The organism is Gilliamella sp. wkB112 (assembly GCF_001690685.1).
Taxonomy (GTDB): Bacteria; Pseudomonadota; Gammaproteobacteria; order Enterobacterales; family Orbaceae; genus Gilliamella; species Gilliamella apicola_J.
In genome coordinates this window covers 230,685-288,355 of sequence record NZ_LZGL01000013.1, presented here as the reverse complement: position 1 = coordinate 288,355, position 57,671 = coordinate 230,685, and the positions used below count along the sequence as shown (strand labels likewise).

At 34.6% G+C, this 57,671-nt stretch carries 61 protein-coding genes and 5 tRNA genes (2 of these 66 cut by a window edge); 30 read left to right on the top strand and 36 right to left on the bottom strand.

The window, feature by feature from the left end; translation table 11 throughout:
• The 5 genes from A9G12_RS06270 to A9G12_RS06250 all read right to left on the bottom strand — a co-directional run.
• On the bottom strand, positions 1 to 94 hold the start of the coding sequence (locus tag A9G12_RS06270) for an Arm DNA-binding domain-containing protein (protein ID WP_065564995.1). 347 nt of this gene lie to the left of the window's left edge; 94 of the gene's 441 nt are visible here — the first part of the coding sequence; it begins with the start codon at positions 92 to 94; its stop codon lies beyond the left edge, outside the window.
• A gap of 239 nt (positions 95 to 333) precedes the next feature.
• Positions 334 to 409: transfer RNA gene (locus A9G12_RS06265), tRNA-Gly, on the bottom strand.
• A gap of 72 nt (positions 410 to 481) precedes the next feature.
• Positions 482 to 739, bottom strand: coding sequence for a DUF1145 domain-containing protein (locus A9G12_RS06260; protein WP_065564994.1), 258 nt, complete (start codon positions 737 to 739; stop codon positions 482 to 484).
• Positions 739 to 1,302 (bottom strand): 16S rRNA (guanine(966)-N(2))-methyltransferase RsmD, encoded by a 564-nt coding sequence (gene rsmD / locus A9G12_RS06255; protein WP_255306583.1) that lies wholly within the window; start codon positions 1,300 to 1,302, stop codon positions 739 to 741. Before rsmD ends, A9G12_RS06260 begins: the two co-directional genes overlap by 1 nt.
• Positions 1,303 to 1,314: 12 nt before the next feature.
• Positions 1,315 to 3,843 (bottom strand): PBP1A family penicillin-binding protein, encoded by a 2,529-nt coding sequence (locus A9G12_RS06250; protein ID WP_065565022.1) that lies wholly within the window; start codon positions 3,841 to 3,843, stop codon positions 1,315 to 1,317.
• 275 nt (positions 3,844 to 4,118) lie between these two features.
• On the opposite strand from A9G12_RS06250, the gene A9G12_RS06245 reads away from it, so the two are divergent.
• Positions 4,119 to 4,523, top strand: coding sequence for a protein YgfX (locus A9G12_RS06245; RefSeq protein ID WP_065564992.1), 405 nt, complete (start codon positions 4,119 to 4,121; stop codon positions 4,521 to 4,523).
• Positions 4,524 to 4,571: 48 nt separating this feature from the next.
• Here A9G12_RS06245 and tusA read toward each other — a convergent pair whose 3' ends face one another.
• From tusA to A9G12_RS06215, 6 genes are all read right to left on the bottom strand, one after another.
• A complete protein-coding gene (tusA, locus tag A9G12_RS06240) occupies positions 4,572 to 4,808 on the bottom strand; it encodes a sulfurtransferase TusA (RefSeq protein ID WP_141674115.1) in 237 nt (78 codons plus the stop codon).
• An 11-nt stretch (positions 4,809 to 4,819) separates the two neighbouring features.
• Positions 4,820 to 5,632, bottom strand: coding sequence for a Cof-type HAD-IIB family hydrolase (locus A9G12_RS06235; protein WP_065564990.1), 813 nt, complete (start codon positions 5,630 to 5,632; stop codon positions 4,820 to 4,822).
• Positions 5,633 to 5,751: 119 nt separating this feature from the next.
• Entirely contained in the window at positions 5,752 to 7,056 is a 1,305-nt protein-coding gene (locus tag A9G12_RS06230; protein WP_218056587.1) for a secretin N-terminal domain-containing protein, read from the bottom strand.
• Between the two features lie 24 nt (positions 7,057 to 7,080).
• The gene (locus A9G12_RS06225) at positions 7,081 to 7,449 is read right to left on the bottom strand and encodes a hypothetical protein (protein WP_065564989.1); all 369 of its coding nucleotides are present in this window, start codon (positions 7,447 to 7,449) and stop codon (positions 7,081 to 7,083) included.
• On the bottom strand, positions 7,450 to 7,920 hold the full coding sequence (locus A9G12_RS06220) for a hypothetical protein (protein ID WP_065564988.1): 471 nt from the start codon (positions 7,918 to 7,920) through the stop codon (positions 7,450 to 7,452).
• Complete coding sequence (locus A9G12_RS06215; protein ID WP_065564987.1) at positions 7,913 to 8,851, bottom strand: PilN domain-containing protein; 939 nt, start codon at positions 8,849 to 8,851, stop codon at positions 7,913 to 7,915. The genes A9G12_RS06220 and A9G12_RS06215 overlap by 8 nt, the downstream gene beginning before the upstream one ends.
• Before the next feature lie 208 nt (positions 8,852 to 9,059).
• Between A9G12_RS06215 and A9G12_RS06210 the strand changes: the two genes are divergently transcribed.
• The 4 genes from A9G12_RS06210 to A9G12_RS06195 all read left to right on the top strand — a co-directional run bounded on the left by A9G12_RS06210 (position 9,060) and on the right by A9G12_RS06195 (position 10,585).
• A tRNA-Val gene (locus A9G12_RS06210) sits at positions 9,060 to 9,135 on the top strand.
• A gap of 35 nt (positions 9,136 to 9,170) precedes the next feature.
• Positions 9,171 to 9,246 (top strand) — tRNA-Val (locus A9G12_RS06205).
• 20 nt (positions 9,247 to 9,266) lie between these two features.
• A tRNA-Lys gene (locus A9G12_RS06200) sits at positions 9,267 to 9,342 on the top strand.
• Between the two features lie 328 nt (positions 9,343 to 9,670).
• Positions 9,671 to 10,585 carry an SEL1-like repeat protein gene (locus A9G12_RS06195; protein ID WP_065564986.1) on the top strand — a complete coding sequence of 305 codons (915 nt, stop codon included), beginning with the start codon at positions 9,671 to 9,673 and terminating at the stop codon, positions 10,583 to 10,585.
• A 52-nt stretch (positions 10,586 to 10,637) separates the two neighbouring features.
• Here A9G12_RS06195 and A9G12_RS06190 read toward each other — a convergent pair whose 3' ends face one another.
• Positions 10,638 to 11,255 carry a LysE/ArgO family amino acid transporter gene (locus A9G12_RS06190; protein WP_065564985.1) on the bottom strand — a complete coding sequence of 206 codons (618 nt, stop codon included), beginning with the start codon at positions 11,253 to 11,255 and terminating at the stop codon, positions 10,638 to 10,640.
• A 211-nt stretch (positions 11,256 to 11,466) separates the two neighbouring features.
• Between A9G12_RS06190 and A9G12_RS06185 the strand changes: the two genes are divergently transcribed.
• A complete protein-coding gene (locus A9G12_RS06185; protein ID WP_065564984.1) occupies positions 11,467 to 12,273 on the top strand; it encodes a sulfite exporter TauE/SafE family protein in 807 nt (268 codons plus the stop codon).
• 120 nt (positions 12,274 to 12,393) lie between these two features.
• On the opposite strand, the gene mltB is transcribed toward A9G12_RS06185, so the two are convergent.
• Both mltB and A9G12_RS06175 read right to left on the bottom strand, forming a co-directional pair.
• The gene (gene mltB, locus A9G12_RS06180) at positions 12,394 to 13,467 is read right to left on the bottom strand and encodes a lytic murein transglycosylase B (protein WP_065564983.1); all 1,074 of its coding nucleotides are present in this window, start codon (positions 13,465 to 13,467) and stop codon (positions 12,394 to 12,396) included.
• A gap of 58 nt (positions 13,468 to 13,525) precedes the next feature.
• On the bottom strand, positions 13,526 to 14,515 hold the full coding sequence (locus tag A9G12_RS06175) for a 2-hydroxyacid dehydrogenase (protein ID WP_065565020.1): 990 nt from the start codon (positions 14,513 to 14,515) through the stop codon (positions 13,526 to 13,528).
• Between the two features lie 234 nt (positions 14,516 to 14,749).
• On the opposite strand from A9G12_RS06175, the gene A9G12_RS06170 reads away from it, so the two are divergent.
• Together A9G12_RS06170 and A9G12_RS06165 are read left to right on the top strand one after the other, a co-directional pair.
• Positions 14,750 to 16,000, top strand: a complete 1,251-nt coding sequence (locus tag A9G12_RS06170) for an AmpG family muropeptide MFS transporter (protein ID WP_065564982.1) — start codon at positions 14,750 to 14,752, stop codon at positions 15,998 to 16,000.
• 8 nt (positions 16,001 to 16,008) lie between these two features.
• Complete coding sequence (locus A9G12_RS06165) at positions 16,009 to 16,671, top strand: NAD(P)H-dependent oxidoreductase (protein WP_081299678.1); 663 nt, start codon at positions 16,009 to 16,011, stop codon at positions 16,669 to 16,671.
• A 58-nt stretch (positions 16,672 to 16,729) separates the two neighbouring features.
• Here the strand turns inward: A9G12_RS06165 and A9G12_RS06160 are convergent, their stop codons facing one another.
• On the bottom strand, positions 16,730 to 16,915 hold the full coding sequence (locus A9G12_RS06160; protein ID WP_065564980.1) for a hypothetical protein: 186 nt from the start codon (positions 16,913 to 16,915) through the stop codon (positions 16,730 to 16,732).
• A 393-nt stretch (positions 16,916 to 17,308) separates the two neighbouring features.
• Here A9G12_RS06160 and trxB point away from each other — a divergent pair, with 393 nt between their 5' ends.
• From trxB to A9G12_RS06100, 12 genes are all read left to right on the top strand, one after another.
• Complete coding sequence (gene trxB, locus A9G12_RS06155) at positions 17,309 to 18,265, top strand: thioredoxin-disulfide reductase (RefSeq protein WP_141674114.1); 957 nt, start codon at positions 17,309 to 17,311, stop codon at positions 18,263 to 18,265.
• A 15-nt stretch (positions 18,266 to 18,280) separates the two neighbouring features.
• A complete protein-coding gene (gene cydD, locus A9G12_RS06150; RefSeq protein WP_065564978.1) occupies positions 18,281 to 19,996 on the top strand; it encodes a heme ABC transporter permease/ATP-binding protein CydD in 1,716 nt (571 codons plus the stop codon).
• Positions 19,990 to 21,621, top strand: a complete 1,632-nt coding sequence (gene cydC / locus A9G12_RS06145) for a heme ABC transporter ATP-binding protein/permease CydC (RefSeq protein ID WP_065564977.1) — start codon at positions 19,990 to 19,992, stop codon at positions 21,619 to 21,621. Before cydD ends, cydC begins: the two co-directional genes overlap by 7 nt.
• A 134-nt stretch (positions 21,622 to 21,755) precedes the next feature.
• The gene (gene rsfS, locus A9G12_RS06140; RefSeq protein ID WP_065564976.1) at positions 21,756 to 22,073 is read left to right on the top strand and encodes a ribosome silencing factor; all 318 of its coding nucleotides are present in this window, start codon (positions 21,756 to 21,758) and stop codon (positions 22,071 to 22,073) included.
• A 4-nt stretch (positions 22,074 to 22,077) separates the two neighbouring features.
• On the top strand, positions 22,078 to 22,548 hold the full coding sequence (gene rlmH, locus A9G12_RS06135; RefSeq protein ID WP_065564975.1) for a 23S rRNA (pseudouridine(1915)-N(3))-methyltransferase RlmH: 471 nt from the start codon (positions 22,078 to 22,080) through the stop codon (positions 22,546 to 22,548).
• A 17-nt stretch (positions 22,549 to 22,565) separates the two neighbouring features.
• Positions 22,566 to 23,030, top strand: coding sequence for an rRNA maturation RNase YbeY (gene ybeY / locus A9G12_RS06130; protein WP_065564974.1), 465 nt, complete (start codon positions 22,566 to 22,568; stop codon positions 23,028 to 23,030).
• Between the two features lie 110 nt (positions 23,031 to 23,140).
• On the top strand, positions 23,141 to 24,013 hold the full coding sequence (corC, locus tag A9G12_RS06125) for a CNNM family magnesium/cobalt transport protein CorC (protein ID WP_065564973.1): 873 nt from the start codon (positions 23,141 to 23,143) through the stop codon (positions 24,011 to 24,013).
• Positions 24,006 to 25,544: an apolipoprotein N-acyltransferase gene (lnt, locus tag A9G12_RS06120; RefSeq protein WP_065564972.1), complete on the top strand. Its 1,539-nt coding sequence runs from the start codon at positions 24,006 to 24,008 to the stop codon at positions 25,542 to 25,544. The genes corC and lnt overlap by 8 nt, the downstream gene beginning before the upstream one ends.
• Positions 25,545 to 25,771: 227 nt before the next feature.
• Positions 25,772 to 26,680, top strand: coding sequence for a glutamate/aspartate ABC transporter substrate-binding protein (locus A9G12_RS06115; protein ID WP_065564971.1), 909 nt, complete (start codon positions 25,772 to 25,774; stop codon positions 26,678 to 26,680).
• An 86-nt stretch (positions 26,681 to 26,766) separates the two neighbouring features.
• Positions 26,767 to 27,501, top strand: coding sequence for an amino acid ABC transporter permease (locus A9G12_RS06110; protein ID WP_065556630.1), 735 nt, complete (start codon positions 26,767 to 26,769; stop codon positions 27,499 to 27,501).
• Between the two features lies 1 nt (position 27,502).
• The gene (locus A9G12_RS06105; protein ID WP_065564970.1) at positions 27,503 to 28,204 is read left to right on the top strand and encodes an ABC transporter permease subunit; all 702 of its coding nucleotides are present in this window, start codon (positions 27,503 to 27,505) and stop codon (positions 28,202 to 28,204) included.
• Positions 28,201 to 28,926, top strand: a complete 726-nt coding sequence (locus A9G12_RS06100) for an amino acid ABC transporter ATP-binding protein (protein ID WP_065564969.1) — start codon at positions 28,201 to 28,203, stop codon at positions 28,924 to 28,926. Before A9G12_RS06105 ends, A9G12_RS06100 begins: the two co-directional genes overlap by 4 nt.
• A gap of 106 nt (positions 28,927 to 29,032) precedes the next feature.
• Here the strand turns inward: A9G12_RS06100 and recD are convergent, their stop codons facing one another.
• From recD to A9G12_RS06085, 3 genes are all read right to left on the bottom strand, one after another.
• Complete coding sequence (recD, locus tag A9G12_RS06095; protein ID WP_065564968.1) at positions 29,033 to 30,880, bottom strand: exodeoxyribonuclease V subunit alpha; 1,848 nt, start codon at positions 30,878 to 30,880, stop codon at positions 29,033 to 29,035.
• A 25-nt stretch (positions 30,881 to 30,905) separates the two neighbouring features.
• A complete protein-coding gene (locus A9G12_RS06090) occupies positions 30,906 to 32,525 on the bottom strand; it encodes a DUF4139 domain-containing protein (RefSeq protein ID WP_065564967.1) in 1,620 nt (539 codons plus the stop codon).
• Positions 32,526 to 32,890: 365 nt separating this feature from the next.
• The gene (locus A9G12_RS06085) at positions 32,891 to 34,462 is read right to left on the bottom strand and encodes a DUF4139 domain-containing protein (RefSeq protein ID WP_065564966.1); all 1,572 of its coding nucleotides are present in this window, start codon (positions 34,460 to 34,462) and stop codon (positions 32,891 to 32,893) included.
• Positions 34,463 to 34,699: 237 nt separating this feature from the next.
• On the opposite strand from A9G12_RS06085, the gene nadR reads away from it, so the two are divergent.
• Together nadR and pnuC are read left to right on the top strand one after the other, a co-directional pair.
• A complete protein-coding gene (nadR, locus tag A9G12_RS06080; protein ID WP_065564965.1) occupies positions 34,700 to 35,932 on the top strand; it encodes a multifunctional transcriptional regulator/nicotinamide-nucleotide adenylyltransferase/ribosylnicotinamide kinase NadR in 1,233 nt (410 codons plus the stop codon).
• Between the two features lie 5 nt (positions 35,933 to 35,937).
• A complete protein-coding gene (gene pnuC / locus A9G12_RS06075) occupies positions 35,938 to 36,627 on the top strand; it encodes a nicotinamide riboside transporter PnuC (RefSeq protein ID WP_065564964.1) in 690 nt (229 codons plus the stop codon).
• Positions 36,628 to 36,785: 158 nt separating this feature from the next.
• Here pnuC and A9G12_RS06070 read toward each other — a convergent pair whose 3' ends face one another.
• The 6 genes from A9G12_RS06070 to A9G12_RS06045 are packed head-to-tail and all read right to left on the bottom strand — an operon-like array spanning position 36,786 to position 40,311.
• Entirely contained in the window at positions 36,786 to 37,412 is a 627-nt protein-coding gene (locus A9G12_RS06070; RefSeq protein WP_065564963.1) for a protein-L-isoaspartate(D-aspartate) O-methyltransferase, read from the bottom strand.
• Positions 37,413 to 37,417: 5 nt separating this feature from the next.
• Positions 37,418 to 38,440, bottom strand: coding sequence for a tRNA pseudouridine(13) synthase TruD (truD, locus tag A9G12_RS06065; RefSeq protein WP_065564962.1), 1,023 nt, complete (start codon positions 38,438 to 38,440; stop codon positions 37,418 to 37,420).
• A 44-nt stretch (positions 38,441 to 38,484) separates the two neighbouring features.
• A complete protein-coding gene (ispF, locus tag A9G12_RS06060) occupies positions 38,485 to 38,961 on the bottom strand; it encodes a 2-C-methyl-D-erythritol 2,4-cyclodiphosphate synthase (protein ID WP_065564961.1) in 477 nt (158 codons plus the stop codon).
• A 6-nt stretch (positions 38,962 to 38,967) separates the two neighbouring features.
• Positions 38,968 to 39,681 carry a 2-C-methyl-D-erythritol 4-phosphate cytidylyltransferase gene (gene ispD / locus A9G12_RS06055; RefSeq protein WP_442903473.1) on the bottom strand — a complete coding sequence of 238 codons (714 nt, stop codon included), beginning with the start codon at positions 39,679 to 39,681 and terminating at the stop codon, positions 38,968 to 38,970.
• Positions 39,678 to 39,974 carry a cell division protein FtsB gene (ftsB, locus tag A9G12_RS06050; protein ID WP_065564960.1) on the bottom strand — a complete coding sequence of 99 codons (297 nt, stop codon included), beginning with the start codon at positions 39,972 to 39,974 and terminating at the stop codon, positions 39,678 to 39,680. Before ftsB ends, ispD begins: the two co-directional genes overlap by 4 nt.
• 19 nt (positions 39,975 to 39,993) lie before the next feature.
• Positions 39,994 to 40,311, bottom strand: a complete 318-nt coding sequence (locus tag A9G12_RS06045; RefSeq protein WP_065564959.1) for a TusE/DsrC/DsvC family sulfur relay protein — start codon at positions 40,309 to 40,311, stop codon at positions 39,994 to 39,996.
• A gap of 193 nt (positions 40,312 to 40,504) precedes the next feature.
• Here A9G12_RS06045 and A9G12_RS06040 point away from each other — a divergent pair.
• Together A9G12_RS06040 and A9G12_RS06035 are read left to right on the top strand one after the other, a co-directional pair.
• A tRNA-Ser gene (locus A9G12_RS06040) sits at positions 40,505 to 40,592 on the top strand.
• 135 nt (positions 40,593 to 40,727) lie between these two features.
• Positions 40,728 to 41,573 carry a DUF4393 domain-containing protein gene (locus A9G12_RS06035; protein ID WP_065564958.1) on the top strand — a complete coding sequence of 282 codons (846 nt, stop codon included), beginning with the start codon at positions 40,728 to 40,730 and terminating at the stop codon, positions 41,571 to 41,573.
• 366 nt (positions 41,574 to 41,939) lie between these two features.
• Here the strand turns inward: A9G12_RS06035 and A9G12_RS06030 are convergent, their stop codons facing one another.
• From A9G12_RS06030 to A9G12_RS06020, 3 genes are all read right to left on the bottom strand, one after another.
• Positions 41,940 to 42,455, bottom strand: coding sequence for a DUF2867 domain-containing protein (locus tag A9G12_RS06030; RefSeq protein WP_065564957.1), 516 nt, complete (start codon positions 42,453 to 42,455; stop codon positions 41,940 to 41,942).
• Between the two features lie 300 nt (positions 42,456 to 42,755).
• On the bottom strand, positions 42,756 to 44,138 hold the full coding sequence (locus A9G12_RS06025) for a hypothetical protein (RefSeq protein ID WP_141674113.1): 1,383 nt from the start codon (positions 44,136 to 44,138) through the stop codon (positions 42,756 to 42,758).
• 266 nt (positions 44,139 to 44,404) lie between these two features.
• Positions 44,405 to 44,590 (bottom strand): DUF4424 family protein, encoded by a 186-nt coding sequence (locus A9G12_RS06020; RefSeq protein ID WP_065564955.1) that lies wholly within the window; start codon positions 44,588 to 44,590, stop codon positions 44,405 to 44,407.
• A gap of 134 nt (positions 44,591 to 44,724) precedes the next feature.
• Between A9G12_RS06020 and A9G12_RS06015 the strand changes: the two genes are divergently transcribed.
• From A9G12_RS06015 to yddG, 4 genes are all read left to right on the top strand, one after another.
• Positions 44,725 to 45,279, top strand: a complete 555-nt coding sequence (locus tag A9G12_RS06015; RefSeq protein WP_065564954.1) for a helix-turn-helix domain-containing protein — start codon at positions 44,725 to 44,727, stop codon at positions 45,277 to 45,279.
• 307 nt (positions 45,280 to 45,586) lie between these two features.
• The gene (locus tag A9G12_RS06010) at positions 45,587 to 46,669 is read left to right on the top strand and encodes a hypothetical protein (RefSeq protein ID WP_065564953.1); all 1,083 of its coding nucleotides are present in this window, start codon (positions 45,587 to 45,589) and stop codon (positions 46,667 to 46,669) included.
• Between the two features lie 20 nt (positions 46,670 to 46,689).
• A complete protein-coding gene (locus A9G12_RS06005; RefSeq protein ID WP_065564952.1) occupies positions 46,690 to 48,261 on the top strand; it encodes an L-serine ammonia-lyase, iron-sulfur-dependent, subunit alpha in 1,572 nt (523 codons plus the stop codon).
• Between the two features lie 270 nt (positions 48,262 to 48,531).
• The gene (gene yddG, locus A9G12_RS06000; RefSeq protein WP_065564951.1) at positions 48,532 to 49,473 is read left to right on the top strand and encodes an aromatic amino acid DMT transporter YddG; all 942 of its coding nucleotides are present in this window, start codon (positions 48,532 to 48,534) and stop codon (positions 49,471 to 49,473) included.
• A gap of 515 nt (positions 49,474 to 49,988) precedes the next feature.
• Here the strand turns inward: yddG and A9G12_RS05995 are convergent.
• Positions 49,989 to 50,414, bottom strand: coding sequence for a DUF2628 domain-containing protein (locus A9G12_RS05995; RefSeq protein ID WP_065564950.1), 426 nt, complete (start codon positions 50,412 to 50,414; stop codon positions 49,989 to 49,991).
• Between the two features lie 131 nt (positions 50,415 to 50,545).
• Positions 50,546 to 51,730: a serine hydrolase domain-containing protein gene (locus A9G12_RS05990; protein ID WP_065564949.1), complete on the bottom strand. Its 1,185-nt coding sequence runs from the start codon at positions 51,728 to 51,730 to the stop codon at positions 50,546 to 50,548.
• A gap of 319 nt (positions 51,731 to 52,049) precedes the next feature.
• Here A9G12_RS05990 and A9G12_RS05985 point away from each other — a divergent pair, with 319 nt between their 5' ends.
• Positions 52,050 to 52,622, top strand: coding sequence for a serine O-acetyltransferase (locus A9G12_RS05985; protein ID WP_065564948.1), 573 nt, complete (start codon positions 52,050 to 52,052; stop codon positions 52,620 to 52,622).
• 3 nt (positions 52,623 to 52,625) lie between these two features.
• Here the strand turns inward: A9G12_RS05985 and A9G12_RS12055 are convergent, their stop codons facing one another.
• Positions 52,626 to 52,979 carry a tail fiber assembly protein gene (locus A9G12_RS12055; protein ID WP_255306588.1) on the bottom strand — a complete coding sequence of 118 codons (354 nt, stop codon included), beginning with the start codon at positions 52,977 to 52,979 and terminating at the stop codon, positions 52,626 to 52,628.
• A gap of 324 nt (positions 52,980 to 53,303) precedes the next feature.
• On the opposite strand from A9G12_RS12055, the gene A9G12_RS05975 reads away from it, so the two are divergent.
• On the top strand, positions 53,304 to 53,804 hold the full coding sequence (locus tag A9G12_RS05975; RefSeq protein ID WP_176701746.1) for a CatB-related O-acetyltransferase: 501 nt from the start codon (positions 53,304 to 53,306) through the stop codon (positions 53,802 to 53,804).
• 11 nt (positions 53,805 to 53,815) lie between these two features.
• Here A9G12_RS05975 and A9G12_RS05970 read toward each other — a convergent pair whose 3' ends face one another.
• The 6 genes in view from A9G12_RS05970 to A9G12_RS05945 are tightly spaced (at most 1 nt apart) and all read right to left on the bottom strand, a layout consistent with a single transcriptional unit that may run on beyond the window.
• Complete coding sequence (locus tag A9G12_RS05970) at positions 53,816 to 54,256, bottom strand: tail fiber assembly protein (RefSeq protein ID WP_081299675.1); 441 nt, start codon at positions 54,254 to 54,256, stop codon at positions 53,816 to 53,818.
• 1 nt (position 54,257) lies between these two features.
• The gene (locus A9G12_RS05965; protein ID WP_065564945.1) at positions 54,258 to 55,226 is read right to left on the bottom strand and encodes a phage tail protein; all 969 of its coding nucleotides are present in this window, start codon (positions 55,224 to 55,226) and stop codon (positions 54,258 to 54,260) included.
• Positions 55,223 to 55,879 (bottom strand): DUF2612 domain-containing protein, encoded by a 657-nt coding sequence (locus tag A9G12_RS05960; RefSeq protein ID WP_065564944.1) that lies wholly within the window; start codon positions 55,877 to 55,879, stop codon positions 55,223 to 55,225. The genes A9G12_RS05965 and A9G12_RS05960 overlap by 4 nt, the downstream gene beginning before the upstream one ends.
• Positions 55,872 to 56,993 (bottom strand): baseplate J/gp47 family protein, encoded by a 1,122-nt coding sequence (locus A9G12_RS05955; RefSeq protein ID WP_065564943.1) that lies wholly within the window; start codon positions 56,991 to 56,993, stop codon positions 55,872 to 55,874. Before A9G12_RS05955 ends, A9G12_RS05960 begins: the two co-directional genes overlap by 8 nt.
• Positions 56,974 to 57,339: a hypothetical protein gene (locus A9G12_RS05950; RefSeq protein ID WP_065564942.1), complete on the bottom strand. Its 366-nt coding sequence runs from the start codon at positions 57,337 to 57,339 to the stop codon at positions 56,974 to 56,976. The genes A9G12_RS05955 and A9G12_RS05950 overlap by 20 nt, the downstream gene beginning before the upstream one ends.
• On the bottom strand, positions 57,336 to 57,671 hold the 3' portion of the coding sequence (locus A9G12_RS05945; RefSeq protein ID WP_065564941.1) for a Gp138 family membrane-puncturing spike protein. 315 nt of this gene lie beyond the right edge of the window; 336 of the gene's 651 nt are visible here — the last part of the coding sequence; its start codon lies beyond the right edge, outside the window; the stop codon is at positions 57,336 to 57,338. Before A9G12_RS05945 ends, A9G12_RS05950 begins: the two co-directional genes overlap by 4 nt.

Below are 57,671 nucleotides of genomic sequence, written 5' to 3'. Positions count from 1 at the left end.
GGGAGATATATAATGATAGACCTTGAATATCTTTAAGGGTATAGAGTTTTGCTTGAGGTTTGCTGTTTCGCACAACTGCATCAGTAAGTGCCATAAAAGTTCTCCTATGAAGAATTTAAGGAGATTTCTGTTATGGGAATGCAAAATCAAATGTCAGTCAAAAATGCGAATGTACCACTTATGGATTTCAATGTATCTTTGAATGTACCATTTTTGTGTAGCAGTGGGTAAACGGCAATACACCTCTACGCACAATCAACACACAAAATGTTTTGATTTAGAAAGAGTTTTGACTGCTTGGTGAACATCAGTGACGCTCCATGAAAGAATGTCTGGAGCGGGAAACGAGGTTCGAACTCGCGACCTCAACCTTGGCAAGGTTGCGCTCTACCAACTGAGCTATTCCCGCATCTTTGAAGGCATCAAAGGAAGTGCTGAGCATTATACAAAAATATTTGTATCTGGCAACTGTTTTTGCCCTTTATTTTTTATTTTTCCAACTGAGTGATTCAAAAACACCAAATAAAAACAAACGCAATACTTTAAATTTATCTTGTTCTTTCTCTTGGTTGGTCATGGTTGAATGTAAAATCCATGCTTGCAAGCCATGCATAACAACAAAAGCAATTAGACCAATATTGGCAACAATATTAGCAGGCCTTGGATAAGGGTGAATCAGGTTAAAGACCAAAAACAACCAAATAAAGGAATATAGAATTTTACCAATTAATACAAACATTAAATACTTTCTCTTATAAAAAGATGGCTATGCACTTGTCCGGCGGTTTTTTCTCGATGTAAGCGCCAGTTAGTAGGAATATATGCCATCACATTATGCTCAATTTCGGTTTCAATATAAATATAAGCAGACGGCTTAAGCCAGTTATGCTCTTCCAGTTGATTAACCGTCTGTGCAACCAAAGAATGATGAAATGGCGGATCTATAAACACAATATCAAATTGTGTTAATGCTGCTTTGCTAAGCCAAATCAAGGTGTCAGTTTGAAAAATACTAATCACATTACTCGCCAACAGTTGTTTATTTTTAGCAAGTTGTTGAGCTACTTGTTTGTCCTTTTCAAGTAAAGTTACACTTGTTGCACCTCGTGATGCAGCTTCAAAGCCTAAAGAACCACTACCTGAAAAACAATCTAAACAAATACTATTGTGTAATACTGGCATTAACCAATTAAATAAAGTTTCTTTAACTCTATCCGTTGTTGGCCGTAAACCAGGCTTGTCGAGTACCGACAATTTACGACCACGCCATTTACCACCAATTATTCTAATTGCACCACTCATCATCAATCCAAATTAAAATAATTCTGAAGTATTACCTTCGGAATCCGTTACTTTAGTCCCGATTTCTTGTGTTGCATATTGAGTCGGTTCTGAACCTTTAATAAAGTACTCCGACATAGTTTGCGAACCAGGTTGTGGTAACAAACCAGTTTTTTGATCAATGGTTACGGTAACAACATTTTCTGGTTGTGGATCTTCTTTTTCAGGCACATCTTTTAGCGCTACCTTCATATAATCGACCCAAACTGGATTGGCAGTGTTAGCACCAGCTTCAGCGCGAAAAGTTCGCCCTAACTCACGACGGTGATCATCAAATCCCATCCAAACTGTGGTTACTATATTGCCACCAAATCCTGAAAACCAAACGTCTTTGGAAGCGTTGGTGGTTCCGGTTTTACCACCAACATCTTTTCGACCTAAAGCCTTAACCCGCCAAGCGGTACCTTGCCAACCCGAACCTCCAAAAACGGTAGTTCGCAAACCATCTTTCATAATATATGCTATACCACTGTTTAACGTGTGTGGCGCATATTTTGGAGTTGAATCATTAGTTTTATCATCATTTATATTAGGTAAAATTAAATGATCATCTGCTTTTAAATTTGCCTGTTCCGGTTCTTCATTACCAGATTGATTGGCCTCATCCTCAACATTATTCAACGCTACAGGTGTGGCTTCATCTGTATCAATATCTTCGGAACAAGTATGACAAGCGATAACTGGTTGATGCTGATAAATAATTCCGTTTGCATTATTATACTCAATCCTTTCAATTAGATAAGGCGTAATCAAGTAACCGCCATTAACAATCACAGAGTAAGCTCTAGCAACTTGTAAGGGGGTAAATGATGCCGAACCTAAGGCTAATGATTCATTATGTGAAATATTTTCCTTAGGGAAGCCAAAACGCTCCAAGTAAGTTGCAACCCAATCAATACCTACTGCTCGTAGCGCTCTGACCATCATTACATTTTTAGACATACCTAAACCAATTCTCATTCGTAACGGCCCGGCATAATTAGGTGGTGAATTTTTAGGGCTCCAAGTTTCACTACCACTGGTCCGTACAATAGGAGCATCATTAAGCAAGGTGGCCATAGTTAGGCCTTTTTCTAATGTAGAAGTGTAAATAAACGGCTTAATATTGGAACCTAACTGACGCAATGCTTGAGTAGCCCGATTAAATTTACTTAAGTTAAAATCATAACCGCCAACAATAGCTTTAATTGCACCATTGTCAGAATCAAGTGAAACCAATGCAGCATTTACGGCAGGGATCTGTGCTAGCTCCCAATTATCACCAGATTTTTTAACCCAAATAAGTTGCCCTACTTTTATGGTATCAGTTACTTTTTTAGGGAATGCACCCTGTTGAGTATCACTAATAAATGGACGCGCCCATTTCATGGCTTGAAAATAAATGGCAACATTACTTTTATCTGATAAAACCGCTACAGCTTCTTTATCGCTGGCTTTAGTCACCACAGCCGGGCACATACCACTGTAACAAATATACTTATCTAATGTTTGTTGAATTTGTTCTTCATTCCAAGGCGACTCATTGTTTTTCCATAAAACTTTTTCGGCACCACGGTAACCATGGCGAATATCATAATCAATTATATTTTTTTGCACAGCATCAGTCGCCGCAACCTGATCTTGCTTAGAAATGGTTGTATATACTTTATAACCATCCGTATAAGCATTTTCACCAAATTTATCATACATAAATTGGCGTGCCATTTCCGCTACATACGGTGCCGAAAATTCAATTTGTGGTGAATGATAGCTTGCATTTAATGGTCTGTTTATTGCTTCATCATACTGGGCCTGAGTAATATAAGATTGATCTAACATACGACTCAACACCCAATTACGCCTCGTTAATGCCTTATCTGGGTGAGCAATAGGGTTAAAAGCAGAAGGAGCATTAGGTAATCCGGCAAGCAAAGCCGCTTCATCCACCGTCAATTGCTCGGGTGTTTTACCAAAAAAAGTATATGAAGCTGCAGCCACACCATATGCCCTAGATCCAAAGTTGATCATATTTAGATATAAGGCCATAATTTCCTCTTTAGATAACTCTTTTTCCATACGAATGGCCAAAATCATCTCTTTAACTTTACGGGAAATACTTTTTTCTGGAGTTAAAAAGAAATTTTTAGCTACTTGCTGAGTAATGGTACTACCACCTTGTGAAAAACCTTTTTGTTTCAATCCAACATACATAGCTCGAACAATACCAATTGGATCGATACCATAATGTTCAAAAAACCTTGCATCTTCAGTAGCAATGATGGCATTCACCATTAATGGTGGAATTTCATCATATTTTAAAGGTGTGCGTCGGCGCTCACCAAAAATCGCAATCAACTCACCATCTTTACTCAGTACTTGTAATGGTGTTTGTAAGCGCACTTCTTTTAAAGTTGCCACATTAGGTAAGTCTTTTGAATAATAAGCATAACCAGCAATACCTATGGCTAAACCACAAAGTAAACAACCAATTAAAATTTTTAGAAGAATCTTTAATACTCTAATTAATATCACAAATCATTCCTATCTAATTTCTTGAAGGCAAAAAGCAAGGGCAACAGAAAATTTCTGTCCCCCCCCTTCCTTTAAGTGTTTTAACATATATTTATATCATAATGAATAATAAGCCAATTAATTATAATTAAGAAAACACTTAACTATTCATCTGCAAAACCAGTGTTAGTCAAATGTGCGTATTATCTCCCATCTTTGTCATTATTTTAAGTAATTTTTAACAAAATCATGAGATAATTCAGTTTTACTCAATCTGAGCTGTAATTATGTGGAGTACCAAACTCACAGTTTCATACCTACTATTAGTCATTTCGGGTATTTTTTATTTAACCTTAATTATCATAAGTCTAGCACTATTGGCTGACACCTGTTTAAACGCTTTTACAATGGTAATTATATTGATATTGGCAATAGAATGGTGGCGTAGCTTTCACTATTTACATACTATCAAAGGAGAATTGGCACTATTTCATTATATTCACCAAATTTATTGGCATAAACAGCGCTGGCATATTATGCGTAAACCTTTATTATTTCGTTTTTTAATTATTATAAATTTAAAATCTCGCCACAATGGCAACCGACAAACATTGTTACTAATGATTGATAGTATTCAGCCTAACGACTGGCGTACATTGAACTATTATTTAAGGCAAATTGAATTAAATTGACTAAAACATATAGCAGACCTGAAACTTCTTGGCATGGCAGTAACAAGACTAATGTGATTTTTGAATCCAATATTGATAAGGTTTGCCATCAACTTTTGATGCCACTAATTTATGATCCATATGACGACAAAAACTAGGAATATCCCTTACGGTAGCATAATCATCAGCTATGATATAAAGTACTTGCCCTACAGTAAGCTCTCTTATGGTTTTACGGACTAACATAATTGGTTCCGGACAACGTAGTCCAAGGGTATTTAGTTGTTTATCAGCTGTAATATTCATATCCAACAAACTTATGAATTAAAAAATAACTTCTGCAAATAATGGGGCACAGCATCATCAACATTTGAACCAATTACCTCATTATTAGGTAAGCGAGCAAGCAAATCTAGACTTGAATTTTGCATTAAACAACCTTTACCAGCCATACTTAGCATTTCTAAATCATTCATACCATCACCAAAAGCGATAGCATCTTGTAAATCAAGTCCCAATCTTTCGACAATTTTTTTCAAAGCACTGCCTTTTGAAACATTTTCAGCCATAACTTCAAGGCAATTAAGGGTTGAAAATGCCACACTGATTTTATTACCAAATTGTTGTTGCAAACGATTTTTTAACTTAACTAAATGTGGATGCAGCGCAAGATCGGTAGTGGTAAAAAATATTTTAGCAATATTATCTGTTTCAATATTAAACGGATCAAATAACTGATATGAAAAATTAGTATGTTTATGAAATGCAAGAGAAAAGCTATCTTCTCTATTAACCAACCAGTCATCACCACGGTAAAGGTGAGTATAAACCAATGGATCATCAATACACATATGTGCGATTTCAACCACTAATGAAGGATCAATACTTTGGCTAAAAATTAATTCGCCAGCACTATCATGAACTCTAGCACCATTTGAAGTTATCATAAAAGCATCAATTTCCATATTTTCTCGCATTTGGGCCACATCAATATGGTGTCTTCCCGTTGCAAAAGCAAACTGAATACCTTTTCGTCGTAATGCTTGTAGAACTTGTTTGGTAAAAGATGATAGTTTATGGTCTGCATTTAATAAAGTACCATCTAAATCTGAAGCTACAACTCGAAACATAATTTTCTCTATTTTTAATTAGTTATAATAACAACAACTTACTTGAAATTTGGCGATCTAATTTAGGTGTCAAACCCAAGGCTAAATCAAGATGCAATATGATACAACTCCATTGCTATTTACTCAACTAGTTGTGGTGTAATAAAAATCACTAATTCGCGTTTTTGCAATCTTTTACTAGAATTTTTAAACAGATTACCAATAATTGGTACTTCGCTCATTCCTGGAACATTACTATTGCCTTTGCTCTTAATTTGTTGAAAAATACCACCAAGTACCACTGTTTCACCACTTTTAACTTGTACTTGCGTTTTTATTTCCTGAGTATCAATGGCTAATGCTTCGCCACCATCACTCCGCTTTATAGAACGCCCGGTTGTATTTTGGGTGATATATAGATCTAAAATCATCTGCTTATCACTTAGTATTTTTGGGGTAACTTCTAATCCTAAAACAGCTTGTTTAAACTCAATAGATGTGGCTCCATTGCTACCGCTAGAAACTTCATAAGGGATTTCAGTCCCTTGCTTTATGGATGCCATATTTTGATTAGCGGTTAATAAGTTTGGACTGGCGATTATTTCGAGTTGATTTTCTGATTCTAATGCTGATAACTCTAAATTTAATAAACTTGTCGACAACTTAGCTAAATTAAAACCAACCGTAGTAGTAGGATTAGGCACACCTAAACCAACATCAAATTTATCCAATAGTTGTGAAGAATGCCCGGAATACCCCCATTTAATGCCAAGCTCTGACATACTTTCATCACTCATAGTCACAATATGAGCGGATATATGTACTTGTGGCATTGGTTTATCCATTACTTTAACTAGCTTTTTAATACCATCAAACTGTTGGGTTAAATCAGTGATAATAAGTGAATTAGTTCGTTTATCTATAACTGCCTTACCTCGTTCTGACAGCAATCCTTGCTGTTGAATTGTTTCCTGTAATGTAGTTAAATCAATATTATTAACTGTTAATAATAAAGAATCTAGAGGCTGTTTCTGTTCCTGCTCTTTTTTCACCAACAGCTGTTTTTGATAGGCAATTTCAGGATCGATAGCTTTCGAAATGAATAAAATATTATCTTCGATTTCAGCTTGTAAATTAGCCGAATTCAAAATGATATTAAGAGCTTTATGCCACTCAACTTGTTGTAGTTTAATTGTCTGTTTAATGGATAAATCATCAGTTATGATTAAATTCATCTGCTTACTATCCGCTAAAGCTTGTAAAATAATAGCTATATCCGTTTGATAGAATTCAATTGAGATCAATTGTTTGGGTTCACTAGTATCAAGGGATTTTTTGTGGGTTGCTAAACTAATACTGATATTGCCATAGAGACTCCCCAAAAGCAGTATCACTAAAAATTTATTCACCATAGTTGTCGTAAATTTTTGCAATCTATTTCGCATGTTAGGTCCTAATAAAGGAAAATATTACTTATTTAATTGCATAGTCCATAGCACCACATCATGACAATAATCCGCCAAATTGGCTTGCCATACAATTTTGTCAGTAACTAAAGTTTGAATTTGCCAGGGAAATAAAATATTAGGAATAACTCTAGCAGTTATTGCTAACCACTGATTATCTGAAAATAACCATAGCTGCTCATAACTAGCATCACTATTTTTTATCAATCCTTTGAACTGCCAAACTTGTATTTGTTTCAATAGATTAGTTGCTTGTTCATCGCATGAGATTTGATAAGATTGCATAAATGGGTCTCGAGCTAAAGCAACCCTGATATTAATGCATAACTCACTAAAAATTAACAGCACTACCATTGCCAATTGCGGTTTCACTTAACCTCCCTTTTTAAACAATAAAGTAAAAGCTATTTGTAACTCAGACTCATGTTTACTGATCATTAGATGCTGGAAATCGAGATAATAATAATCATCATTAAACGAGGTCATCAAAGCCATAAAATCGGCAAACTCACCATTAAGCTCAATGTCCCAATTGACGGTATCATCAATTTCAATGTACTTAAAAGTACGTAAAATCAAGTGATGTTGTGCTAAAGCTTGCGCCAACTCTTTTTCAGAAATCGTACTTAATAAATGGTTTTTACTCGACTTATAGCGATTTATTTTTGCTTGTAATTGGTCAATTTTAGTCAGATTTTCATCATATTGTTGTATTTGCTGATCTGCTTGTTGTTTAATATCTTCAATAACCAGCAAATAACCGACGCCAAATAAAAATAAAAAAAACAAAAAACAGCAGGAATATTGCTGCCATAAAGGACGATAAAAAAATTCACTATTCATTGAGTTTAATTTCCATTTCTAATAACAACTGTTTAGCATTAGTAGCAACAGAATTAACTTGGCTACGGTTAATATTACTGTTTTGTGATAATTGCTCATTAAAATTAGTAATCTCTATATAACTAAAACTTTTGCCAGTTAAGGTTATAGTATGTAAAGCATAGGTAAATGACTGCAGCCAAATGGCATCGGGTAATTGTTCAGAAATTAATTGTAACGATTGTTGAATTTGTTTTTGACTTGTTGATGGATTGGGTAAATAGTTTGACAACTCTTGCTCTAGTTTTTGCTGTAAATTCTGTTGCGAATTTACTTGTGAAGAATAATAATCTAACTTATTTTGTGCATGGATCCACCAATAACAAAACAAACAACAAAGAATACCAATAAAACTGACAATAATTATAGTCAACTGTAATTGTTGTTTTTTTTGCTGTTGTTGCCGCCAAGGTAAAAAATTAACTTTACCTGAGCCAACATCCCCACCGATAAAAGTAATCACCACATTATATTTTGCAAATATATTAAGCCAATTATTAATATATTGATGATCACATGCTGCGACCATAATCTGTTTTGGTTGTTCTAAGCAATTTACATAATCGAAATACACATTTTTCACGGATAATTGAAATAATTTATAAATTGAAGCTTCAACAAATAAAATCACTTCATGCGATTTCAATTCTTCATCTGGTAAATCTAATGATTGGATTTGCAAATAGCTTGAATCTAAATGTAATTCAAACTGGGCGTGCCGAGGAATATTCTGTAGTAAATCATTTATCCATAAGTCGATGTCAGTCATATTTTGATAATCATATTCAATCCAAACTGATTGATTAGTAGTGGATCTTTTCTGTATCGATTTAATTACTTTATAACGCAAAATTGCTGGTGCAATATAAATTATGACTAGAGTTTTATTCATTAACTTCATGAGTGATTAAATTATTAAACAAAAAATATCTATCAAGTTTAATGACTATTGAATAAATAAAAATCAGAAAAAAAACGTTTTGCGTAATAGCATCCAAAAAATGTTTAAAATTACACCGAACAAGGTTAATTTCACAGAAATTGTAAAAAAAAGGTTGACTGAAATAAGGCGTGCCTTATAATGCACATCCACACGGTAAGGGTGATTAGCTCAGTTGGGAGAGCACCTCCCTTACAAGGAGGGGGTCACTGGTTCGAACCCGGTATCACCCACCAATCTTTACCGTGACGTTTCTGAAATGAAACATTTGGGGTGATTAGCTCAGTTGGGAGAGCACCTCCCTTACAAGGAGGGGGTCACTGGTTCGAACCCGGTATCACCCACCAATTTTAGTTGTTTTCTATATGGGTTGTTAGCTCAGTCGGTAGAGCAGCGGACTTTTAATCCGTTTGTCGAGCGTTCGAATCGCTCACGACCCACCACTTTTTCTACCAAGTTTTAATCAATTAAATTTATTTAATCTTTACTTATAAACCTAATTATACATGGATAAGGCATAATACATACCAAGTAATTGCTCTTGACGTTTATCTATCCCGAAAAAAACTAATCCAGCCTTTATACGAATCAAGATAACGAATTTTGCTACGCTTAACTTATATCATTATGATAATATTGATATTCTTAACTTAAGAATAACAACAACTATATCTAGTATAAGTAAATAACACAAAAAGTTAATTAATTCATCTATACAAAATAACTAAATAGATGCAATATTAGGAATATAATAAAATAACAAGGAATATAATGAAAAAGTTACTTACTACAATTACGCTATGTTTTTGTTTTAACTTTCCAGTCTTGGCTGAAGAAGCAGCTACTTCATCAGTATTTGATCAAACTTATCAAGATGCCATTGAACAAAACACCGCCATTGCTCAACATAAATTAGGCATAGCCTATAATGAAGGTCAAGGTGTAAAACAAAATTATGAGCAGGCGAAAGAATGGTTTGAAAAAGCAGCTAAACAAGGACTAGTGGAAGCTCAATACAATTTAGCCATGCTGTATGATTATGGTCATGGTGTTGAACAAAGCTTTGTTAATGCAGCACGTTGGTATGAAAAAGCTGCTAAGCAAGATTATGCACCGGCTCAATATAAACTAGGCTCAATGTATTACGAAGGTCATGGCGTTAAACAAAATTTTTCCGATGCCAAAAAATGGTTTAAAAAAGCAGCTGAGCATGGAGAAGTAAATGCCTTATATAATTTAGGACTAATGAGTGAACTAGGGCAAGGTAGCAAAAAAAATTACCGCAATGCTTTTGAATATTATCTGCAAGCAGCCAATAACAATGTTGTCGCTGCTCAGTTTAGACTAGCTTTTTTATATCAAAATGGCAAAGGCACAACCCAAGATTTAGCTCAAGCTGCAGTCTGGTATGAAAAAGCAGCATTGCAAGATTTTACTAATGCTCAATATAATTTAGCGATAATGTTTGCTAATGGTAGTGGTGTGAATCAAGATTTAGATCAAGCCAAAACTTGGTTTGAAAAAGCAGCAGGTCGGGGATCAGCTGCCGCTCAGTATGATCTTGGTATGATGTATTATGAAGGCAATGCCATAGAAAAAAGTGATGATAAGGCCAAAGAATACTTCAAATCAGCTTGTGATAAAAATATGCGTCAAGCCTGTGAAGCTTACAAAAAGATTGATTAAATTAAAAACCGTCTAACAGTAACATCAACCAATAGGTTGATGTTAACTATCCCTATACTACAAATGCAACTAATCGGTAAGCAATGTAAAACATAACTAAACCAACTAAACCGTCTAAAATAACCCACATCCTTTTTTGTTTAAATAATGGTGTGAATAACCTCGCCCCATAACCAATGCCGAAAAACCAAATAAATGAAACACAAATAGCACCAATCAAAAAAGCTAATTTTTGTTGATTAGTTAAGGTACCAGCAATACCTCCAACAATAACTACGGTATCCAAATATACATGCGGATTGAGCAAAGTAACTGCCAAAGTTGAAAAAATCACATTGAGCAAGCGCTTATTTTGAGGATCTTGGGAGTCAACTTGCAAACTACTGGTTCCTTGAATAGCACTCTTAAAAGCACCGATTCCATACCATATTAAAAATAATGCCCCTAATATTGCTAATATATTAGTAATTAAAGGATTATTACTTATAAAGGTACCAATACCTAATACCCCAATGGTCATCAAAATGAAATCACAAATAAAACAGATAGCTGATACAAAAAAGATGTGATTTTTTAACAATCCTTGTTTCAACACAAATAGATTTTGTGCTCCAATGGCAATTATTAAACTTCCTGAAATCATTGCCCCACTAATTATTTCTGCAAACATATTAGGCTAGTTCGTAATGTAAAAAATTCGCCATAATATAAAATATTTTAATTACGGTGTCACGTATATCAGTTTTTTTTCATTAAAACATAAACTTAAATGTAAAAGGCTTAAAAAATTCACCTAATTGAAAATTACTATTAATTCGTAGCTTAATTAATTTTTCAGTTGTACAATCAATGTAACTTTTCTTAAAAGTCTAACTTAGTCGATGTTCCTTGAACTTTTGCTTTTGATTTGTGTAGGTGTAGGTGCTGGTCTTTTAGCCGGTATGTTTGGTATTGGTGGTGGTGCTTTAATTGTCCCTGCTTTGATATTTACATTAGATCATTTTTATCCCGGCGGTCATTGGACCAATCATATTGCCGTTGCTTCATCCTTGGCTACAATCATTGGTACCAGCCTATCATCAAGTTGGATGCAAAATAAAAATCATAATATAGAATGGTCGATCTTAAAAAAAATGGTGTTAGGGTGCATTATCGGTACTATTGGTGGTGCCTACATTACCCCATATATTCCGGGAGTATGGTTAAAATGGATTTTTATTGTGTTTCTTATTTATACTGGTTGCAAATTTATTTTCAAAACCGACAAAGTCTCCAAAGAACAACCATCTATTCCTTCTTCATTAAACAACAGTATTTATGTTTTAGTTGGAGCTCTAATTGGTTTTTTTGCTGTATTAGTTGGCGTTGGCGGTGGTGTTTTAGTCGTGCCTTTTTTAAAAAAATGTGGAATTAACATGCGCAAAGCGATTGGTACCTCAGCGGCCTTCACCTTACCTGTAGCGATTGGTGGCACAATAGGCTATATCATTGCGGGTTGGAATATTAAAGATTTGCCTGAATATAGTCTTGGTTTTGTTTATTTGCCAGCAATATTTACCATCATGTTAGCAAGCATGCCAATGGCTAAAGTGGGCGTTCAGATCGCACAAAAATTATCAATAAATAAATTAATTAAATTTTTCGGCGTCTTTTTATTATTTATTGCATTAAAACTAATAATTTCTTAGTCACAAGCAGTATCACGATTCACTCAGCAGGACAGTATTATTTACCACTTGCTAAATCACAAAGGTCACAACCTGTGCGACCTTTAATGATTCTTTACTATGTAGTTATTTAACTAATCATTATCTAGCATCTTTTACTGCCAATCCCAACTGCCAAACCGCCATAGCATAATGAGTACTATGATTATAGCGCGTGATCACATAAAAGTTTGGTAATCCATACCAAAACTGATAACGATCGCCCATATCTAATCGCAATAAGCTTACTTCATGATAACCATCTAAAGAACTTTGTGGTTTTAACCCAGCTTTAGCTAAAGTTTCGACCGAATATTTAGTACTAAAGCCATTATCTAATGCAGACGCTTGACCATCAGCCATAACGGCAACTTTTTTGTCACGTTGCCAACCATGAGCTTTAAAGTAGTTAGCTACGCTGCCAATTGCATCCACGGGGTCCCATAAGTCCACATGACCATCATGATTAAAATCAACTGCATAATTTCTGAATGCGGATGGCATAAATTGTCCATAGCCCATAGCACCGGCAAAAGATCCTGATAAATCAAAAGGATCCACCCCTTCATCACGAGCCATAACTAAAAAGTCCTCTAGCTCATTCGAAAAATATTCTGATCGTCTTGGGTAATAAAAGGCCAATGTTGATAACGCATCAATAATTTTAGTTTTCCCCATGACACGCCCCCAGCCGGTTTCAACACCAATAATTCCGACGATGATTTCTGGCGGTACACCATATTCTTTATAGGCCCGTTGTAATTCACTTTGATATTTATTCCAGAAATCAACACCTTTTGGCAGATTACTTGGAGTAATAAATTTATTTTTATAACGGATCCAAGCACCATTTGGTACAGTAGATGTGCCGGTTTTAGGTGCTTGTTTATCCATCAAATTAATTACCCAATCAAGTTTGTTGGTTTGTGCCAGCACTTCACGTAATTGAGGACGATTAAAGCCATGTTTACTAACCATTCTATCAATGAATTTTTCTTTATCTACCGCCAATGGAACTTTACTAGCTTCAGTTTGATCATGATCATGTTCAAGATAAACACCACCTTTAACATTGGTGTGCCCTCGATGCTTTTCCATAGGTGTATATGAAGGACGCTCACTACTACAGGCCGTCAATAACACTATCACACTAATAAAAATAACAATACGCTGCATAAAAAAATATCCATATTATAGTTAATTAAAAAATAAACAGTTTATTAAAAATTGCAGATTATTTGACAATATTAGGACATTCTTGCCCTTCGGCTATTTGCTTAATATTAGTCAAAGTCGTTTCTGAAATATTTAATAAAGCTTCTTGGGTTAAAAAGGCTTGATGGCCTGTAAAAATCACATTATGACATGACGATAAACGACGAAAAACATCATCTAAAATCACATCATTGGATTTATCTTCAAAAAATAAGTCACGTTCGTTTTCGTAAACATCCATACCTAACGAACCGATTTTAGTCTGTTTTAATGCCTCAATGGCTGCAGTGGCATCAAGCAAAGCTCCGCGACTAGTATTAATAATCATCACGCCATTTTTCATTTTGCCAAATGAATCTTTATTAAGTAGGTGATAATTTTCTGGAGTCATTGGGCAATGCAGAGTAATCACATCTGATTTAGCGTAAAGCTCATCCAGTTCCACATATCGGCCACCTAGTTCAACCACAGTATCATTTGGATAAGGATCATAAGCTAAAATATGCATACCAAAACCTTTAAGAATACGAATCACCGCTTGACCTATTTTCCCTGTACCAATCACCCCAGCAGTACGATTATGCATATTAAATCCGGTCAAACCATCAAGTGAAAAGTTAGCATCGCGGGTACGTTGATAAGCCTTATGTGTACGACGGTTTAAAGTCATCATTAATGCTACTGCATGTTCAGCAACAGCCTCGGGTGAATAAGCGGGTACACGCACCACAGCTATGCCTAATTTTTTAGCCTCAGTCAAATCAACATTATCAAAGCCGGCACAGCGTAAAGCTAAAATTTTGACACCACAATTAGCTAAAATTTTTAAGACTTTTTTATCGACTTCATCATTTACAAACACGCAAACGGCGTCAAACCCTTGTGCAGTTACGGCTGTTTTATGACTGAGTTTATGTTCATAATATTCCATATCGAAACCAAATTTTTTATTGGCGATTTCTAGATGTTCTTTATCGTAATGTTTACTACTAAATACAGCAACTTTCATAGAACTCTTCATTCTGCAACACCCCTTTTGCTTATTTATTAATAGCTAATTAATTTCAACTAAACTTTATTACTTGTTAATATTATTAAAAATTTTTGACATGAACTAACATCTATTATCAATAGATAAATCATTGATGTTTTTTACTAAAAGGTATACTGGTTTTAACGATTATTTTTTTTCTGGTATGCTATGATAGCACTTTGCTAAAAAACTGACCAATATTGTTAAATAATGAATAAAAAATTAATTCTTTCTTTTTTTAATAGAAAAATGTTGTTATGTGTCTATACCGGATTTTGTTCAGGATTACCATTTTTCTTTATTATTCAATTAATTCCTGCATGGTTAAAGGTCGGTGGCGTAGATATAAAAACTATTGGCGCCTTCACATTAACTCAAGTCCCCTACTTATTTAAATTTCTTTGGTCACCTTTATTAGATCGCATATCGCCTTTATCATTAGGATACCGCAAAGGTTGGCTACTTTTAACCCAACTTGGGCTGTTAATTATTATGCCCATGTATGGTTTTCTAACCCCCAGCAACAATATTACGTTGATTGTATTTTTTAGTTTGTTAACTGCTTTTATTTCAGCTACCCAAGATATTGCTATCGATGCCTATCGAAGAGAAATTTTGAGCGATGATGAACTAGGTAGTGGAAATAGTATACATATTAATATCTATCGTATAGCCGGATTTATACCCGGAGGGTTATCACTTATTCTAGCTGACTATTTGTCTTGGATAGAAGTATTTGCTTTCACCGCAGCATTTATCATCCCAATGCTAATTATTACAATAATGTTACAAGAACCAAACCACAACAATGTGATTCAAACTAAAAAATCAGTTTTTAAGCAAGCTATTAACGAGTTCATTAGTCGATTAACGCTAACTAATGCATTATTTATCTTAGCTTTTGTTGCTCTGTATAAACTTGGAGATAGCCTGGCCACCTCACTAGCAACGCCTTTTTATTTAGATATGAATTATGAAATGAGGCATATTGGCACTGTAGCCAAAAATGCTGTAGTCTGGCCTAGTTTATTAGGAGCACTACTCGGAGGAGTTATCATTTCTAAATACGGATTAAACCGTTCATTATGGATCTCCGGTTTTGTACAAATGTTTTCTATTTTAGGTTTCGTGTTTCTATCTTACGAAGGGCCTTTCCCTTCTATTAGTTATATCCAATTAATTATACTCGCCACAGTAATCAGTTGTGAATCCATTGGTGTTGGGATGGGAGCTACTGCTTTGGTTACCTATATTTCAAAAAACACTAGCCCATTATTTACTGCAACTCAATTTGCTTTATTGACTGGTTTTTCAGCTATTCCAAGGACACTTATTAATTCCATGTCAGGAATTCTCACTGCCTATTTAGGTTGGACAAATTTCTTTTGGTTATGTTTTATTTTAGCTATTCCTGGTATGTTATTACTCGTTAAAGTAGCGCCATGGAGTACAAAATCTTAGGAGAAAATATGGATAAATTAGCCCAAGCATTCGATTTTCGGCATGCATGTAAAAAATTTGACGACACTCAAAAAATTAATCAACAAGATATTGAATATATATTAGAAGCTGGTCGACTATCACCATCTTCTTTTGGTATGGAACCTTGGCATTTTATTGTGGTTAATAATAATGAGCTAAAAAAACAGTTACGTACTGCTTGCTATAATCAAGAACAAGTAACTAGCTGTTCACATTTTGTGATAGTCCTTTATCGTAAAGCCAATAATTTTACTTTACAAAGTGACTATTTACGCCGCACTATTGCGCGCACTTTACCCGATGCTACAGATCAAACTGCTATTGATATTGCCTGCCAAGCATTTATTAATTTTTATCAACAAGGTTTAGCTGAGGGACTAAGTATCAACCATTGGTCAGAAATGCAAGGTTATATTGCCAGTGCCAATATGATGACAGCCGCAGCTTACCGAGGAATTGATTCTTGTACAATTGGTGGGTTTGAACACAGCAAACTCATTCAGATATTAGAAAATAATATAGCATCATTTAGTAAGGAAACATTTGGGGTAGGACTTTGCTTGGCTTTTGGCTATCGAGTTAATGAACCTGGTTCGCATACCCGTTGGCCACTAACAGATGTTACCACTTATTTAACTGAATCTAATTAAACAATAATATTCCGTCACCCATGGGTGACGGAATATATTGATAAAAAAGGATTTCCCTTTACTTAATCAATTGATATAACGTTTCAGCATCTATTGAAGCTGAATTCATAATAAACGCAATACCAGAAAGCACATTGCCAATTTGGGGATCATTTACATTCTGTTGTACAGAATTTAAAATCTCTTGCGCCCAATTAATTTTTCGAAGTACTTCCTCTACTTTTTCTTTTGAAGGATTGTTCATCTTATCTCTCTATTGTTAGGATGTCGCATAAACGATAATCTAAACACCATTACCTGCTAAAAAAATAATTCTTCAGCAATTCAAAAAAATGTATTTTATAGATTTACCAACAAAAATAAAACATAAAATAGGTAAAAAAGCACAAATAGATTTAAAAAAATTGAAAATAAAAAGATAAACAACAAAAACCTTATAAAAAATTATTATCGTACTTACCTATTACTACAATAATCAATTCTTTTGCACGATTAAGATCGATAATGTTAGACTTAAGTAAAATAAAATTAGCAATTTTGATTAATATTGATTTAAAAATTGTTTTTCGGCAACAAGTTATCGAGTTATAAAAAATTACTCGATAGCTAGCAGTCTGTAAAAACAAACAAGGATTTAATTATGAAAAGCAAACATGCACGTTTAATGATACTCGGTTCTGGTCCGGCCGGTTATACCGCAGCCGTTTATGCAGCACGAGCTAACCTTTCACCAGTACTTATTACCGGTTTGCAGGAAGGTGGGCAACTTACCACTACCACAGATCTAGAAAATTGGCCAGCGGGTGCGCCGGACTTAACTGGTCCCGAACTGATGATCAAAATGAAAGAGCATGCTGAAAGATTTAATACTGAAATTATTTTAGATCAAATTGATCGTGTTGATTTCAACCAAAAACCATTTAAGCTCTATGGCAGTGAAACTGAATATAGTTGCGATGCCTTAATCATTGCTACTGGCGCTTCGGCTCAATATCTGGGTTTACCTTCGGAACAAGCATTCAAAAGTAAAGGAGTTTCGGCGTGTGCTACTTGTGATGGATTTTTTTACCGTAACCAAAAAGTAGCCGTTGTTGGTGGTGGTAATACTGCGGTTGAAGAAACGCTTTATTTAGCCAATATTGCTAGTGAAGTGCATCTAATCCATCGCCGCGATGGCTTTAGGGCAGAAAAAATACTAATGGATCGATTAGCAGAAAAAGTCGCGCAAGGTAAAGTGATTCTGCACACCCACCGCATCGTTGACGAAGTACTAGGTGACAACATGGGCGTTACCGGCGTTCGACTACGCAGTACTCAAGATCCAAATATCACCGAAGAAATTGGTGTGTTAGGCGTATTTATTGCTATTGGTCATAAACCTAACACAGCTATTTTTGATGGCCAACTAGAATTAAATAGTGGTTATATCAAAGTACAATCTGGCACTCAAGGTAATGCTACCCAAACCAGTATTGAAGGTATTTTTGCTGCAGGAGATGTTATGGATCATGTTTATCGACAGGCAATTACCTCTGCAGGTACCGGCTGTATGGCGGCATTGGATGCTGAACATTATTTGGACAATCTAAAATAAGTAGCCAATATATCCATGTCATTAGATAAAAATCGGCAAACCTATTTACTTGGTTGGTTAAAGCAATACGCAAAATTATATAAAACTGATTTGCGGATTTCTACTTTAACAGGCTTTGCCTTGACCATTTTAGTAATCTTACAAGCTGCATTATTGGCTATAATTTTGCAAGAATTAATCATTGAACAGCAAAATTTTACTGATGTTGTTGCTTACTTCTTAGGATTAATTGCGGTATTAATAGCTCGGGCTGGCTTAATTTACATACGTGAAAAAATTAACTTTGCTATGGGTAATAAAGTCCGTCAGCAAATTCGTCATCAATTAATTAATCAATTGGAATTCTTGGGGCCGTCGGCTTTAAATCAAAGCACGATCGGTGCATGGAGCACCTTGCTAATTGAGCAAGTTGATAATTTACAAAATTTTTATGCTCACTATCTACCACAAATGCGCTTGGCTAGTATGGTGCCGATTTTAATCTGTATAGCGATTTTACCATTTAACTGGACCGCTGCATTAATTTTGCTCTGCACTGCTCCGCTAATTCCTATTTTTATGATTTTAGTCGGTATGGGGGCGGCTGATATTAATCGTCGTCATTTTAAAGCACTGGCTTATTTAAGTGGTCATTTTTTGGACCGCTTAAAAGGACTCAATACCATCCGCTTATTTGATCAAGGTGAACAACAAGCACAAGAAATCCAACAAGCATCAGAAGATTTTCGTATTAAAACCATGCAAGTCTTACGAATGGCATTTTTGTCTTCGGCGGTATTGGAATTTTTTACTTCAATTTCCATCGCCGTGGTTGCGGTGTACTTTGGATTCTCATATTTAGGTGAATTTCATTTTGGATCTTATAACGGCATAGTTACCCTTTTTGCTGGTTTTTTTGCCTTAATATTAGCACCAGAATTTTTTCAACCATTACGTGATTTAGGCACCTACTACCACGCTAAAGCCGAAGCCATTGCCGCCGCCGATAACATTGAAGCTTTTTTAAATAAACAATCACCATTCCCGAAGATAGAACAAGCTAGTACTGGTTGCCAACTTAGCACTCCTTTACAAACTATTGAGGCTCAAGATTTAATGGTGTTGTCGATTGAACAACAACCTATAGTCGGTCCTTTATCTTTTACTTTAGAAGCCCCGTTCCAATTAGCACTTATTGGTACTAGTGGTGAAGGTAAAACCTCATTAATGAATGTGTTACTAGGTTTTTTACCCTATCAAGGATCACTCAAAATCAATGGTGTTGAATTTAATCAATTAGATCTTACTTATTGGCAACAACAAATCAGTTGGATTGGACAAACACCATATCTTATTAACAGTTCAATTCGGGAAAATATATTATTAGGTAAGCCTAATGCCACTAATGACGAACTTTGGTCGGTGATAGCTAAAGCACAATTAACCGAAGTAATTGCTAAATTACCGCAAGGTCTTGATACTCAAGTAGGTGAAGATGCCGTACGATTATCTGTTGGGCAAGCACAACGCGTAGCTTTAGCTCGGGCCATGTTAAAATCTTGCCAATTATTAATTCTTGATGAACCAACTGCCAGCTTAGATAAACAAACCATCGAAAATATTGAGCAATATCATATTGCCGAAAATAGCATTACTATCACGCATCAAGTTGATAATATGCAGCAATTTGATCAAGTGTGGCAACTGGCTAAAGGTAAACTACATCGTAACGTCAAGGAGGTTTCATGCTAACAATATTGCGACCTTATATTGCGCTGTATAAGCACTATTTTTGGCAGATTGTACTTGGTTTATCTTTATCGATGCTTACCCTTTTTGCCAGTTTATTTCTATTATCATTATCTGGTTGGTTCTTGGCTTCTACTGCTTTTGTTGGCGTGGCTGGATTATTTACATTTAATTACATGTTACCCGCGGCTGGCGTTCGTGGTGCCGCGATTACTCGCACCGCAGCACGTTATTTAGAACGATTAGTCGATCACGATGCCACTTTTAAAATTCTTGCTTACTTGAGAACTTTAGCATTTAGAAAAATTTTGCCACTTAGTGCCAAGCAATTGTCTCAATATCAACGCGCCGATCTACTTAACCGCTTTATTGTTGATATTGATGCTTTAGATCACCTGTATTTAAAGCTATTTTCACCAATTGTGACAGCATTAATCATAATCATGCTGCTATTTATCGGTTTAAGTAATATTAATTTACCTGTAGCTTTAATTATCACCATTGTGCTCACCATTAGTTTACTAGCGGTACCGATTATTTTTTATCAAACCGGCAAACAGTTAGGTATTACGTTGGCTCAACAACAAAGTGAATATCGTCTGCAATTAATCAACTATCTTCAAGGTCAGGCCGAACTAACTTTGTTTACCGCACAATCACGTTATCGCAGCAAATTGGATGAACTTGAAAGTAAGTGGTTACATAATCAACAACGACAATCAACATTAATAGCGTTATCGAGTGCATTAGTGGTTTTAATTGTTGGCTTTTTAACATTATTGGTTTTGTGGTTGATTACCCAGTATACCTTATCACCTATAGTGGCGTTATTTGTGTTTGTTTGCTTGGCTAGCGCTGAAATTTTAGCCCCTTTGCCTGGCGCGTTTATTTTTTTAGGACAAGTGTTAACTTCGGCAACACGAATCACGACTATCTTCAATCAAAAACCGGATATAAAATTTGTGGCTCAAGGCCCAACTATTGATTTAAGCTCAGCTAAATTGCAATTTGAACAAGTTAATTTCAGTTACCCTAATCAACCATTCGCCATAATTACCGATTTTTCGTTAACCATTGCTTCTGGTGAACATCTTGGCATAATTGGTAAAACTGGTTGTGGCAAATCGACTTTATTAAGCTTGATTAATCGTGCTTGGGAACCCAATTCCGGCAATATTTATCTTAATGATACCCCAATAAATCAACTTGACGAAGCAACCTTACGCCAAGCCATCGCTGTAGTACCACAAATTATCACCATATTTAGTGCTAGTTTACGACAAAATTTACACATCGGTAATCAACAAGCTAGCGACCAGCAATTAATCGACGTTTTACATCAAGTAGAATTGGACAAATTATTAACTACACCTGAAGGATTGGATTTACCTCTCGGTCAAGGTGGACGCCAACTCTCTGGAGGCGAAATTCGTCGCATTGGTATTGCCAGAGCTTTACTACATAACTCACCATTAATACTTATGGATGAACCAACCGAAAGCCTTGATCAGCAAACTGAACAACAAATCATCCAATTGATTAAACAATCTTGTACCGGAAAAACACTGCTTATGGTTACTCACCGTTTAACTAATAATCCATTGTTTGATCGAATTATTTCGTTATAACTGTGACTTTATTTATACTTAAACGTATAGCACTCCTGAAACATCTTTATGATTAATTACCGGTCTACGGTTAGCATAGTCGAGATTTTGGAAACATGTTATACTAGTGCTTTATTATTAGTGATAGAGAGATTATTTTGCAGCAGTCGTTACAAGATTTTATTTGCGATAAAATTGATGATTTAAAAGGTACAGATATTGTCACTCTTGATGTTCGGGGCAAATCCAGTATTACCGATTATATGATAATTTGCACTGGCACATCTAATCGCCATGTATCCTCAATTGCCAGCCACTTATTGGATGAAGCTAAAAAACAAGGGCACTTAGTATTAGGCAGTGAAGGGCAAAATGATGCTGATTGGGTCGTGGTTGATATGGATTCAGTTATTGTACACATCATGCAAGCAGAAAGCCGTCAACTTTACGAACTTGAAAAACTGTGGAGTTAATTAAGTGAAGATACAGCTTATCGCTGTTGGCACCAAAATGCCAAACTGGGTAACCACCGCTTTTGACGATTACCGCATGCGTTTCCCTAAAGATATGCCGTTAGAGTTAACTGAAATCCCCGCGGGTAAACGCACGAAAAATGCAGATATCCCACGAATTCTAGATAAAGAAGGCGAATTAATGCTAGCAGCTTGCGGTAAAAGCAACTGCATAGTCACCCTGGATATTCCCGGCAAGCCCTATACTACCCATGATTTAGCTGAACAACTCGAACGCTGGAAGACCGATGGTCGTGATGTAAGTTTGTTGATTGGAGGTCCGGAAGGACTTGCCCCCACTTGTAAAGCTAGCGCCGAGCAAAGTTGGTCGCTTTCACCATTAACTTTGCCCCACCCTTTAGTACGGATTATTGTTGCGGAAAGCCTGTACCGAGCATGGAGCTTAACCACCAATCATCCTTATCATCGTGAATAAATAGCGAGTCACCTACCATGAGCGAAATTATTTTAGATTTACAAATAGCTACCAGCGACCATGAAAACCTACCAACTGAACCACAAATTATGCAGTGGTTGGAGGTGATTTTGCCACAATTTATGGATAAAGCTGAAATCACTATCCGCATTGTCGATGCCGCTGAAAGTCAACAATTAAATAATACCTATCGACATAAAGACAAACCTACCAATGTGCTATCGTTTCCTTTTGAATCACCGATTGAAATCGAAGTACCATTGTTAGGAGATCTAATTATTTGTAAGCAAATCGTTGAAGCCGAAGCCAAAGAGCAGCAGAAACCATTAACTTCACATTGGGCACATATGATCGTTCACGGTTGTTTGCATCTACTCGGATACGATCATATTCTTGACGAAGAAGCGGAAGAAATGGAAAATATCGAAATAGACATTATGCAGCAATTAGGATTTGCAGATCCTTATCAAGCGATTGACTAACAAAAGTATCGATTACATTATTTATGCTTGTGGTAAGATTAACCATAAAAAATAATGGAAGAGTTATAAAGAAGTATAAATAAATTAACAACAAGAAAGGATGAGAGCAAATGAGTGATGATAATCACCGGAGACCCAAAAAAGGCTTCGCATTATGGTTAGAGCAATTATTTAATTCGGAACCCAAAGACAAAGAAGAATTGATCGAAGTTATCCGTGAAGCGGAAGAAAATGACTTAATTGATCCTGATACTCTAAACATGATTGAAGGTGTAATGGAAATCGCGGAGCAACGTGTTCGTGATATTATGATCCCTCGTTCTCAAATTGTTACCATCAAAGATAATTACACTCTCGATGAATGTTTAGATATTATTTCTGAACATGGTCATTCCCGTTACCCCGTCATTAGTGAAAATCGCGACCACATTGAAGGTATCTTGTTAGCTAAAGATCTACTTATTTTTATTCGCCAAGGAATGGATAATTTTGATCTCAAAAAAATCTTACGCCCAACCGTAGTCGTGCCTGAAAGTAAACGTGTCGATCACATGTTAAAAGAATTCCGTTTACAACGTTATCACATGGCAATTGCTATTGACGAATTTGGTGGAGTATCTGGTTTAGTTACCATTGAAGATATTTTAGAACTTATTGTTGGTGATATAGAAGATGAATATGACGAAGTTGAAGATCGCGATATTCGCCGATTGTCGCAAACCGTTTATTCAGTCCGTGCACTAACCCCCGTCGAAGACTTTAATGAAATTTTTGGTACTAACTTTAGTGATGATGAGATGGATACCATTGGTGGACTGGTGATGCAACACTTTGGCCGTTTACCAGTACGAGGGGAAAGCATCACCATTGATGGTTATACTTTTAAAGTAATTATTGCCGATCGCCGACGAATCATTCAACTACATGTAACTATTCCTGAAGGGGCAAGCGTACCTAATTTAGAGTTAGCTGATAATGTTTAAAAATGTAATATTAAGTTTAATCGCTGGTGGCATTGCTGTTTTTTGTTATGCTCCATTTCATATTTGGCCGTTGTCATTTATCTCATTTGCCGCGCTACAATGGCTAATTGCGGATAAATCAAAAAAACAAGCCTTGTTTATAGGCCTTAGTTGGGGAATTGGTTACTTTGCCACAGGTATCCATTGGGTTTATATCAGCATTAAACAATATGGTGAACTACCTACCGCTGTTGCCATAATAATTTTAGGCTTATTAGTTGTTTATATGGCATTATACCCAATGCTATTTAGCTTTTTACTTAGACTAATCGATCGCTTTGCACCCAAATTTTCCTTTAAGCAGTTAGTACTGGCGGCACCAATTGTCTGGCAATTAACCGAGTTTTTACGCGGTTACATTCTAACTGGCTTTGCTTGGTTACAATTAGGCTATAGTCAACTCGATAGCTCATTATGCGCTTATTTTCCAATTGTAGGCATTGATGGGGTCAATTTACTCACTACCATTGTTTGTGGATTAGCCGTTTACAGCCTATACCATCTAAAACAAACAACCCCAAGGAAGCACATTTTTGGTGCTATTATTGCACTATTTCTGATCGTAATTGCACCATTTTCATTCAAAAATATTAATTGGACCACAGTTGATACTCAACGCTCAGCTAATTTTTCCTTAATTCAAGGAAATATCAGCCAATCATTACGTTGGAATAGTGAACAATTAAATAATACGCTAAATACTTATGCTCAACTTACCGAAGGCAACTTTAGTAAGGATAAAATTATCATCTGGTCTGAAGCCAGCATTACCGATCAAGAAATAAATCAACAACCTTTTTTACAGTATTTAGATAATGAAGCGCGAGCTAATGATAGCCAAATTGCCGTAGGGATTATTGACTATCGTCCAGCTGAGAATTTTTTAACAAATGGCAGCGTATACAATACACTGTTAGTATTAGGCGAAGAAACGCCTTATCAATACCCAACCAAGAATCGTTATCAAAAACATCATTTAGTTCCATTTGGGGAATTCACGCCATTAGAATCGGTGCTTGAACCAATTGCGGCACTTCTTGATATCCCTATGTCGTCAATGAAAGCTGGCGATGAAAAACAGCCACCACTAACTATTAAGGGATTTAAATTCACTACCGCTATTTGTTATGAAGTGATTTTATCGAATTTAGTATGGAATAACTTCACCCCTGATACTGATTTTTTACTCACCGTATCCAATGATGCTTGGTTTGGTGACAGTATTGGTCCTTGGCAACACTTACAAATGGCTCAAGCTAGAGCGATAGAATTTGGTCGTCCTTTGATCCGTAGTACCAATAATGGCATTACTGCTATCATTGATCATCATGGCAATATTATTCAACAACTTCCACAATTTCAAACTGCAGTGTTAACGAAAACACTTTCCCCAACAACAGGTTTGACGCCTTATGCTAAATGGGGCAATATCCCTTATTTCGTGCTACTACTATTACTGTTTGTTCTGCTTTGCTTTAAAAAAACTAAATAATCAATGATACTGGCATAATTATTGCTTAAATATATTTAGTTACCAACTAAATGGGTGTCTCCAATCTTATGCTAAACCATATGATATCATGGATTCACTAGACTCTAATGATATATAAATAAACAGTAAAAAGTACTTTTATGCAGAAAAATAAGTTATAATATACCCCCTTTGTAAAAATATTAAATAAATTTAATATGATACAAATTAAACAGTAGGAGATCAGTATGAACAAAAAGACAAAATTAACCAAATTAGTATTATCATTTGCAATGTTAGGCCTAATGACTGGTTCAGCGGTTGCAGAAGAACTAAGTGGTACATTAGCCAAAATCAAAGAAAGTGGTGTAATTGTTGTTGGTCATCGTGAATCTTCTATTCCATTTTCTTATTATGGTGATAATCAAGAAGTAATTGGTTACTCACAAGATTATTCTAATTTAATTGTTGATGCCGTTAAAAAAGAATTAAATTTACCTAATCTTAAAGTAAAATATTTACCAGTTACCTCAAAAACTCGTATTCAATTATTGAATAACTATACCTATGATTTCGAATGTGGTTCTACTACTAATAATTTAGAACGCCAAAAAACAGTTGGTTTTTCTGATAGTATTTTCATTGTTGGTACGCGCTTTTTAGTTAAAGCGGACAGCAATATCAATAGTATTGAAGATCTTAAAGGGAAAAATGTAGTAACAACAGCAGGAACTACTTCTGAAATTCGTTTAAATCAAATCAATAGTAAAGAAAATCTAGGTATCCGTATTATTACTCCTAAAGATCATGGTGATGCGTTTAATGCTTTAGAAACTGGCCGTGCGGTTGCGTTTTTAATGGATGATGCTTTACTTGCAGGTGAACGTTCGCGCGCAATTGATCCGGCAGCTTGGAAAATTGTTGGTGAACCTCTTTCTTACGAAGCTTATGGCTGTATGGTAAGAAAAGATGATGTTCAATTTAAACAATTAATGGACAAAACTATTGCCGAGGCTCAAAAATCAGGAAAAGCATTGCAATCATATAACAAATGGTTTACTCAACCAGTACCACCAAAAGGTGCAAATATGGCACTAGAAATTTCGCCTAAGATGGTTGAGCTTTTTGCAAGTCCTAATGATAAAGCATTAGATTAATACTTTTTCTTATCTTTCTAATCTTATGTGCTAAGTATTTTGTAGTATTTAGTACATAATCTAATTTAATAAAATAAAAATATATTATGAGTTTTAATTGGACATTATTTTTTGATTCTACCCCCTACGGTGATGGAATTTACCTAAACTGGTTATTAGACGGTGTTTTGGTAACAGCTTCTTTGGCGGTTACAGCATGGATCATCGCCTTTATACTAGGATCACTAGTAGGGATTTGCAGAACTTTAGACAGCAAGTTGTTACAAAACTTTGCCGCTAGCTATATTCAGCTATTTAGGAATATTCCTTTATTAGTGCAAATGTTTTTGTGGTACATGTTGTTACCGGAATTATTAACTGGCAGCTTAAAAACCTGGTTTATATCCGGATTATCACCTAACGTAAGTTCGTTCATCACAGCGGCACTTGCTTTAGGGTTATTTACCTCTGCACGTATTGCTGAACAAGTTAGAACCGGTATCCAAACACTACCAAAAGGGCAAAAATATGCAGGAGTGGCTCTTGGTTTAACCAATCGGCAAACTTACCAATACATATTATTGCCTAACGCTTACAGGCGTATAATTCCACCATTGACGTCAGAAATGACCAATATTATTAAAAACTCATCGGTGGCTTCCACCATTGGTTTAATCGATTTAATTGGGCAAATTGATCGTATTAATGAATCTACAAATAGTATTGTGGAAATTTTATGTGGAGTTACTATCGCATTTATGCTAATTAACTATGCGGTGTTATTTATTATGCGTGTGGTCGAAAAACATACTCGCTTACCTAATATGAGTCATGGAGGATAAAATGCAGTTAATTGATTGGATTGCAAATATACCTTCATTGGTATCAGAAAATTATCATTTATTATTAAGCGGATTATGGCTAACCACAAAAATCACCTTAAATGCTGTAATTTTTGGGATTATTTGGGGTACAGTACTGGCATTAATGCGCTTATCAAATAATAAACTTCTTAATGTTTTTGCTAAATGTTATGTTAACTTGTTCCGTTCCATTCCATTATTACTGGTATTGTTATGGTTCTATTTGGCATTACCGCAAGTTATTAAGTATTTATTTAATCTTCCCCCTTATGCCGATGTGCGTATAGTTTCGGCGATGATTGCGTTTGCGCTGTTTGAAGCGGCCTATTACTCAGAAATCATCCGCGCTGGTATTAATGCTGTGGCCAAAGGTCAATACCATGCTGCTTATGCATTAGGCATGACCAAAAGCCAAACTATGCGCTTAATTATTTTACCGCAAGCATTTAGATCAATGGTGCCATTATTATTAACTCAGGGTATCATCCTATTCCAGGATACCTCGTTAGTATATGTAATGAGCTTAATCGACCTATTTGGTGCCAGTGTCACTCAAATTGGGAATGTACAAGGCGGCACGGTTAAATATTCAATGATTATTTTTGCAGCAGCAAGTTATTTTATAATTTGTTTTACTGCTTCACGTTTAGTTAATTATTTCAAGAAAGGGATAAATAGATGATCTCCTTAGAAAATGTATCAAAATGGTATGGACAATTTCAAGTATTAAAAAACTGCTCAACAAGAGTTGGTAAGGGTGAGGTTGTAGTAGTTTGTGGACCTTCAGGTTCGGGAAAATCGACACTAATCAAAACTGTTAATGGTTTGGAGCCAGTTCAAAAAGGAAAAATTACTATTGATGGCACCGAAATAACTAGCAAAGCAACTAATTTAGCCAAATTACGTTCCAAAGTAGGCATGGTTTTCCAACATTTTGAATTGTTTCCACATTTAACTATTTTAAAAAACCTAACTTTGGCGCAAATCAAAGTATTAGGGCGCTCTGACGACGAAGCTCGTGAAAAAGCGCTTAATCTACTAGAACGAGTAGGATTATTGGCTCATGCCGACAAATATCCTGCCCAGCTTTCTGGTGGTCAACAACAACGTGTGGCTATTGCACGAGCACTATGTATGGATCCGATTGTCATGTTATTTGATGAACCAACCTCTGCGCTGGATCCGGAAATGGTTAATGAAGTATTAGATGTTATGGTAGAACTGGCTTATGAAGGCATGACCATGATGGTAGTGACTCACGAAATGGGCTTTGCACGCAAAGTGGCACATCGAGTGATCTTTATGGATGCAGGTGAAATTATTGAGGATACATCAAAAGAACAATTCTTCACTAACCCACAATCAGATCGTGCTAAAGACTTCTTAGCGAAGATTATTCACTAATATCAAACAATAAGTTGAAATTACAGGGCTATATAGCCCTGTTTTAGATCCCCTTAATAACATCTTATAAACTTCAACAACATTACTAACTAACCCACCAACTAAATTAATTATGTTGCAATAAATTAACTAATCCACTATGGCGCTCTGTTTGTGATTTAATTGCTTGGGATAAAACGAACTCAGTTGCATAAATTGAGACACTTTTTTTAGCTCGAGTGATGGCAGTATAAAGTAAAGAACGATTTAATAACGGCGAATAATCGCTAGGTAAAATAATATTAACATAATCAAACTCAGAACCTTGTGATTTGTGGATGGTCATAGCATAAGCGGTTTCATGTTCAGGTAATCTAAATGGTGAAAACCCCTTAATCGAACTATCAGCAAATGGGAAATAAACCCGTAGTTTTGAACTATCATGTTCAGCCGCTAGGGTGATCCCTATATCACCATTATATAGACCCAGAGCTGTACTATTACGTAAAATCATAATTGGCCTGCCAATATACCAAGCCTCTTGGTTCTTAAGACGAATCAATTTATGTTTAGCTAATAACGCTTCAATTTGTTGATTTAAACCTTCAACGCCAAACCTGCCATCGCGTACAGCACACAATAAACGGTATTGAGCAAAAGCAGTTAAAATCGTCCCTATATCAGCCGTGTGCTGTTGTTTTATGATAGTTAAATAGTGCTTATAGTGATCGACACATTGTTCCAATACCTCTTGATAAGTCTGCTGTGTTACTAATGGATGGAATTGAACATCAGTAAGAGTTGTATCAGTAAGTAGCTTATTGACTGTCGAATAATGCCCTTCTTTAACCGCATTAGCTAATAAGCCAATACCAGATGATTCGTTAAAACGATAACTTTTTTGTAGTAAACAAATACTATCAGTAATAGTTACAACTTGTAGCTGTACCGGAATTTGACAACCAGTTAAGTAGCTTAATTCATCAGCCCTACTTTTACTATAACCACTGGCAATAAAAGCACATAAATCACCAAATACAGCGCCGGCTTCAACTGATGAAAGTTGATCTTTATCGCCTAACAAAATTAGTCTCGCTGATGGAGGTAAAGCCTCAATAACTCGAGCCATCATATTTAAATCAACCATGGAAGCTTCATCAATCACTAACACATCCACATGCAACTGATTATTTTTATTATAACTGAAAGCACGGTTATCAGCTTTTGCTCCCAATAATCGGTGTAAAGTAACGGCTTCGGCTTTAATGTTTAGTGGTGCTAACCCTAGCTGTTCAATCGCTCGGCTTAAGGACTCTGTTAACCTAGAAGCAGCTTTGCCGGTTGGAGCAGCCGTTACAATTCTCGCCTTAGGACTAGTTAAACGGATTCCAGCTAAAATCTTTGCAACGGTGGTGGTTTTCCCGGTACCGGGGCCACCGGAAATAATGGCAACTTTTCGTGTCAAAGCAACCGCCACGGCTACCTTTTGCCAATCAATATCATTGTCATTATTAGTAAACAGTTGCTCGAGGATCTGTTTTAGATCAGCTTGCTCAACTGTAGGCTCATCCAACATTGTGTGATTAAAATAGTTGGCAACTTTCTGTTCATCTAACCACATCCGCTGAAAATACAGCTTATCTTGGGTAAAAATCAGTGGCGCTAATTCACTGCCATCACTCACCACTTGCTGATTTTTAGCTTGTGCTAACGCAATTAACCAATCATTTTCAGTTGGTGACAATAAATCTAAGTAAACTGAAGATTCAATATTAGTTGGATTTAAGCGAGTAAGATCCAAACACACATGCCCTTCTCTAACTTCCATACTCAACGATAACACTATAAAGCCAAATCGTTTAGCGATGATCACATCGGTAAACTTTGCCTTATTAGTTAAAAAGTTGGCTAAATGAATATCTAGCAAACTTACTTGACTATCTTTTTTAAACTGATTTAGCCATTCGGATAACATGCGATTTTCTTTCTATTAATTGTGTCTATAAACCAATAACTTCGTCAACTTTGTCTTTAGGATAAGACACCTTAAAACTGAGATTAAGATTTTTAGCTTCACTCGGCTGTAATGCCAGCGTCCAGATTAATAATCCAGTTTCTTTATTTAAATCAGCCCCATCATATTTAGTATCTTCAAGAGTTATCGCTTTATTTAAAATCACCGGTAACTGATCATAAATAGCAATGTCGATTGGCAACTGTTTAGTATTTTTAACATCGATGGTATAAGCATATTTTTGTGAAATATCATTACCAAGGAATGAAGGCTTGGAGGTTTCTTTGATATTACGTTTACGCGAGATTAAAATATTTTTGTCTCGACCTAATGATAGTTTCAGCGTATCTTGCACATCCTTAGTGGTTATAAAACTTTCACCTATATAATTACCATTAAAAAATACCGTTGCTTTACCGGGTAACAAGTTAAGTTTATCCCAATCAGCAATTTGTGCTTGCAAGTACACATTGCTATCGAGTTTAGGAGTTGAAATATAACGGTATTTAGCCTCAACCGGTTTTTCTTGTAGGATTAATACATTATCTTTACTACCAGATTTAATAGTAAAAGGTAACTTAACATCAAAATGAGTATCAATACCACTATTATTGATCAACACATTATTTTTTGGTAATTGAGGAATTATTGTAATTGCCGATTGTCCCAATTTTGCATCAGCAAAATCTTCACTACTCATACCAACATCAAACATTTGGCCTTGTTTATTTTTTTGAGGTGCAAAACGATATTTTTCGGCATTATACAAATCAATATGCCATGGAGCCGTAAAGATAGGTGCGGTAATGCCTTCACTTGGATTAGCGGTAGACAAACTAAAATCAACATTTTGCCAATCGATGCCACTTTGTTGGTAAACATTAGCTTTATAAGCTAATTGCACTGGTGAATTAATATCAGCTACCCGCACATCATAAACTGGTTGCCAACCAGCTTCAGTGATCACATAAGAAACCATTACAGGTACTGTCACATCTTTATCGGCAAGCACTTTTACTGCAATAGCATTATTCAAACTATGTGTTGCCGCCTGTTGCTGATCTATTTTTTGTTGGCAATCATTAAGCTTCTTTTTTAGGCTATCTAACTCTTTTTGCAACGCATATTGTTCATTCAAAGCGTTAACTAAATTAGTTTTAGTAAACTCTACAACATCTTGCATATCTGTGGTTTTAATTAAGCCGTCTAAACGATTGCCTTGCAACATAGCCACTGTTTCCGAAGCTACTTGATATTGAATATTAGTTGTGGCGTACTTTTCTTGTATTTGTTTTAATTGCGTTAATAACGGCTGAAGATCACTATTGTCAGGCTTATCTGCTTCAGTATTATTCTGCAAACTTGTTGATAAAATCTTCACATTGCTATCAGCCCCAAAGCCGACAGCAATAGAATTCGGATTAACATTATCAGCAATACCCGTTAATACAATTTCACTCTCTCCTTTGGTCAAAGTAACCTTGGCTTGTCCTTGTAATTCAGCCCCATTTAAAAACAAAGTCACTTTATTCAAAGTGACATTATTATTGGCTAAAGCCGAGCTCGAAATAAAGGCGATTAATAGTGCTAATTTTTGCATTTTCATTGTTTTATCCTTTTATTAGTATAACTATGACTCCAACCATAAGCATAAAATATTTACTCAGTTCAAGCGAACTAAGTCACCTCTAATCACTTATGTAAAAAGTCCATGTTGATTTTCATTATATTAAATAGTCTCAATAAAAACACATTAATTTTGGTTTAATATATTCAGTGTTATTTAAAGTTATATAGTCTCAGTTAAGGACTGGAAACACCACAATAAGTATAAGTAATTGTAGCGGGTTAAATAACTTAAAGTTATTTAAGGCGTAGGCTGAATGATAAAATCCAAATGCCAAATCATTTAGTCTAAACTAATGATTTGACCATCTGGATAATATGCAGAGTTTTAGGTTAAAGTTTTACCTATAAACCTATTATGTAATTCTCTTCATCTTTAGGATAAGTTAACTTAAAACGCAAATTAAGATTTTTGACTTCACTTGGTTGTAGTGACAGTTTCCAGGTTAATAATCCTGTTTCTTTATTGAAATCGGCGCCATCATATTTAGCATCTTCAAGGGTTATAGCTTTATTGTGGATCACTGGTAACTGATCATAAATAACAAGATCTATTGGTAATGATTTGCTATTTTTAACATCAATGGTATAAGCATATTTTTGTGAAATATCATCGCCAAAGAAGGTAGGTTTTGAAGTCTCATTAAGGTTACGTTTACGAGTAATAAAAATATTTTTATCTCGCCCTAATGATAGATTAAGAGTATCTTTTACACCGTTAGTAGTAATATAACTTTCACCAATATAATTACCATTAAAAAATACCGTTGATTTACCTGGTAATAAACTCAGTTTATCCCAATCAGTAATTTGCGCTTGTAAATACACATTACTATCCAGTTTTGGAGTAGAAATATAATGGTATTTAGCTTCAACTTGTTGGTCTTGTAGGATTAATACATTGTCTTGAGTATGAGTCTTGATGGTATAAGGCAACTTAACCTCAAATCGAGTATCAATACCGCTAGCATTAATCCATGTATTACTAGCCGGGTTTACCGATTTAGATATTTTAGCACTTATGCCATCATAGTCTTTTTCACTCTTAGAAAAAAAGAAACTACTTTTCCCACTGGTGTACATATCAATATGCCATGGTGATAATATTGGTGCAGTAATACCTTCACTTGGATTGGCTGTAGACAAACTAAAATTAACATTTTGCCAATCTATGCCACTTTTCTGATAAACATTAGCTTTATAAGTTAATTGTAGCGGCGAATTAATATCAGTCACGCGCACATCATAACTCGGTTGCCAACCAGCATCCGTGATCACATAAGAAACCACTACAGGCAAGGTTATGTCGTTATCGGCATACACTTTTACTGTAATTGCATTATTTAAACTATGAGTAGCAGTTTGTTGCTGATCTATTTTTTGCTGGCAATCATCGATTTGCTGTTTTAAGTTATCTAACTCAGTTTGTAATGTATATTGCTCATTTAACGCGCTAACTAAATTGGTTTTAATGAAATTTACAGCATTTTGCATATCTGTAGTTTTAATTAAGCCTTCTAATCGATTGCCTTGCAACAGTACCACTGTTTCCGAAGCAGCTTGATATTGAATATTAATGGAGGTGTACTTTTGTTGTAATTGTTTAAGTTGGGTTAATAACGGCTGCAGATCACTATTTTCGGGCTTATTTGCTTCAGTATCATTTTGCAAACTAGTCGATAAAATCTTTACGTTATTATCAGTCCCAAAGCCGACTGTAATAGAATCAGGGTTTACACCATTAGCTATACCCGTTAATACAATTTCACTTTCACCCTTGGCAAGCGTAACCTCGGCTTGCCCTTGTAATTCCGCACCTTTTAAAAACAAAGTCACTTTGTCTAAGGTGACATTATTATTGGCAAAGGCAGAACCCGAAACAAGGGCAACTAAAAGCGCTAACTTTTGAAGTTTCATTGTTTATCCTTTTATTAATCTAATTTTAATTCCAATCATATCCATAAAATAACACTCAGCGCACCTTAATCAAGTGGACTTATCAATCCTGATGTTAAGGGCTCATGTTAGTTTTAATTTACATTATATTAAATAGTTTAACTAGTAACACATTAATTTACGTTTAATATATTGAACAGAAATTAAATATAATATATATTAAGTTAAATATATGAAACAAAAAACTAAGGAGTCACTATGAATAGCTTTAGTTATTTAAAAAAAACAATTAAACGCAAAAACTTATCCTTACAAACCGTTGCCGATGCTTGCCAAATGACTAAAGGTTATTTAAGTCAATTGATTAACGATAAAATAAAAAATCCAAGTGCCCAGAAATTACAATCATTACATCAATATTTACAAATTGAAGCAGTGGATCATAGTAAAAAAATAGGTGTAATTTTTGGTAAATTCTATCCTTTACATACCGGGCATATCTACCTAATTCAACGTGCTATTAGTCAAGTTGATGAACTATTCATAATTCTATGTTCTGACACTAAGCGCGATATGCAATTATTTGAACAAAGCGCCATGTCACGGCAACCAACTATTAATGATCGCATTCGTTGGTTATTACAGACGTTTAAATATCAAAAAAATATTCATATCGAATTATTGGAAGAGGATGGTATTCCTGCCTACCCTAATGGTTGGCAAGAATGGAGTGAACGAGTAAAAAAACTATTTCAACATAAAGGTATCCAACCTAATTGGATTTATTCTAGCGAACCTCAAGACGTGAACATGTATAAAGATTTATTCGCTCTAGAAACAGTTTTAATCGATCCGAGTCGGCAATTTATGCCAGTGAGTGGTAGCCAAATCCGTAAAGCCCCGCTTAAAAACTGGCAATATATTCCTACTGAAGTCAGACCGTTTTTTGTACGTACTGTGGCTATTTTGGGTGGAGAGTCTAGTGGTAAATCGACCTTAGTCAATAAATTGGCTAATGTATTCAATACCACCAGTGCTTGGGAATATGGTCGTGATTATGTATTTTCCCATCTTGGCGGTGATGAACGTGCATTACAATTTGCTGATTACGATAAAATCGCCTTAGGGCACGCGCAATATATCGATTTTGCGATCAAACATGCCAATAAGGTTTCCTTTATTGACACCGACTTTGTAACTACCCAAGCATTTTGTAAAAAATATGAAGGCAAAGAACACCCATTTTTACAAGCAATGATTAATAACTATCGCTTTGATCTGGTGATTTTACTTGGCAATAACACTCCATGGGTAGCCGATGGTTTACGCCATTTAGGTAATCCAAAGCAACGTAAAGACTTTCAACAATTACTTATTTCACTATTGCAAAAAAATAATATTAACTACATTCAAATCGATTCGCCAGATTATGAACAACGTTATTTACGTTGTATCGATTTGGTTAACCAACTTATTAATCATGAGGAATAGTAGCTATGGATAAACTAATCGCAGGTATCATCCTAATCGGTCGTAACAAATTTTATCCACTGTTTTGTATTGTCTGCGTTACTTTAGCCTTTTTGTACACGGATCCGTTTACTGCGTTGAATCTGCGCTACGCGGTGTCCTATTTTGGGGCATTTTGTGGTTTGCTTTGTGTGATTCTACTAGCTAAGCGCAAAAATAGCGGTAACCTACTAGGCATGGTTGCTGTAACCGGAGAATGTATTGCCAATTTTTTAGGTGGCAATATTGGTGCCAGCCTACCCACTTTCTACTATTTTTGTTCCCACATTTATGGGATCATCACCTGGCATCAAAACCAAGATGATAATAAAAGTGTCAAAGTTCGCGCCCTGAATGAACAGGCATTTTTATACACTATAGTCTTCCTAATCTGCGCAGTATTTTTTAATATTTATCTAACCAATGCCATTGGCGTTGACAATACTATTTATCAACTAATTGCTAACTGCTTTATTTTTGGCTTAGGTGTGGTGGCGCAACTATTATTAATGCTACGGTACTCATTTAATTGGTATTTGTGGGTGATTTTAAACGTGCTGGTTATTGGACTAAATATTTATACCGATAACCTTATTATTGCAACGCAATACCTAATCTACCTGTTTAATGCTATTTATGGGATCTGTGAATGGAAACAATCAGAAGGTAAATCATAAATCATTATTCTGTTGGAAAGATGTTTCAGGAGTGGTATATGTTTAAGTATAAAATAGTCAATAAATAATTATTAGCTATTTTTATAATCTATATTTACCGACATAAATCAACAATAGTGTGGCTAGCTAAATTGACGGCTAGCCACACTAGTATCATACTACTCAATATCACCTTTAACTAATGGCACAAATTTAACTTCTTCCATTTCTTGCGTGATAAAGTGATCACCATCACGTTCTATTAATTGTAAAACTTGAGTATTTTCGCCAACCGGAATCACTAAGCGACCTTTATCAGCCAATTGTTCAAGTAAACTCTGTGGTACTTCTGACGCAGCCGCCGTTACAATAATGCCATCAAATGGTGCCCTTTCCGGCCAACCTAACCATCCATTACCATGACGAGTTGCAATATTATGCAGATCAAGTTGCTTCAAACGTCGTTTAGTATTCCACTGTAAACTCTTGATCCTTTCTACCGAACAAACATAATTAACTAACTTAGCCAAAATCGCGGTTTGATAGCCAGATCCAGTACCGATTTCCAACACTTTAGAATCAGGCTCTAAATGCAATAATTCGGTCATTCTAGCCACCATGTAAGGTTGCGAAATAGTTTGCCCACTACCAATCGGCAACGAACGATTATTATAAGCTTGATGAGAAAGTGCTTCGTCAATAAAAAGTTCACGCGGGATTGAAGCAATCGCCGTTAACACCCGTTCATCTTTGATTCCTTGCTGGCGCAATAATGTAATTAAAGACTGCATTTTTGGAGTTAGCATTTCCCTTACTCATTCCCTATTATCAATTCACGTATTACACTAGTAGCATAACTGCCTGCTGGTAAATAAAAGCTAATATCAATACTACTATCATCCAACCACTGCCAAATTAGCTGCTGAGGGCGTAATAACAATGATCGTCTGGTAGTTGCCAACCGTTCTTGCTTAAACAACGCATTAAATTCAGACCAATTGTGTAAACACTTTTGTTCAAACCCAAGAGCCGCAGCTTCAGTACCAAGTGGCGAATCACCAACCATTGGCGCGGTAATATTAAGTTCACCTTGCTGTAATCGCTGTTGTAACTCATCAAGTTCAGTTATTGGCGCTACAAACCAACTCCCTCGCTGCACTAATTGCAAAATATCACCGACTAGCACTTGTTGGTGTAGATTTTGTTCAATGCGTTTGCTTACTATATCATTAAAAATGGCACTGCGAGCAGCCGATAAATAAAAGCTACGTTTATGCCTATCTTTAACTTTAATCTCACCATTAGCCCATTTTAAAGCTTGGGTAAGATTATTGCCGTCACGACCAAACCGTTGTTCACCAAAATAATTGGGTACACCATGTTGACCAATTAGCGTTAGTTTAGCATCAAGCTCGGTTTTCGCGGATAATTCTCTGAGAATTATATTAAAATAGTTACCTTTTAAGGCGCCAATTTTCAATTTTTTATTATGTCGAGTCACCTGCAATATTTGGCAACCATTTACATGAAATTCGGCAAAGTCAGGTGTAGCTTGACCGGGCATATGTAAACTAAACCATTGTTGTGTCACCGCCTGGCGGTCCTTTAAGCCGGCATAACTAACCAACCGCGGCGAAATCCCAACATATTTAGCCAACTGCTCCGCCACATAAACGGTATTACAGTCACACTTTTGTATATAGACAAAAATATGCTCACCGTCACCAGTCAACTCAAAACCTAGATCTTCTTTAACCACAAAATCGGTATATTGCTGTTTATATTGCCCGATGGTGGCTGGCTTTCCATATAAATAATTTACATTTGCTAACACTGCTTTGCCTATCGTTTATATTTAGTTAGATTTTAATATATCGGTTAACCTTTACGTGTTAACAACACTACTGCTTCACAAGCGATCCCTTCTTTGCGTCCAGTAAAACCTAATTGCTCAGTGGTAGTCGCTTTTATACTAATTTTATCAAAATGAACATTAAGATCTTCTGCTATATTAACCCGCATTTGATCAACATGGGGGCGCATCTTTGGCTCTTGTGCAATAATCGTAGCATCCAGATTAGCCAACTCATAACCTTTGGCTAGAATAATGCTGTAGGCTTGCTTTAACAACAGCCGACTATCAATACCTTTATATTTAGGATCAGTATCCGGGAATAGCTTACCAATGTCCCCCAATGCTAATGCCCCGATCAATGCATCGGTAATCGCATGCAGCACTACATCACCATCAGAGTGAGCAATCAACCCATATTGATAAGGAATTTTTACCCCACCAAGAGTGATTGGACCTACATTACCAAATTTATGTACATCAAATCCATGCCCTATTCTCATAACTGCTTACCTATCAGAACTATGCTTGGTTAAATAATATGTAGCTAACGCAACATCTTCGGGACGAGTAATTTTTATATTGTCTCGTCGACATTCAACTAATAAAGGATGTCCGCCACAATACTCAATTGCTGACGCTTCATCAGTAATAGCGACATGATTTTGTAATGCTTGCCGTAAACATGATTTTAACTCAGCTACATTAAATAATTGCGGAGTTGCTGCAGCCCATAAATAACTACGATCGACTGATTTTTCAATAACGCTATCAACTGGGTACGCACGTTTTATGGTATCACTAATACGAGTAGCCAAAATACCTCCGCGTTGCGAATTGACAACAGTTTCAATTAAACGACTAATATCATCCATTGCCACACAAGGTCTAGCGGCATCATGGACTAAAGCCCAATCATTAGCATCAAGCAACATTAATCCGGCTAGTACCGAATCAGCTCTAGTTTCGCCCCCATAAGTAACCTTAATTTTAGGATGGCTAGCAATGGCAAGTTTATTAAACATGTCATCATTCGAGTTAATAACTACCATTACTGTATCGATTTTAGGGTGCGTTACTAATTTAGCTAATGTATGCTCTATAATCGTCATTGAGCCAATTTTAATATATTGCTTAGGAATATGATTATTCATACGAAAGCCAACCCCTGCAGCTGGCACTATTGCACTAATTTTACGAGTAATATTCACGTGATGCCTTATTGTTTTTGTGAATTAGAATCAATAATTATTCGATAAAAATATTCGTTAGGTTTAACCATACCTAAATGGCTTCGGGCGCGTTCCTCTATTGCTTCTGAACCTCGTTGTAAGTCATTAATTTCAGCAAACATCTGTTCATTTCGGGCTTTTAATTTATCATTTTCAGCATGTAGTTCGACTAACGTTTGCACGTTATCTTGGTAGTCATAGACATTATTTTTGCCATACCATAAAGAGTATTGTAAAAAACCGAGTATTGCCAGTAGTAATAAAGGTAGCTTCCATCTGATCATGAATTAATATCTTCTTTATCTATATACATTTAACCGGCTTTGGCAAACCGGCAAGTTTAGTTGCTTGCTTAGCCGGACCTTCGGGAAACAATCGGTATAAATAACGGCTATTGCCTTTTTCCGCACCAAACTTATTTGCCATCGCCTTCACTAATGCCCGAATGGCTGGTGAGGTTTTATATTGCAAATAGAAATCACGCACCAACAAAATCACTTCCCAATGAGCATCGGTTAAGGCAATCGACTCAGTTAATGCCAGTTCGGGCACCAACTCCATCGACCAGTCCTGCCAGTTTTTTAAATAACCATTATCATCAGTTGCTATCTGTGCTAACATTTTGCTTAATACCTAATTTCAGTTGTAGCGTATTATACTCAATTAAATCAATTGCAACACTAGTTTTAAGGTTAAAAGTCAGCAAATACCGCTAACTACGACAGGAATTGATGAAATTTAAAGCAAACTCACTTTTTTTTCAAATTAGCTATTTACAAAAGGGCGTCACTACTTTAATATTCTGCGGCATTGCGGAAGTGTGGCTGAGCGGTTGAAAGCACCGGTCTTGAAAACCGGCGAGGGGCGACCCTCCCAGAGTTCGAATCTCTGCGCTTCCGCCATCTTTTCAAGCAATATCAAACAATTTCCCCTCTACAGAAAAATTACCCAAAAAGAATAAAGAAAACGTGGTTTATTTTTTAATCTATGTTTTTACAAGTTAAAAATCTCCTTAGTGAATATTAGTGAGGTAAAATATGACAGAAGAAAACCCAACTAAAGATTTAAAAGACATTCCCGATAAAGTTGCAAATCAAGTTATTAAGGAAGTTGCCATGCCTGTCGTTAAACCTTCTGTCGATAATTTAAGTCAAAGTTTAGAAATAGTAACTGGAACAATATTAACTGTTTTAAAACCACTCAAAGTATTTATTAATGGATATGCTGCAATAGAAAAACTTATAGAAAATAAGTTAGCTAAAAAATTAGAAGGTGTACCATTAGAAGATGTTGTACCACCTAAAGCATCTATTGCTGTACCAACTATTGAAGCATTAAGATATACAGCAGACGAAGAAGAACTGCATGAGCTTTTTCTTAATCTATTAGCATCATCAATGAATAAAAATGAATCATCCTCCGCATTACCTTGCTTCGTTGAAATCATTAAGCAATTGACCTCTGATGAAGCAAAAATTATGGCTTTTCTCAAAACAGAAAAATCAATCCCTTTTATAATAGTTCGAGCACATGAAAATGAAAGTTCTACCTTTGGAATGAATATATTATCCAAATATACATGTATTGGTAAAAAAATAAATTGTAGTGATTTAAAAATCGTAAATAGCTATCTTGATAACCTTGACAGATTAGGTCTTATTGAAATAGATGATCAACGTAACTATAAAGATAAAAATGAATATAATGACTTAAAAAATGATAACTATATTAAACAAATAGAAGAGATAATAAGACAAGGTGAAAATTGTAACTTTCCAAAAATAGAAGAAGGCATCATTAATTTAACCGATTTGGGAAAACTATTCACTGAAATATGTATAGGTGACCAACCAATTATAGTCAGACCAAAGAAACCTGAATAGTCTTACAAAAGTAATCTTATTCAACCTTAGCTGTAATAACAGCTTAAAAGCGACTCTTCTCGACAGTATTATGCATTGAATTCAATGTCAAGAGGTCGAAAAATAAAATACCCATCGGTTTTTAACTGTAAATGTTACACACTATCATTTTATTTTCCTTAATTTGTGAAAATTAAATCTAAAATAGCAAAATTCGCATTAAAAAACAAACATCTAATGTTATTTACAACTTATTGATTCATAGAAATTATTTTCTTTAATTATACTAACTAGGATTTTTTTGCATAATAAATCAGCACATCTTCTGATTTCAATTTATTAGCAATTTAGAATTAACAAGCTATTTTCTATTATTTATTACTTCCTTCATCTAACCTTTAAATTTTTAAATAAATTTCTCACGATATACGGATGCATAATAGAAACAGGCAACATATATAGTTTTCCAATAACATTATGATTTTTGACTGAAGTAATTAAATATAATTTATTTTGAAAATCGTTAGCATGAACCAGTCGGATATGTACACAAACATCGAGATGTGAATCCCTTACAACCAATGTTAGTGTTTGTTTGTCTTTCTCAGTTATTGTAAAAAAATGGGCTGTGCTACCTACATTTGGTTCATCGTCACCTAATTTATCAAATCCTTTAATCGACTCAATACCAACTATTTTCCCTAAAAAATCCCTAAGACTAAACAACAGCCTTAGCCATATAGGTTGATGGTATGTCATCATTTTATAAGCATCATACGACGAAATATTTTTAGGAATATTCACACTTTGATAGCTTAAATAATCAACATTATCCGCTACCAGGGTTATGTGGTTTAATAAAGCTTTGAGTGTATTAAGCGTATCCTTTTGCTTGGTATTCATAGGTTAATTTTATTAGTTTTTCATATTGCATATTGTAATGGTCAGCAAACATGCGGAATAATAAGTTAATAGATTATTAATAATAACACTATTATCATCAAACTAAGATGAGTTGTTTTATATATTCATGGTATTAGGATTATTTTTGATATTTAATATCTTTTTTATCCTCCATAATGCAACTTCAATGAATAGAAAGTTGTCGATAACTTTACCCTAATGTCATTACAATCCCTGCAATTAATTCTGAAAAAATAATATTAACAGGTAACCTCAAGTGACTAATTTTTAATAAATGCATTACGGAGTAATAAGCATGTTCATTAATTTTTGTAACGTTTCATAATCGTCAGCCTTAAGACCCTGAGGGGAAACGTTATCCAACACTTGTGGAGTTTTCTTTACCGAAGGATTGACGTAAGCATAAACCTTATTACCATCGGTAAAAAAGTAATAGTAATCCACAACAACTGAATCTCCCATGCGACTATCGCATGGTTTGATAACATTGACAATTGATCCTAAAAAAATAGGTGTATTTAGGAATATATCACTACTAAGTTCGTCAGCACCAATAAAAATTCTTTGTTTTTGGATTTCAATATAATCCTCAGTAGTTTTAAGTTTAATCTTTTTTTCTTGAGGTTGCAGCTGATGTTCATGATAAAGGTATTCCAATACATTGTCAGAAAATACCACCGTAACAGGTCGATGCAGTTCCTCAGGATTCTTAACCACCACCAGATCAAGTGGCTGGCGTTCTTGAATAAGATCCCAATTATCAGCATAAACTTTATCATGATAAACATACACATCTTTGTACTTATTCAGGTAGGTTGCTTGTACAGGCGTGAAAAAAGAATCCTCCCCTTGAGGCACAGTACGGTGTGCATAAAGCCAGAGCAGTCCATCTTTGGTATCAATCGAATCCCCTGAGTAACTAGGGTGAATCTCAGCATTAGTGAAGCCATCACGCTTACCTTGCAGATTAAACTGTTTGGTAATGTCTTGGTATATAAATCGTATATTAATCAGGTAAAATGTATCATCATCATATAAATAGTGATGTTGCTGATAAAAATCCAGTGACTGAACGAAATGTGTTTGTGAAGGTGAGAGATGCGGTATTTCTTTAAGTTTATTTTCGCCTTCATAATAAATATACACCGCATGATCATCTTTTAATAATATTTCACCACGGTTGAAGTTGGCGATTATTTCCAGATTGCCTTTAAGTTCAGGTATTTTGTGTTTAATGCTTTGCCCATTATATGCTAAAACAACATAATACCAGTCACCGGAAACTAGATAAAACTGGTTAGAGACTATTTTGTTAACTTCGTCCTCACGAAACAGTGGGTTAACACCATACTCTTTAACTGTATATAAAGATTTAGGTACAAGATAGTACATAGCATCTGTCAGGAAAAGTATATATTTGCCATCATCAGAAATAACCCGAAAATCTTGACCGTTAACACCTTTTAAGAGCTCTTTATCCTGAGATACATAACTGACTTTATTGCTATCTTTAATTGTTTCCTGCAAAAACATACCGCCGTTTTCAACCACTAAGTTGTAATAACCTTCGACGGTATAGCTATAGCAGTGACTTGCTTGTGCCAAGCAGGCGAATATCAAACAGGTGATAGCTAATAGGATCTGTTGTATAAGATGTTTCATTGTTGATGAGCTTTAGAAAATATTAACACTTAACCATTTTAGCAGAATAATTTAGAAATATAGAGGGCTATTTGTATCGCTTTTTTAAACAGAGTAAGATTATATTTTGGTTTGTTTAGCAAATTGCTTTTAATAAATATATCCAAGTAGTTTCAACTCTAGTACATTGAAAAATATGATTCTAGTTATTTTTCTTAACCTATTTTATACTTAAACGCATAGTTATTTGGAAACATCTTGACATAAATATCAACAACAGTGCAAATTTACTGATTGTGATATTTTTTATTCATCAAGATTCTGACGTGACGGTTAGGAGTGATCACTTTACCATCAACCAAAACTTGAAAACGATTGAGCATGCGTTCAGTATTGGCATAATCATCCTCACCTAAGCCACTCATTATTGGCAATGGAAAAACAATTGTTTCGGTAATATCATGATCGGTCAAATTTTTAAAACTTATCTACATTTTTAATAAACCTTATGAAATGAATAATCAAGTATTACTTCGAGTTAACTTGACACTGTAAAATTTCGATATAATCTTTATAAGATAAAAATATAGTTAGGTGTATTAAATCAATGAATGAAGATTTTAAAGATTGTAATGTTGGACTAAAAATAAAAGAAATTAGAAAACAGCAAAATAAAACATTACAACAATTATCACTGATAAGTGGTTTATCCAGTGGATATTTAAGTAACCTAGAGAGAAATGTAATAAGCCCAACTATATCTCAACTACAAAAAGTGTGCTTTGCCTTAAATGTAAATATTACTGATGTTTTGACTGTTCATAAAACTGCTATAAGTCCTGTAACCAAAATGGAAGAAAGAAAAGTTTTTTTCTCAGAAAAAGGCAAAGTTAAATACGAGATATTAAACAGTGAAGAAAATGAGATAGAAGGTATTTGTATTACAGTAGAAAAAGGCATTAATTATGAACGAACTTCTTGGGGACATGATTATGATGAAATTGCTATTATTATCCAAGGAAGTTTATGTATAGAAATGTTAGATCAAGAATTTATTGTTAATGCTGGTGATACTATTTATATAAAGAAAAATACTTTACATACATTTAAAAACATTGGTGATTCTACTTGCGTAAGCTATTGGTTCTATAAGAAAAAATAATTTTCACTAGATTCCTACCCCATTTTTTACACTTTAAAATTAAAGTTTCATATTCTTTTTATTCAATTTTACCCTTTTATTTTTTAATAATAATCGGGTGCATCTTTTCATTTTTCCTCCTCCAAAAACTATATAAACTTGATCTAATTCACAAATATGAATTATTTTATCACAAAAATGAAAAAAACAATGGCTAAAAAATAGGTTTATGCTAGCTTATATTCACAATCATGAAAAATATTTTTATTTTTTTTATTATTGTGACGGATGACAATTTAAAAAACTATAACTCTCATGAGGAAAATATATGAATAAATCATTTTTAAGTCAGGTGTATATTTTTATTGCATCAAGTTTAGGTTACTTAATAGGTGGTGGTTTTATGAGTGGACAAGAAACTATACAGTTTTTTGTTCCCTTTGGTTTTAATGCTATCGGAGTTGGTTTAATTTTTAGTCTGGTAATTATATTCGTAAATATTGGTTTTATTTATGCTGGGAAATATGGTGGTTGCAGTAAAGGTACAGAAGTGTTCGCCTTTTTTTGTGGCCCGCTTATTGGTAAAGTAATTGAGTGGTTTTCACTTCTATTTTGTTTCACTATGTTTATTGCAGAGATCGCAGCAGGAGGTTCAATCTTATTTGAACAATATGGGCTACCACTCATTATTGGCGCAATTATTACTGCAATTATTACTGCCGGAACAGTTACTATTGGTTTAAATTCTATTCTTAAATCATTAGGTATTATTATGCCATTTTTAACCGCCTTCGTTATTATTGTCAGTATCGCCACTTTAATAATCAATGGTAATAATATAGATACTAATACTGCTCGCATTACAACAAACGAATTTGAATTATTAAAAGTTGCACCTAATTGGTTTTTATCAGGTATATCACTAGTTGGTTTAATGGTGTTATTTTTAGCCGCTTTTTCAGCAGATTTAGCAACAAAATATAACTTTAAACCGTTAGTTATTGGTCAAAGTATTGGTTTAATTATTTACGCTTTACTTGATATTATCGGTTCTTTTGCAATCACATCAAATATTGATCAAGTAGCTAATAAACAAATTATCAATTTATTCTTAGCAAAAGAAATTTGGGCTCCACTAGGAATTGCCTTTGGTGCATTAATCTTTTTTGCCATCTACACTATTTCAACACCATTACTTCATGTTATAGCAATTAAATTTTCTGAAGAAGGAACCAAAAAACATAAATTAATTGTATGGGGTGTTTCTCTGGTTGCGTTAATTGGTGCTATTGCTATGCCGTTTGATGTCATTATTAATGCCGTCTATATCATGAGTGGATATGTTGGATCACTTATTGTTGTTCTAATGGTTGTAAAATTTATCCGCATCTATTTAACCAAAAAACATTAATATAAATAATAAGAGGTTATATGATAGTTCATAGTATTTTTAATGATGTATTAGGACCGATTATGTGCGGTCCTTCTAGCTCCCATTCTGCTGGGTGTGCAAGAATTGGTTTGCAAACTCGATTATTATTTGGAAGAGAAATTAATAAAGCAAATATCATTTTTGATGAAAATGGTTCTTACCCTGAAACATATATTGGTCAGGGTTCAAATTTTGGTTTTACAGGGGGATTACTTGGATTTAAAACAAATAATATTCAAGTCAAAGATGCGGTAGAAATAGCTAGAAAGTTAGGTAAAGAAATATGGTTTTCTAAACAAAAACTATCTTCTAGGCACCCCAATGAAGCCTTAATTAATGTCTATAATGAAAACAATGAAATCGAGTTGTCTGTTTTAACTTTTTCAACTGGTGGGGGAATGTTTGAAATTGTTGAATTAAATGGTTGGCCTGTTTTTATTGATGGTTCTCAAGAACAAATTTTTATTTGTTGTTTAACAAAAAATACTGTCCAAATTTCTGAAATGCTGGAATCACTTAATGTTTCAATAAAGAAATCAGAAAAAAATAACATGACATTATATTCAGTATCTGGATTTGATGAAAAAACCAAAAACCTACTTTTAACTCTCGATAAACAATTAAATATATTATGGATAAAGTATGCCCCAGTTATTATGCCTGTTGAAATGCAACAAAATCCTTCTGCTCTTTTCTTTAATGCTGAAGGCGCTTCAAAATATTCAAAAAATACAGGAAAAGCAACATGGGAAATCGCTCAAGACTATGAAGTTTCGATTAGCAGAGCATCTAAAGAAGTAATATGGCAATTGGCAGAACAAACCTATGATATCATGAAACAATCAACTATTCCGCCAGATCCAACGACAACTCCTTTATATGGCTTTTTACCTTATAAAGCTAAAGAAATGATGCGGATGATTAATAATACCAATTCAATACCTTCTGGTGTGTTAAATGACGCCGCTTTAGCAGCAATTGCAGTTATGGAAAACAGCTGTGCTCATAATATTGTCGTTGCTGCACCTACTGCAGGTTCAAGTGGCGTTATACCAGCAAGTATAATAATTATTGGTGAAAAATTAAGTTTGCCAAAAGATGATATCATCAAAGGATTACTGGTAAGTGGATTAATCGGATCTTTTATTTCAAATAATGCTTCTTTTGGGGCAGAAGTAGCCGCATGCCAAGCAGAAAATGGATCAGCAAGTGCAATGGCTGCCGGAGGGATTGTTCAATTATTAGGAGGTAATATTGAACAAGCATTCCAAGCTGCATCTATGGCGTTACAAAATATGTTGGGACTAATTTGTGATCCTGTAGGGGGACTAACGGAAATTCCGTGTATTAGTCGTAATGTAAGTTCAGTAACTAATGCTGTTCTAGCAGCAAATATGGTAATGTGGGGATTTAATCCAATTATTCCATTAGATGAAACTATTCATTCAATGTACGATATTGGTCAAAAACTACCTGCTGCTTTTCGTTGCACATGTCAGGGAGGATTATGTACAACAAAAACAGGGCAACACCTTACAGAAAAACTATTGATTAAACGAGAAAAATTATAAAACTAACACAAAAAGTAATAACTCTATCATTAAATTAGATCTTCTTATTGTTAGAGTAATAATTAACATTTAATGGTGAGACTATTTATTAATTTAATAAATTCTGACCATTATTTTTATTCTTAATATTTAGTAAACTTTATATGGTTTAACAATGTTTAGAGTGAATTATCTAATAACTTAAAATTACTGATATAATTAAGTTATTATCAACAATCGTCACTTATTATTTTCCCTTATTTAAAGCAAAGAAAGTAATTGGGTTCCTTAATGGCAAATAAAAATAAAGCAACTTTAATTGGCCTAATAGCTATTCTATTGTGGAGTTCACTAGTAGGTACAATCAAAATAGTTAGTGAAAACTTCGGTGCTATTGCAGGAACAGCATTAATTTACAGTATTGCAACAATATTACTTTTTTTTATTATAGGTGCACCAAAACTAAGAGATTTTTCTCGAAGATATTTAATATGGGGAAGTTTACTGTTTGTATCATATGAACTATGTTTTTCACTCTCTATTAGTTTTTCACATAATGGACAGCAGGCAATTGAAGTTAGTATGCTTAATTATTTATGGCCAACTTTAACCATTATCTCGACCATATTATTCAATAATCAGAAAACCAATCTACTCATTATTCCTGGTGGTATTCTCCCACTAATTGGTATTAGTTGGGTATTAAGTGGAGAGCAAGAGATAAATATATGGTTAATGATTGAAAATGTTAAAGATAATCCGTTAAGTTACAGCCTTGCTTTGATAGGAGCCTTTATCTGGTCAGCTTACTGCATAGTCACAATTAAATGTGCTAAAGGGAAAAATGGAGTAACACTATTTTTCTTTTTAACCGCGTTGGTTCTCTGGATTAAATATTGTTTATCTGATGAAAATACCATAATATTCAGTTATTCAGCTATTATCTTTCTTTTGTTAGCAGCCATTTCAATTGGCTTTGGTTATGCTTCATGGAATTATGGTGTTTTACATGGTAATGTGACTATTCTTGCAGGGGCGTCATATTTTATTCCGATTATTTCAGCAGCATTATCAGCTTTTCTATTACATACTTCTTTGTCATTGTTATTTTGGCAAGGAACGGGAATGGTTTGTATAGGTGCAATATTATGTTGGTTATCCACACGTAACTCTATAAAATTTGTTCAAAAAACCAAAGTAATTAATAAACAAAATAATAGTTCAAGCAAATAAGTCTGATAATAATTAAATTTTAGTTTAAGTGTCAATTTCAGCTTTACAACGAATACCATCAATTAAATTATAAAATTAAAATTAAAATTAAAATTAAAATTAAAATTAAAATCAATTTATTAACTAATTTTACGATAATCAGCACCTGCAAATTAAAGACAGTGAACTGTATAAGGCATCTATGATTTGAGTTAGGTAAAGGCATGTTTTGCCAATAAAATGCTATGGGCAAACAGAATGTATAATATCATCATTTAACATTTCGCCAGCTGAGCACGCGTAAAATAAATCTTTATAAATAACTTATCTTTTTTATTGTCACCATTATTGTAGTTAAAATTCGCAATAATATTTGCATTCAAGGCAAAGTAAATAAGAATGAGCCTTATCAGTATTTTGTGATTGCTGTATATACTGAGCAAAAACTTATCAGGGTTACTGATAAGTTGCATTTAACGTATTGTTTAAATTAACTAGCGAATATGATTTATTTAAATCAATTCAGAATGTTATAACTATATATTGATACTTATATCACTTTTATGAGAAGTTTTAGCTTCAGCAATCGCCTTATCAGGATTTTCTGCCTCAACAGTATGAATAAGTTGATAACCTCTTTGAGTTAGATTTGTTTCTCTTATCTTATTCCCTTTTTGACCCAAAATAATAGAAATAACTAAAGTGATTAAATTAAATAATAATTCTGAAGCTACTGCTGCTTGGATTTGGCTTTCTGAGTAATAGCCCGTGTTTGAAATAGGATCAAATGTCATAGAAATAAAAAATAGAAGCACCGCGATTCCGCAAAGTATACCAACAAGACCCCACAATCTTTTTATAATTGCCCATATGATCCCAAAAAAGAAAGCCGGCCAAGACCAACCTAGTTTAACTGCTTCTATTCTACCATCTGGATGTTGGAAAACTTTATAACTGTTCATATCATTAAATAATTATATCGAAGAAATTAATCAATATTATATATTAAATATATAAAGATATGTGTATTCTTATAAATCTTTTATTATAATTTAGTTATTTCAGCAGCATTATCAGTTTTTTACTACAAAGATTAACACCTGCAAATTAAAGCTAGTGAATGGTAAACGGCATCTTTGATTTGACTTGTGTAAAGCCCAGCCATACCTTCTATCGCAGTATTAGTAAAAATGACAACCGCTAAATCTTGTTGTGGATCGTAAAACCAATCATGACCATATACTCCACCCCACTCTATCGTGCCTTTACCTTGTGGAGTTTTAGCTAAACTTGGATTATCAAGTACTGCTCCACCATAACCAAATCCCCAACCTGGGCCTTGAATAGCATAGTCACTACTAACATAGCATTTAGTCATTTTATCCATTAATTTTTGTTGGCTTATTGGATTATTTTTTGCTGTTAATGCTAATAAAAATTGCATAAATTCAGGCGCATTGCCAACCATTCCGGCACCACCTGATTGGTAAGCATGTTTATTGAATATACGTTTAGGATCATAAGATAAAATGCCGTTATTCCATGACTCGTCTAAATGCATAAAATATGGGCTTGGCATTGGTAACGGTTGCGGTGTGGCATCATAATAATGGGTTACTAACTGGCTACTTTCAGATACAGCAAAACCAGTTTGCGGCATGTTTAATGGTTCAGTGATTAGTGTTTTAATTACCGTTGCTAATGATTTTTTTGTTGCAGCTGCTAATACTGCACCTAATACATCGAGGGCTAATGAATAGCACCAATTAGTACCCGGTTGGTAAATAAGTGTAGCTTGAGATAAGCGCTTTAGATTCTCGTCCACGCTGATGGCAATTTGATCAAAACCATCTGAAATCTGCAAAGAATTATAATTACCTTTACCATTAGGTTCGTCAAACCGATATTTTAATCCAGCACTATGAGTCAGTAAATGATGTAAAGTGATAACTGGTTGTTCACCGCTAGCAAGCTTGGGAGTAAAGCTAGGAAGATAAGCGGTAACAGGTGATTGTAAATCAAGTACCCCTTGTTCGACTAAACATAATGCCGCTGCTGTCACTATTGGTTTAGTAACCGATGATAATAAAAATAGCGAGTCGGTATGCATGGGTATTTGCTGTTCACGATTAGCATAACCGCTCGCTTGTTGATAAACTATTTCTCCATTTTTAGCCACCATAACAACCGAACCAACAATCCGTTTGTTTTCTATAGCATCGTGATTAACTTGATTAATAGCTGTCGCCATCGCAGTAGCCAAATGGTGAGTATTCATAATACATCCTTATATCTTATTGTTGCTTAAAAACTGTTATTACTTTTTATAAATAATTTTACTCAATAATAACCTAATTTGATTAATCAACAAAATTAGGCTTTATCTGAAAATAGTTAATTAGAAAATTTTTAAGGTTTTATTGCTTTATGAGCATAAAAAGTGTTTTAAAAAACGAGATAAACACTGAAAGTATTAATACAATACTCTTGAATCGTATCATGCTGCTGTTGAGTATGTGAAGTTGAAGATTGATAGTTTTTATTATTAATTTATAAGATATGTTAAACTAATATTATGAATTAATTGGATTGGTTTTATGAAATACATACATATAATTAAGTTTTTATTAACGCATGATTTGACATTTCTTAAAGAGTGTTGGAAAGCTGAAATAACTAATGGCAAAAAAATAACATTTTATAGAATATTAAAATCATATATAAAAACCAGAGATCCAAGAAAAATTTATCTTTTCTGGTGGCGATTAGCCAATCAAATGTATTTGCACGGCAATTCTAATCAGAAACGAGTGGCTAAACGAATTCAAAAAAAATTAGTAATCAAGTTTGGCATTGAAATTATGCTAGGCTCTAAAATTGGGAAAAATTTAAAACTTGGTCATCCATATTGTATTACTATTAATGAAAATGTAACAATTGGCGAAAATTTAATTATTCATCAGAATGTTACAATAGGTTGTAGTCATGAACCAATGCATATAATTATCGGAGATAATGTTTGTATTGGTGCTAATTCACTGATAATAGGCGGAGAAATAACCATAGGAAACAATGTAAAAATCGGAGCAATGTCTTTTGTAAATAAAGACGTTCCAGATAATTGCACTGTTTATACACAAAAAACAAATACAATTATCCAGAACAATTGATTGTTACTCCGGTTTTGCTGGCCAGTCAATATTTGGCGCAGTATTAACATCTATCTGATTTAATTCAAAACGATATTTTTTCCATTTTTTCAACATTTCTATTTGTTGTTCTGCAGCTATCTCAGCATCAACAGCATCCTGCAAGTTGCTAATTGCGCCATTTGCTTCATTGAGTAATTGTGATTGTTGTGATTGTGCTGTAGCTACATCATGCTGATGTTGTTTTTCTTTATTAAGCACCCATTTTTTACCGTTCCACGAATCAAAATTAGAATTAGGCTTTAATAAAGTAAACCCATTGGGAATATCGCCGATGCTAGTTACAGTTGATTCTGCGCCAGTTTCTGTTGTTACGATTGTAAAGATGATTCGTCCCTGATTTTTACGTCGCTTGATATCAGTAGCGAATGATGGTGTTTTTATAAAAATGGCGGATTAAACAAAGTCGGTATTTTTGAATCGTATCAATACGCGGTGGAGTATGTGAAGTTGAAAATTGATAGTGTGTAGAATTTATATGGTATGTTAAAATAACGTAAAATGGATTAATGGATTTCGGCATGGGATTTAGACATTGGATTTACAAAAAAACAGGCTTAAAACTGCGTAATAATTTAGATTATAGTGTACGAAAATCGCAATCGATATCAAGTTTAGCAAAGGTTTGTGCTGACGTGAATATTGATATATGATTGCACAGTTGATGACCATTCATACATTATTAGTGGATTAGTTAAGAATACAAAAATTGGTAAATATTGTTCAATTGCTACAAATGTCACTATCGGCGCGGATAGACATCCCACCGACTGGCTTTCAACACATCCTTTTCAATATAATGATACTGATAATTTTAAACCTTTAAAAATCACGACTATCGGTAATGATGTCTGGATAGGAGCTAATGTAGTTATTATCACTGGAGTAAGTATCGGAGATGGAGCAATCATTGGTGCTTCATCTGTTGTAACTAGAGATATCCCTCCGTATGCTATAGTTGCAGGTATTCCAGCAAAAATTATACGCTATAGATTTAATGAGAATATCATAAATAAGTTGTTGAAGTTAAAATGGTGGGATTCGGAATACCATTTCCATCATAAAAATGAGATTGATTTTAGTAATATTGAAAAAGCAGTTGAACAAATTGAAATGTTAAAAAATAAAGATAAAGTGGCGTAATTGCCACTTTTTTATGGCTTGTCTGGAAATACTGCATTAATATCGGATGTATCAATACGAGTTAATAAAATTCGATATTTTTTCCATTGTTTTAGTTGTGCTTCTTCATTATCTTCTTGCATCTCTAAATCAATAGTATCCTGAAGTACTGCTATTTTCTCGTTAGCTTCGTTTATTAATGAGTTTTTCATAGCTTGATTTTGCACAATAGTAGCTTCATTCTCTGCATCTTTATCTAGCACCCATTTATTTGTTTTTTCGTTCCATTTGTGAAACGCAGATGGTGGAGATTCAGAATAAGTTAAATCATCAAATATAACACATCCCGTGTTTATTGCGTTATATAACTCATTGTGCTGATCTTCTGTAATTTCGGCTGAATCATTGGGAATTGATGTGTTAATTTCGTCAATGTAAAATGACCTTGTTTTTTTATTATAATAATGTTTCATATTAAAATCCTATTGCAATATAAAAAATTCCGGTTTGACTATATGAGCCTTTGTGGGTTCGCCCCCAACATCTAAATTGTGTCGTTGACAACGGCCAACAACCTGTTGAATTTGCACCGCTCCCTTCATCGCTAGACACGATTGACAAGCAAACGCGAGGAAATGCAGTGTAAAATGATTTATCTTCACCATTAACATTACCGTCAACAACATTATTTCCGTATAGTACACGACCCCATTGAATAATTAATCCGTTTGGCATTTTTAAAAATCCAGCATTTTCGTTTGAAGATGATGAAAACATATTCACTATAAAGTCACTTAATCCTTTAACATTATTGGCGGGAATATCACCGATAACCAATGAGCCATTCGAATCAAATGCCCATTTTATTTGACCGTCGGCGCCGACAAAACCGCAATAACCATCATCGCGGGTAAAAATATATTGTTTTCTGTCACCGCTGTACATTCTAGTTTCACGCTCATAACAATGATATTTAACTGAGATAGACTGTAATAAATCATTAACTCGTTTTAATACCAATGGCGTTACGGCTTCCGTTTCTGATTCGCTGTCAGTTGCTGAACTGAGTTGAACAATGCCTTTTTGAGTTGTGCTAGCACTTAGTATTTCTGCCTGTGTTTTTTTCCATGTAGTTGTATTAGTCGATGGTTTAGCATTATCATTTTCAGCTATAGCGGTATACAACACACCGTTGTATTTAATAATTGCGTTTACAGGGTAAGTAACTAACTCACTCCATTCTGGCACGCCTTGCTGGAGCAAATAAAGCATATTTTTATCTATACGATTAAAAGCGCCATTCATCCACTCCATTGGCGGTTTTGAAGCTGTTTGTTCAATAGTAATTCCCCATCCTCTGTTAATGTCTGGAAAGTCCGTGTTTTCACCTTTTTTTGCGGAATCAGCAAAAATTAGATAATCTGGTTGTTTTTGTATTTTCATTGAATAGTTCCTATTTCTTTAAGTCGGACAAATTTACCTAAGCTAAATCCGTATGATTGATTATCATGATAGAACCCGAAAGGCTCATCATTGATCAAGACAGCATGTTGATACATCACCCCAACAGGACGGGCTAAAATATCCATTTTGCTAATTGCATATAGTGTTAATGAGTTAAGTTGCTCACTATTAACTAGTATGTTCATAGTCATATTTTGTGAATCAGTTACATTACTGTGCTTACCAATAACAAATTTGATTGATTTAACAATGTTTGATATCTCGCCAGTTTGATAATTTTTGGTGATGCGTGCTTTGATAAAAAAACGAAAGTCATTATCATTTAACACTACTGATGATGTCAGTGCATCACCATACCGATAAAACTCACCAACATTGAATGAAAGCGACGTATTATCTTCTAACCAGCCAAAATACTCTTTTGCAATAGCCGTTGGTAAAACTCGAAATACACCAACATGGCGACCCACTAAATTCAGCGCATACCCAGTAGCTTCTTCAATATTAAGAATATCTGCCACTTGAATAACGCTTTTAAATGTTTGGTCAGTTTCTTTATAGATTGCTCGAATGGTACCGAGTGCTTTTGGTTTGTTACGATATTGCCAGATGAGGAATTTTTCTCTATCCATCTATAAGCACCTCGACATTATTAATCTGTGCATATGCTCTATAATCGATGTTTGCAATATTAGCTCCATTGACCGTGAGTTCTTTAATATAGAACCCATCAACTAGATTGATACTTGAGATGATGCGTGATGAATAAACATTCTCGCCGATGTCAAAATCAAGATTTTTTAAATTAGTTTTGATTTGTTCTGTGTTGATATCATTAAATGATTGGTAACGACCAATTGTCATTGATACCTTAATATCAATTTTTTGTGGTCTATCAAAATAAGCTTTTCTCGGTATATCATCTAATAAATAAGAGGATTCAATTTGACCATATAACCCACAACCGCCAATTTTCTTTTTAGTGATAACTTCAGCTATTTTTTCATCAGCACCGCCAAGAATCACGGCATTAAGTGAATGAGGTGGAACTCCTTTTTCATCTGTTTTATTTGTGTAATTTTCATATACTATGCATTTAGTTACACCTGTTATATTCATTAACGCAGACTGCATACCTTGGCGATCATCGTAGTTATTAATTGCGTGAGATAACATGAAACGCTTCAATAATTGCACATCAGTTTCCTCGTCAATACCGCCATAACTTTTCGTGTTCGCGGTGACTTTATCTACACCAATAATTATGGTACTCGGTGCAAACTCCTCTAATGCGTTAACGGAATAATTGCCCAGTTCTAATGACCTGAATTTAACACGTGCGCTGCCTAAATCATTTAATGTTATTTGCTCAATAGATACCCATTTATTTTTGTTTTTATCGATGTAAATAGAATTATTTGGTATCGTTGTTTTTGGTGAGCCAGTAAAAATAACTTCATCAATATAAGAATAGGATGCTGTAATCCTGGTTAGTCCTGCGTACATTGCTCGTTGTTCTAACCAATGTCCGGTCGCTTGGTATGGATCTAACATTTGTACAATAAATGCAACCGCTTGATGTATATTCGCTAATTCTTGCGAAAATAATCCTAGTAACTGTCCATCTGGTGTATCGCTATCAAGATTAACATCATCACCATATATTGATTTAAATGCACTAACTAATCGATTTTGAATAGTATATAAGTCATCAATTTCGATCCCCTTATCTGTTATCTTTAACATTGAATGATGCCTCGTTGGTTTTGTTAAATTTATCGGTATAAGTTATTTGGATTAGAAATTCACGGGTATCGGTATCTAATAAGATATCGAAACTATCAATATTGATGACACCAGCTACTTTGAAAATTTCAGTTCTTACATCGATTTCTAATTGTTTGGTGTTAGGTTTTTTAGTGAGATAATCAAACCAAGCTATGCCATCATCACGATTTAAGAACCAGTCTCTTTTTAACGCTAATAATTTAGTTTTCACACATTGCGCTATTGCTTCCGAGCCATCCAGATAGTTACCTAAACCGTACCCAAACATCCAATCGTGGTTATTATCAAGCTGTCTTACTATCATTTTGGTATTCCTGTTGTACTATTACCACTTTGTACCCCAATATGGGTATGTGTATTTAAATCGATACCTTTATTGGTTTTAACGTCTTTCGCTGTGATGGTACCTGTACTTGTGGCATCTCCTTCAGTTTGACTGTAACTACCAACTTGTTCGGTATTTCCTTGATGTTCTATATTGCCTTTTATATAAATTGTACCGTTCGCAAGCCTTATATGCGTTGAACCATCGTCAGTTTGCAATGAAATACCATCATAATAAAAATTAGGTATTTTATTGGGCACGCTATTACAACCGACAATAAAAAAGCCATCGCTTAAGTCGTTAATTCGATT

What these genes read in the sequence shown, in the direction of transcription:
- A9G12_RS06260 (WP_065564994.1), bottom strand. Translation starts at nt 739, where the DNA reads ATGTTTGTATTAATTGGTAAAATTCTATATTCCTTTATTTGGTTGTTT.
- rsmD (WP_255306583.1), bottom strand. Translation starts at nt 1,302, where the DNA reads ATGAGTGGTGCAATTAGAATAATTGGTGGTAAATGGCGTGGTCGTAAA.
- A9G12_RS06245 (WP_065564992.1), top strand. Translation starts at nt 4,119, where the DNA reads ATGTGGAGTACCAAACTCACAGTTTCATACCTACTATTAGTCATTTCG.
- tusA (WP_141674115.1), bottom strand. Translation starts at nt 4,808, where the DNA reads ATGAATATTACAGCTGATAAACAACTAAATACCCTTGGACTACGTTGT.
- A9G12_RS06235 (WP_065564990.1), bottom strand. Translation starts at nt 5,632, where the DNA reads ATGTTTCGAGTTGTAGCTTCAGATTTAGATGGTACTTTATTAAATGCA.
- A9G12_RS06230 (WP_218056587.1), bottom strand. Translation starts at nt 7,056, where the DNA reads ATGCGAAATAGATTGCAAAAATTTACGACAACTATGGTGAATAAATTT.
- A9G12_RS06220 (WP_065564988.1), bottom strand. Translation starts at nt 7,920, where the DNA reads ATGAATAGTGAATTTTTTTATCGTCCTTTATGGCAGCAATATTCCTGC.
- A9G12_RS06215 (WP_065564987.1), bottom strand. Translation starts at nt 8,851, where the DNA reads ATGAATAAAACTCTAGTCATAATTTATATTGCACCAGCAATTTTGCGT.
- A9G12_RS06195 (WP_065564986.1), top strand. Translation starts at nt 9,671, where the DNA reads ATGAAAAAGTTACTTACTACAATTACGCTATGTTTTTGTTTTAACTTT.
- A9G12_RS06190 (WP_065564985.1), bottom strand. Translation starts at nt 11,255, where the DNA reads ATGTTTGCAGAAATAATTAGTGGGGCAATGATTTCAGGAAGTTTAATA.
- A9G12_RS06185 (WP_065564984.1), top strand. Translation starts at nt 11,467, where the DNA reads ATGTTCCTTGAACTTTTGCTTTTGATTTGTGTAGGTGTAGGTGCTGGT.
- mltB (WP_065564983.1), bottom strand. Translation starts at nt 13,467, where the DNA reads ATGCAGCGTATTGTTATTTTTATTAGTGTGATAGTGTTATTGACGGCC.
- A9G12_RS06175 (WP_065565020.1), bottom strand. Translation starts at nt 14,515, where the DNA reads ATGAAAGTTGCTGTATTTAGTAGTAAACATTACGATAAAGAACATCTA.
- A9G12_RS06170 (WP_065564982.1), top strand. Translation starts at nt 14,750, where the DNA reads ATGAATAAAAAATTAATTCTTTCTTTTTTTAATAGAAAAATGTTGTTA.
- A9G12_RS06165 (WP_081299678.1), top strand. Translation starts at nt 16,009, where the DNA reads ATGGATAAATTAGCCCAAGCATTCGATTTTCGGCATGCATGTAAAAAA.
- A9G12_RS06160 (WP_065564980.1), bottom strand. Translation starts at nt 16,915, where the DNA reads ATGAACAATCCTTCAAAAGAAAAAGTAGAGGAAGTACTTCGAAAAATT.
- cydD (WP_065564978.1), top strand. Translation starts at nt 18,281, where the DNA reads ATGTCATTAGATAAAAATCGGCAAACCTATTTACTTGGTTGGTTAAAG.
- cydC (WP_065564977.1), top strand. Translation starts at nt 19,990, where the DNA reads ATGCTAACAATATTGCGACCTTATATTGCGCTGTATAAGCACTATTTT.
- ybeY (WP_065564974.1), top strand. Translation starts at nt 22,566, where the DNA reads ATGAGCGAAATTATTTTAGATTTACAAATAGCTACCAGCGACCATGAA.
- corC (WP_065564973.1), top strand. Translation starts at nt 23,141, where the DNA reads ATGAGTGATGATAATCACCGGAGACCCAAAAAAGGCTTCGCATTATGG.
- lnt (WP_065564972.1), top strand. Translation starts at nt 24,006, where the DNA reads ATGTTTAAAAATGTAATATTAAGTTTAATCGCTGGTGGCATTGCTGTT.
- A9G12_RS06115 (WP_065564971.1), top strand. Translation starts at nt 25,772, where the DNA reads ATGAACAAAAAGACAAAATTAACCAAATTAGTATTATCATTTGCAATG.
- A9G12_RS06110 (WP_065556630.1), top strand. Translation starts at nt 26,767, where the DNA reads ATGAGTTTTAATTGGACATTATTTTTTGATTCTACCCCCTACGGTGAT.
- A9G12_RS06105 (WP_065564970.1), top strand. Translation starts at nt 27,503, where the DNA reads ATGCAGTTAATTGATTGGATTGCAAATATACCTTCATTGGTATCAGAA.
- A9G12_RS06100 (WP_065564969.1), top strand. Translation starts at nt 28,201, where the DNA reads ATGATCTCCTTAGAAAATGTATCAAAATGGTATGGACAATTTCAAGTA.
- recD (WP_065564968.1), bottom strand. Translation starts at nt 30,880, where the DNA reads ATGTTATCCGAATGGCTAAATCAGTTTAAAAAAGATAGTCAAGTAAGT.
- A9G12_RS06090 (WP_065564967.1), bottom strand. Translation starts at nt 32,525, where the DNA reads ATGAAAATGCAAAAATTAGCACTATTAATCGCCTTTATTTCGAGCTCG.
- A9G12_RS06085 (WP_065564966.1), bottom strand. Translation starts at nt 34,462, where the DNA reads ATGAAACTTCAAAAGTTAGCGCTTTTAGTTGCCCTTGTTTCGGGTTCT.
- nadR (WP_065564965.1), top strand. Translation starts at nt 34,700, where the DNA reads ATGAATAGCTTTAGTTATTTAAAAAAAACAATTAAACGCAAAAACTTA.
- pnuC (WP_065564964.1), top strand. Translation starts at nt 35,938, where the DNA reads ATGGATAAACTAATCGCAGGTATCATCCTAATCGGTCGTAACAAATTT.
- A9G12_RS06070 (WP_065564963.1), bottom strand. Translation starts at nt 37,412, where the DNA reads ATGCTAACTCCAAAAATGCAGTCTTTAATTACATTATTGCGCCAGCAA.
- ispF (WP_065564961.1), bottom strand. Translation starts at nt 38,961, where the DNA reads ATGAGAATAGGGCATGGATTTGATGTACATAAATTTGGTAATGTAGGT.
- ftsB (WP_065564960.1), bottom strand. Translation starts at nt 39,974, where the DNA reads ATGATCAGATGGAAGCTACCTTTATTACTACTGGCAATACTCGGTTTT.
- A9G12_RS06045 (WP_065564959.1), bottom strand. Translation starts at nt 40,311, where the DNA reads ATGTTAGCACAGATAGCAACTGATGATAATGGTTATTTAAAAAACTGG.
- A9G12_RS06035 (WP_065564958.1), top strand. Translation starts at nt 40,728, where the DNA reads ATGACAGAAGAAAACCCAACTAAAGATTTAAAAGACATTCCCGATAAA.
- A9G12_RS06030 (WP_065564957.1), bottom strand. Translation starts at nt 42,455, where the DNA reads ATGAATACCAAGCAAAAGGATACGCTTAATACACTCAAAGCTTTATTA.
- A9G12_RS06025 (WP_141674113.1), bottom strand. Translation starts at nt 44,138, where the DNA reads ATGAAACATCTTATACAACAGATCCTATTAGCTATCACCTGTTTGATA.
- A9G12_RS06015 (WP_065564954.1), top strand. Translation starts at nt 44,725, where the DNA reads ATGAATGAAGATTTTAAAGATTGTAATGTTGGACTAAAAATAAAAGAA.
- A9G12_RS06010 (WP_065564953.1), top strand. Translation starts at nt 45,587, where the DNA reads ATGAATAAATCATTTTTAAGTCAGGTGTATATTTTTATTGCATCAAGT.
- A9G12_RS06005 (WP_065564952.1), top strand. Translation starts at nt 46,690, where the DNA reads ATGATAGTTCATAGTATTTTTAATGATGTATTAGGACCGATTATGTGC.
- yddG (WP_065564951.1), top strand. Translation starts at nt 48,532, where the DNA reads ATGGCAAATAAAAATAAAGCAACTTTAATTGGCCTAATAGCTATTCTA.
- A9G12_RS05995 (WP_065564950.1), bottom strand. Translation starts at nt 50,414, where the DNA reads ATGAACAGTTATAAAGTTTTCCAACATCCAGATGGTAGAATAGAAGCA.
- A9G12_RS05990 (WP_065564949.1), bottom strand. Translation starts at nt 51,730, where the DNA reads ATGAATACTCACCATTTGGCTACTGCGATGGCGACAGCTATTAATCAA.
- A9G12_RS05985 (WP_065564948.1), top strand. Translation starts at nt 52,050, where the DNA reads ATGAAATACATACATATAATTAAGTTTTTATTAACGCATGATTTGACA.
- A9G12_RS05970 (WP_081299675.1), bottom strand. Translation starts at nt 54,256, where the DNA reads ATGAAACATTATTATAATAAAAAAACAAGGTCATTTTACATTGACGAA.
- A9G12_RS05965 (WP_065564945.1), bottom strand. Translation starts at nt 55,226, where the DNA reads ATGAAAATACAAAAACAACCAGATTATCTAATTTTTGCTGATTCCGCA.
- A9G12_RS05960 (WP_065564944.1), bottom strand. Translation starts at nt 55,879, where the DNA reads ATGGATAGAGAAAAATTCCTCATCTGGCAATATCGTAACAAACCAAAA.
- A9G12_RS05955 (WP_065564943.1), bottom strand. Translation starts at nt 56,993, where the DNA reads ATGTTAAAGATAACAGATAAGGGGATCGAAATTGATGACTTATATACT.
- A9G12_RS05950 (WP_065564942.1), bottom strand. Translation starts at nt 57,339, where the DNA reads ATGATAGTAAGACAGCTTGATAATAACCACGATTGGATGTTTGGGTAC.